This is a genomic window from Streptomyces sp. NPDC088194 (assembly GCF_040702025.1).
In the GTDB taxonomy this organism is placed as follows: domain Bacteria; phylum Actinomycetota; class Actinomycetes; order Streptomycetales; family Streptomycetaceae; genus Actinacidiphila.
In genome coordinates this window covers 1-57671 of sequence record NZ_JBFBIV010000028.1, presented here as the reverse complement: position 1 = coordinate 57671, position 57671 = coordinate 1, and the positions used below count along the sequence as shown (strand labels likewise).

Genomic DNA, 57671 nt, shown 5'->3' with positions numbered 1-57671 from the left:
CGCACCCGGAGGATCTCCAACTTGCCCCAGGTGTACCGCCCGTAGCCCGCGTCGAAAGTGCCGCGCCGCGCCTCCGCCGAGGCCGCCGCAGGCGAAAGGTGGGCGTCGCGCACGAAGTACCTCGCGGCCTCGTCCAGCGACAGCGCCCCTGTATGCAAACCGATCGCGCAGGTGAGCCGGGTGACCCGGACCAGCGCTTCGAGGGCCACGCCGATCGCGAAGCGCGGGTCGCGTGCGCGGAACCCCTCGTCGAGGCAGACCTCCTCGACGTAGTGGGCCCAGCCCTCGGAGAACGAGAGGCTGTGCAGGAGGCGGCGGACCGGGGACGGCGCCCGGCGCAGCGCGCGGCCGTGCGCGAAGTGCCCGGGGGCCACCTCGTGGAGCGTGATGGACGGCAGGCTGGTGCGGCTGAAGACCGTCAGCCACTCCTCGCGCTCGTCGGCGGGCCAGTCCGCGTCGGGCGGCGTGACGTGGTACCAGGAGGGCGCGTCGGGCTCGGCCGGCGCCGACCACGTCATCATGGCCATCGCCCAGCGCCGGGACGCGGGCGCCGGGCCGACCAGGCACTCGCCGTCCACGTAGGGCGCGAGCCCCCGCTCGCGGGTGAACTCGATGGCCTCCTCGGTGAGTCGGGCCGCCTCGGCGATGACGCCGTCGGCGCCCGGGTGGTCGGCGAGCAGCCCGGGCAGCAGTTCGTCCACGTCGCTGCGCGGGTCCAGGACGCGGCAGGAGTCGGTGAGCAGTTCGGTGAGCCGGGCGCGCTCCCGGTCGGCCCGCCCGGCCAGTTCGGTGAGGTCCACCCGCAGACCCTCCTGGGCGCCCATCAGCGCGGCGAGCGCCCGTCCGCCGAGCCGGGGGTCGGGGTCGCCGTGTTCGGCGATGTGCTGGATGTGGGCGACCAGCCGCTCGTGCGCGCGCAGCGCGGCCCGTTCGACCTCGCCGGCGTCCGGGTCCAGGTCGGCGGCCAGGCCGAGCACCGAACCGAGCAGCGCCTCGGCGACCGGGGCCCGTACCTGGTCGAGCGAGGACAGCGCGGCGTCCACGGCCTCCGGCCACCGCGCGAGGTGCTCCCGGCGGGCCCGGGCGCGGTCCCCACGCGGGGCGTACTCCCGGTCGTAGCAGGCCAGTTCGAGGTTGGACAGGTGCGGGTAGGGGTCGCGCCGGTGCAGTTCGAGCTCGCCGAACTGCACGCGCAGGGCCTCCTCGAAGACCGCAAGGTGGGCTTCGTCGTGCGGGTCCCGGAGCGGGCCGCCGCGCCGGGCGCGGGCCAGGGCCGCCAGCCCGTCGCGGACTCCCTGGGGGGACAGGTCCTGCACCCGGCCGTCGTATTCGTGCAGGCCCGACATCTCCCGGGCCTGGGGCATCATCAGGTCGCAGACCGCGCGCAGCCGTTCGTCCATCAACTGACCGTACCCCGAGGTACGCGTCGGTAACGATGAAAGAACCACCCACATCACAGTTGCGCATCCCTTCGCGGCCAGGTCTGGCGGGTGATCGCCAACCAGAAGAAGAATCCAGCGGCAAGACACCTTGGTGTTGACATGTCCCAACCGCAACGCGCGTAGTGGATACGCACGTCGCACGCATGATCACGTCGAGCGGCCACTGTGGGTGACCTCAGTGCCATCTGCAACTACCGCATCAAGTGCACCAACTGACGAGGAAGCCGCTACAGCGGCGGGCGCGCGCCGGTTACCCACCGGCGAGAGGGGTCGGCAAACGCCATGACCGCACCTATCGAGACCACCTCCGGACAGGCCGAAGCGCATCCGGAGGCCGTACTCAGCGGGGCCGGGCGAGGCATGATCGAGGGGCGCTCGCTCGGGCAGATCGCCTGGGGCCGGCTCAGACGGGACAAGGTCGCGATGGCCGGCGGCGTGGTGGTGCTGCTGCTGGTGCTGCTGGCGATCCTCGCCAAGCCGATCGAGATGGTCTTCAACCTCGATCCGAACGCCTTCCACCAGAACCTGGTCGACCCCGAACTGCTGTCGCCCAAGGGCGGCTGGGGCGGCATGAGCTGGTCCCACCCGCTGGGCGTGGACCCGAAGTTCGGCCGCGACATCCTGGCCCGGATCATCGAGGGCTCCTGGATCTCCATGCTGGTGGCCACCGGTGCCACCGTGCTGTCCAACGTGATCGGCACCGTGCTCGGCGTCATCGCCGGCTACTACGGCGGCTGGGTGGACAGCCTGATCAGCCGGCTGATGGACGTCTTCCTCGCCTTCCCGCTGCTGCTGTTCGCGATCTCCATCTCCGCCTCGCTGCAGGACGGCGCCTTCGGGCTGAGCGGGCTTCCGTTGCGGATCTGCGTGCTGATCTTCGTGATCGGCTTCTTCAACTGGCCCTACATGGGCCGGATCGTCCGCGGCCAGACGCTGAGCCTGCGCGAGCGCGAGTTCGTCGACGCCGCCCGCGGCATGGGCGCGCGCGGGCCGTTCATCCTCTTCCGCGAGCTGCTGCCGAACCTCGTGGCGCCGATCCTCGTCTACTCCACGCTGCTGATCCCCACCAACATCCTGTTCGAGGCCGCCCTGAGCTTCCTCGGGGTCGGTATCGCGCCTCCGCAGGCCTCCTGGGGCGGCATGTTGACCAGCGCGGTCGACGTCTACCAGTCGGACCCGCAGTACATGTTCGTGCCCGGCCTCGCGATCTTCATCACGGTGCTGGCCTTCAACCTCTTCGGCGACGGGCTGCGGGACGCCCTCGATCCGCGCAGCAAGTGATTCCGCAGGGATGACCCACCGACCCCGGGTGGCACCTCGTGTGCCGTGCGGCACCCATGGCCGACCCGGCGACTCAAATAGGAAGTGAGGGGCGTAACCCGGTATGAACACCAGAAAGGTGACCTCCGCTCTCGCGCTCTGCTTGGCGATGGCACTCGGCGTGTCCGCCTGCGGCGGCTCGGGCGGCTCCAGCGGCTCGGGCAAGAAGGACCAGGCGCTGACCTCGATCGTCAACGCGTCGAGCAAGAAGGGCGGGACGGTCACCGCCGACCACTCCACCGGTCCTGACTCCCTCGACCCGGGCAACACCTACTACGGCTGGGTGCAGGACTTCTCCCGGCTCTACGCCCGTACGCTGCTGACCTTCAAGCCGGCGGCCGGCAAGGCGGGTCTGACGGTGGTCCCGGACCTGGCGACCGGACTCGGCACCTCCAGCCCCGACGCGAAGACCTGGACGTACCACCTGCGCACGGGTGTGAAGTTCCAGGACGGCACCCCGGTGACCTCCAAGGACGTCAAGTACGCGATCGAGCGCAGCAACTTCGCGCCCGACGTGATGTCCAACGGCCCGGTGTACTTCAAGAGCTACCTGGCCGACGACGGCAAGTACCAGGGCCCGTACAAGGACAAGAGCCCGAACGGGCTGTCGTCCATAGAGACGCCCGACAACCAGACGATCGTCTTCCACCTGTCGCAGCCGTTCGCCGACTTCGACTACCTGGCGACGTTCTCGCAGACCGCTCCGGTCGAGCAGTCCAAGGACACCGGCGCCACGTATGTGCAGCACATCCAGTCGACCGGCCCGTACAAGTTCTCCTCCTACTCCGAGGGCAAGGGCGCCACGCTGGTGCGCAACCCGGAGTGGAGCAAGGCCACCGACCCGATCCGCACCGCGCTGCCCGACAAGTACGTGCTGAAGTTCAACGTCAACCAGAAGACGATCGACAACGACCTGCTCTCCGACAACCTCACCGTCGACCTCCAGGGCACCGGTGTCGAGGCGGAGACGCAGTCGAAGATCCTGGGCAACAAGAACCGGCTGGCGCACACCGACGACTCCATCGCCGGCGCCACCTCGTACATGGCGCTCAACCTGCACGTGAAGCCGTTCGACAACATCAACTGCCGCAAGGCCGTGCAGTACGCGGTGAACAAGACCTCCGTGGTCAACGCCGAGGGCGGCGCGGTCAAGGGCGACGTGGCCAGCACCCTGCTGCCCCCGTCGGTGAACGGCTACACCAAGTTCGACGAGTACCCGACCGCGGGCAACAACGGTGACGTGGCCAAGGCCAAGGCGGCGCTGGCGGCGTGCGGCAAGCCCGGCGGCTTCACCACCACGCTCACCGCGCGCAGCGACCGGCAGCCCGAGATCGACGGCGCCACCGCCATCCAGGCGGCGCTGAAGAAGGTCGGCATCACCGTCAACATCAAGACCTTCCCGTCGGACAAGTACTTCTCCAACTACGCGGGCGTCCCGGACTACGTGCACTCGCACGGCGTCGGCATGATGATGATGGCGTGGGGCGCCGACTGGCCGACCGGCTACGGGTTCCTGGACCAGATCGTCGACGGCAGCGCGATCAAGCCGTCCGGTGGCAACAACCTGATGGAGCTGAACGACCCGAAGATCAACCAGGCGCTGTCCTCGGCGATCTCCAACACCGACACCGCCGCGCGGACCAAGGCGTGGGGCGACATCGACAAGATGGTGATGGCGAACGCCTCGGTGGTGCCGCTGATCTACCGCAAGAACCTGCTCTACCGCCCGGACTCCGCCACCAACGTGACGGTCACTCAGGCGTACCTGGGCATGTACGACTTCCTGCTGATGGGTTCCTCGAAGTAGCCGCAAGGCTCCTACGCACCGAAAGGCAGGTGAAGGCTCCGGCGTCCGCCCGGTCCGGCCCCCGATCCGGGCCGGGCGGACGCCAGCCGGAACGGCCGTGACCGCTTACCTCATCCGTCGCGTGTTCGCCGCGATCGTGCTCCTTCTGGTGGTCAGCATGATCACCTTCGCGATCTTCTTCCTCGTCCCCCGCATCGGTGGCCAGACCACCACCCAGCTCGCCACGCAGTACGTGGGCAAGGACGCCAACCCGGCGGCCGTCGCGGCGATCAAGAAGAACCTCGGCTTCGACCTGCCGCTCTACGAGCAGTACTGGCACTTCCTCAAGGCGCTGGTCGCCGGCGCCGACTACCACTACGGTCCCGACCCGGTGCACTGCAACGCGCCCTGTTTCGGCTACTCCTTCAAGAGCCACGTCGAGGTCTGGCCGCAGCTGAAGTCCCGTATCCCGGTGACGTTCTCGCTGGCGATCGGGGCCGCGGTGATCTGGGTCGTCACCGGCGTGGCGGTGGGCGTGGTCTCCGCGCTGAAGCGGGGCACCATCATCGACCGGCTGTCGATGGGCGTTGCCCTGATGGGCGTGTCGCTGCCGATCTTCTTCACCGGCATCCTCGCGCTGAGCGTGTTCACCGTGCAGTGGCCGCTGTGGAGCAACGGCATGAACTACGTGTCGTTCACGCACAATCCCGCCGACTGGGCGTGGAACCTGCTGGTGCCCTGGTGCAGCCTCGCCTTCCTGTACTCCGCGCTGTACGCCCGGCTCACCCGGGCGGGCATGCTGGAGACCATGGGCGAGGACTACATCCGCACCGCGCGCGCCAAGGGCCTGCGGGAACGGGACGTCGTGGTCCGGCACGCGCTGCGCTCCACGCTCACCCCGATCGTGACCATCTTCGGCATGGACTTCGGGCTGCTGGTCGGCGGCGCGGTCATCACCGAGCAGGTCTTCTCGCTGCCGGGCATGGGCGCCTACGCCATCCAGGGTGTGACCGCCAACGACCTGCCCATCGTGATGGCCGTGACCTTGGTGGTCGCCTTCTTCGTCGTGGTCTGCAACCTGCTGGTGGACCTCGCCTACGCCGTCCTCGACCCCCGCGTGAGGTACTCGTGAGTTCCGCCGACAGGCTGCTGAAAACGCCCGCAGAACCGGCCGCCGCCCAGGACGCCTACCTGTCCGTGCGCGACCTGCGCATCCACTTCGACACCGACGACGGCGTGGTGAAGTCGGTCGACGGCCTCAGCTTCGACCTGCCGCGCGGCCGTACCCTCGGCATCGTCGGCGAGTCCGGGTCGGGCAAGTCCGTCACGTCGCTGGGGATCATGGGCCTGCACCGCACCGCGCGGGCCAGGATCTCCGGTGAGGTCTGGCTCGACGGCGAGGAACTGGTCGGCGCCCCGCCGGACGCGGTACGCCGGCTGCGCGGCCGCAAGATGGCGATGATCTTCCAGGACCCGCTGTCGGCGATGCACCCGTACTACTCGATCGGCAACCAGATCGTCGAGGCGTACCGGGTGCACCACCAGGTACCCAAGAAGATCGCGGCCCAGCGGGCCATGGAGATGCTGGACCGGGTCGGCATCCCCGAGCCGCGCAAGCGGTTCCGGGACTACCCGCACCAGTTCTCCGGCGGCATGCGCCAGCGCGCCATGATCGCGATGGCGCTGGTGAACAACCCCGAACTGCTCATCGCCGACGAGCCGACCACCGCGCTCGACGTCACCGTGCAGGCGCAGATCCTCGACCTGATCCGCGACCTGCAACAGGAGTTCGGCTCCGCGGTCATCATGATCACCCACGACCTCGGGGTGGTCGCCGAGGTCGCCGACGACCTGCTGGTGATGTACGCCGGCCGGGTGGTCGAGCGCGGCACCGCGGAGAAGCTCTTCGGCGAGCCCCAGCACCCCTACACCTGGGGCCTGCTGGGCTCGATGCCGCGGATGGACCGGGAGCGCACCGACCGGCTCAACCCGGTCAAGGGCTCGCCGCCCAGCCTGATCAACGTGCCGACCGGCTGCGCCTTCCACCCGCGCTGCCCGTACGCCGCGTTGACCGGCGGCGCCTCCGAGACCGAAGTGCCCGAGCTGCGCGAGGTGGCCGAGGGCCATCTGTCCGCCTGCCACCTCGCCGACGAGGAGCGGGCCAGGATCTGGACCGAAGAGATCGAGCCGAAGCTGTGAAGAGCCAGGACGCAGAAGCCGGGAAGGGCCGGGACGAGACCGTGGCGGAGAAGACCTCGCTGGACAAGGGCGGTCCGGCCGCCGGCACCGAGCCGCAGCCGCGTACCCCCGCGCCGCGCAAGCCGCCGGGGGAACCGCTGCTGAAGGTCACCGGGCTGACCAAGCACTTCCCGATCACCAAGGGCCTGCTGCGCCGCCAGGTCGGCGCGGTCCAGGCGGTCGACGGCATCGACTTCCAGGTCAACGCCGGCGAGACGCTGGGCGTGGTCGGCGAGTCCGGCTGCGGCAAGTCCACCATGGGCCGGCTGATCACCCGGCTGCTGGAACCGACCGGCGGCACGGTCGAGTTCGACGGCCGCGACATCACGCACCTGAGCACCGGCGCGATGCGCCCGCTGCGCCGCGACGTGCAGATGATCTTCCAGGACCCGTACTCGTCGCTGAACCCGCGGCACACCATCGGCACCATCGTCGGCACGCCGTTCCGGCTGCAGAAGGTCGCCACCGAGCACGGGGTGAAGAAGGAGGTCCAGGGGCTGCTGGAGCTGGTGGGCCTGAGCCCCGAGCACTACAACCGCTACCCGCACGAGTTCTCCGGCGGGCAGCGGCAGCGGATCGGGATCGCCCGGGCGCTGGCGCTGCGCCCGAAGCTGGTGGTCGCCGACGAGCCGGTCTCCGCGCTGGACGTGTCCATCCAGGCGCAGGTGGTCAACCTGCTGGACGACCTGCAGTCCGAACTGGGCCTGACCTACGTGATCATCGCGCACGACCTGTCGGTGATCCGGCACGTCTCGGACCGGATCGCGGTGATGTACCTCGGCAAGGTCGTGGAGCTGGCCGACCGCGAGACGCTCTACCGCACGCCGTTCCACCCGTACACCACCGCGCTGCTGTCGGCGGTGCCGGTGCCGGACCCGAAGCGGCGCAACCGGCCGACGGTGAAGCCGGCGGTGGCCGCGGACGGCGCCGAGGGCACCGAGGACGCGGCGGCCGAGGGGAGCACGGCGGGTACGGGGGCCGCGCCGGTCAGCAGCAACGGCCGCATCCTGCTCACCGGCGACGTGCCGTCGCCGATCTCTCCGCCGTCCGGCTGCCGCTTCCACACCCGTTGCTGGAAGGCGACCGACGTGTGCCGGGACGAGCAGCCGCCGCTGGTGGAGCTGGCCCCGGGCCACCAAGTCGCCTGCCACCACCCGGAGAACGCGGCCGACCAGCGTCCGGAGCCCGCGACCCGATGAGTATGCCGCTCTTACCCGCCGGCCGCGTCGCGCCCTATCGTCGTTGACATGGTCGAAGACGCGGACAGGTCATCAGGTGGTACGCCCGAGCACGGATTCGGCCGTACCGGAAAAGTGCTGCTGAGCATCGAGTCGGTCAGCAAGCGGTTCGGCGACCTCGTCGCCCTGCGCGATGTCGATCTCGACGTGCACGAGGGCGAGGTCGTGGTCGTGCTCGGCGCGTCCGGGTCCGGCAAGTCGACGCTGTGCCGGTGCGTCAACCGGCTGGAGACGATCGACTCCGGCCGGATCGTCTTCGACGGCCGCGAACTGCCGCAGGAGGGCGCCGCGTTGGCCGCGCTGCGGGCCGATGTCGGGATGGTCTTCCAGTCGTTCAACCTGTTCGCGCACAAGACCGTGCTGGAGAACGTGGTGCTCGGCCCGACCCGGGTGCGCAAGGTGCCGAGGGACGAGGCGGTCGAGGAGGCCCGGGCGCTGCTGGACCGGGTCGGCGTGCGGGACAAGGAGTCCCGGCACCCCGCGGAGCTCTCCGGCGGCCAGCAGCAGCGCGTCGCGATCGCCCGCGCGCTCGCCATGCACCCCAAGCTGATGCTCTTCGACGAGCCGACCTCGGCGCTGGACCCGGAGATGATCCGGGAGGTGCTCGACGTGATGGTCGGCCTCGCCCGCGACGGCATGACGATGGTCGCCGTCACCCACGAGATGGGATTCGCCCGCCGGGCCGCGGACCGGGTGGTGTTCATGGACGACGGCCAGATCGTCGAGACCGGCGAACCCGACGCGTTCTTCACCGAGCCGCGCACCGAGCGGGCCCGCGACTTCCTGTCCACGATCCTCCGGCACTGACCCGTCCGTCGCCGGCCAGCCCACCCGTACCGAAGGAGATCCATGATTCCCCAGAAGAACGGCAACCGGTCGGCCCGCGGACGCGAGCGTGGCGTCGGCGGTGGCGGCGGTGGCGGCGCCGTCGGTGTCGGCGGCCCAGGGCGCGGCAGGGGGCGCGGCGGAAGGCGCGGGGTGGCCGCCGCCGGCGCGGCGCTGGCCCTGGCCGGCGCGCTCACCGCCTGCGGCGGTGGCGGCTCCTCGTCGCTGCCGTCCTCGCCCGGCGGCAAGTCCGGCGCCGGCAAGCCGTCGGCGTACACCCAGGCGCAGGTGGTCGCCGCCGCCCCGGTCGCGCCGGCCTCCGCGATCACCGCCGGCTCCTGGATGGCCAAGGTCAAGAAGCGCGGCACCCTGCTGGTCGGCGGCACCGACTCCTCCGCGATGTTCTCCCAACGCAACCCCGTCAGCGGCCAGTTGGAGGGCTTCGACGCGGGCCTGTCGCAGATGCTGGCGAAGTACATCACCGGCAAGCCCGCCACGAAGCTCTCGCTGGTCACCGTCGACACCCGCGAGACGATGCTGCAGAACGGCACCGTGGACACCGTGTTCGCCACCTACACCATCACCCCGCAGCGCGCCCAGAAGGTCGCCTTCGCCGGGCCGTACTACGAGTCGGGCGACGCGATCCTGGTCAAGGCGAGCAACAGCACCATCACCAAGCCGGCCGACCTCAACGGCAAGACGGTCGCCACCGAGGGCAACTCCACCGCCGCGCTTGACCTGAAGAAGTTCGCCCCCAAGGCCAAGACGCTGCTCTTCCAGGAGGACGGCGAGTGCGTCGCCGCGGTCAAGCAGGGCCGCGCCGACGCCTACGTACTGGACCAGGGCATCCTGCTCGGCGACGTGGTCAGCGACCCCCAACTCAAGGTCGTCGGGCAGCCGTTCACCCAGGAGCCGTACGGCATCGGGCTGCCGAAGGCCGACCCGGAGGCGAAGGCGTTCGTCAACGCGTGGCTCAAGACCATCTACGCGGACGGCGAGTGGGCCAAGCTGTGGAAGGCCACCGTCGGCACCAAGATCGCCGGTTCGCCGCCCGCGCCGCCCACCATCGGCTCCGCCGACGGGTCCTGACGAGCCGTCATGCATGAGGTCCTCCACCACCTCGGCTACCTCGCCGGCGGGCTCGGCACCACCCTGGAGCTGTCCCTGCTCGGCTTCGCCGGCGCTGTCGTCCTCGGCACGCTGCTGACGGTGATGCGGGTCAGCCCGATCCTCCCGCTGCGGGTGCTCGGCACCCTCTACGTCGAGGTGTTCCGCAACGTGCCGCTGCTGGCGTTCCTGGTGCTGTTCGTCTTCGGCCTGCCCGACGCCGGCATCACCTACTCACTGTTCACCTCCGAGGCGATCTGCCTGGCGCTGTACTTCGCCGGGTACGTCTGCGAGGCGGTGCGGGCCGGGATCAACGCGGTCCCGGTCGGGCAGGCCGAGGCGGCCCGCGCGATCGGTATGACCTTCGGCCAGTCGCTGGCCCTGGTGATCCTCCCGCAGGCGTTCCGCACCATGGTCCAGCCGCTCGCCAACGTGTTCATCGGCGTGGTGCTCTCCTCGTCGCTGGGCGCGGCGGTCGGCGTCAGCGAACTCATCGGCCGCACCCAGTGGTTGGACCTTCAGTACGACGAGCCGGTGCCCACGTTCCTGCTCGCCACGGTCGGCTACGTGCTGATCACCCTCGCGGTCGGGCTGCTCGCCGGGCGGCTCCAGAAGCGGATGGCGGTGCGCAGATGACCGGACCGAACCGCGTGCTCTTCGACGCGCCCGGCCCGCGGGCCCGGCGCCGGATACGCCTCGCCACCGCGCTGTCCGTACTGGTCATCGCGGGCCTGATCGCCCTGGGCGTGCACCAGCTCGCGCGGCACGGCCAGCTCGACCACGCCCGATGGCAGCCGTTCGGGCAGTGGCCCTACCAGCGGTTCCTGCTCCAGGGCCTGGTGCGGACCCTCAAGGCCGCCGGGATGGCCGCGCTGATCGCGCTGCCGGCCGGCGCGCTGCTCGCGCTCGGCCGGCTCTCGCCGCACCGGGTGCTGCGGCTGGCGGCCGGCGGCTTCGTCGAGCTCTTCCGCTCGGTGCCGCTGCTGCTGGTGCTGTACGTCTTTCTGATGGGCATCCCGCGGGCCGGCTACACCTTCCCGGTCTTCTGGGAGCTGGTCATCCCGGTGGTGCTGTGCACGTCCGCGCTGCTCGCCGAGATCTTCCGGGCCGGCGTACTCGCCCTGGACCGCGGCCAGTCCGAGGCCGGCTACGCCCTCGGGATGCGGCGCCGCCAGGTGATGTGGCTGGTGGTGCTGCCGCAGGCGGTCCGGCTCGTGGTGCCCACGCTGGTCTCCCAACTGGTCAGCCTGCTCAAGGACACCACCCTCGGCTACATCGTCAGCTACCCCGAACTCCTCAACCAGGGAAAGGTGCTGGGTTCCTACACGCACGACTTCCTGCAGAGCTACCTCAGCGTCACCGCGATCTACATCGTGGTCAACGCCGTGCTCTCCCAGCTCGCGGAGGCGCTGGAGCGCCGCGGCAAGCGACGCCCGAAGGCGGGCGCCGCCGGGACCGGACCGGGACTGCCCGGGCCGCGGACGCCCGAGGGCGTCGGCGTGGAGGCGCTGCGCACGACGTAGTGGTCGGGTGCGCGGACCGGTGTGCGGGTCAGGCGCGGCCGGCGGCGCGGGCGCGTTCCACCGCGCCGCCGATCGCGCCGGTGAGCGCGGCCACCTCGTCGGCGGTGGAGGTGTGCCCGAGGGAGAAGCGCAGCGTGCCGCGGGCGTCGGCCGCCGAACGGCCCATGGCGAGCAGCACATGGCTCGGCTGGGCCACGCCCGCGGTGCACGCGGAACCGGTGGAGCAGGCGATGCCCTGGGCGTCGAGGAGGAGCAGCAGCGCGTCGCCCTCGCAGCCGGGGAAGGTGAAGTGGGCGTTGCCGGCGAGCCGTCCGTCGGGGGAGGGGTCGCCGTTGAGCACCGCGTCGGGTACGGCCGCGCGGACGCCGCGCACCAACTCGTCGCGCAGCGCCCCGACATGGCCGACGAACTGCGCGCGCCGCTCGGCCGCCAGCGTGCCCGCCGCGGCGAACGCGGCGATCGCGGGCACGTCGAGGGTGCCGGACCGGCTGCGCTCCTGCCCGCCGCCGTGCAGCAGCGGTACGGGCGTGTCCTCGCGTCGCAGCAGCAGCGCGCCGACGCCGTACGGGCCGCCCACCTTGTGCCCGGTGACGGTCATCGCGTCCAGGCCGCTGGCGGCGAAGTCGAGGTCGATCTGGCCGAACGCCTGCACCGCGTCGGAGTGCATCGGCACCCCGAACTCGCGGGCGACTTCGGCGAGTTCGGGCACCGGCAGGATGGTGCCGACCTCGTTGTTCGCCCACATCGCGGTGACCAGCGCCACATCGTCGGGACCGGCGCCCCACTCCAACGCGGCCCGCAGCGCCTCCGGGCGCACCCGGCCGTGTCCGTCGACCGCCAGCCACTCCACGACGGCGCCCTCGTGGTCGGCGAGCCAGTACACCGCGTCGAGCACCGCGTGGTGCTCCACCGGGCTCGCCAGCACCCGCACCCGCCGCGCGTCCTCCGCCCGGCGGGACCAGAACAGGCCCTTCACGGCGAGGTTGTCCGATTCCGTGCCCCCGGCGGTGAACACCACCTCGCTCGGCCGCGCCCCGAGCGCCGCGGCCAGCGCTTCCCGGGACTCCTCGACGGTACGGCGGGCCTGGCGGCCGGCTGCGTGCAGTGCGGACGCGTTCCCGGTCACCGTCAGGTGCGCGGTCATCGCCCGGACCGCCTCCGGGAGCATCGGCGTCGTGGCGGCGTGATCGAGGTAGGCCATGGTCCCCCGATTCTAAGGGTGTCCCCGACCCACCCGGCGGCCCCGTCCTGTCGTCCCGGGGGCCACCTCCCGGTGGGGGCTTGCCGCGCCGTTCCCCGCGCCCCTGGACGCGCCCGGGTTCCTCCGGGGCAAGCACGTGGGAAGCCGCACTTGCTCGGGGGCGGGGCGCGTGGGGGGCACCTCCGAGGCGGAGCTCTGGGGGAGAGCGGCGCGACGAGCCACCCGCCGACCGCAAGGTCCCGTGCATCACCGACGGGGGCAGCCGGGCGGGTCCGTTAGCCCCGGGGGGCCCGCGCGAGTTGGCGGGACTGGGCGACGAGGCGGTCCGCGCTGTCCCAGACCTCCGCGTCCTCCTCCAGCAGTCCCCCCGCGAGGTTGCGCGTGGTGAGAGAGATCCGCACCGGCCCGGGCGCGGGCCGGCACCGTACGTGCACGGTGAGCTCCAGCGTCGGCGTCCACCCCTTGAGCCCGAGGTCGAACGCGGTCGGCGGGAGCGCGTCGACCGCGAGCAGCAGCGACAGCGGGTCGTGGTCGCGCCCGTCCGCCAGCCCGAGCCACCCGCGGATGTCGCCGACCCCGGAGGGCGCCCCGACCGCCCACCCCGCGGTCGCCGGGTCGAGCCGTACGTCCAGCCGGTCCATGATCGCGGTGGACCCGACGAACGGGGCGTTCTCCGGGGCGCTCTCACTGCCCACGCACGCGTCGTACCCGGGCATCTCCGGCGGCCGCGCCGAGGTCCGCACCTCGTCCGTCAGGGCGTCGAGGTCGCCGTAGGCGGTCAGCACCCGCAGCCGCTCCACCTCGTCGCCGTGCCCGTCGTACTGGAGGACCGACGCCTGCCCGGTGGACATGGTCCGCCCGGCCCGCGCCGTCTGCGTCCGGACCACCGCGGGGCCGGGCTGCGCCGAGGTCAGGTAGTGCGCGGTGATCGTCAGCGGGTCCGGGTGGGGCAGTTCCTCGCGCAGCGCGCGGGCGGCCACCGCGAGCAGGTACCCGCCGTTGATCGCCGAGACGATCGTCCACCCCTCGGACAGCTCCGCGTCGTAGGTCCCGGGCTCGCCCGCCCGGGCCCGGACCGAGGTGTCCCGGTCGAACTCGCTGTCGCCGATGGCCGCGGGGGCCGTGCTCTGTGCCATACCGCATGTTACCCAGCGGTATGGCTGGCCCGTCCAGTCCTCCCGGGCAAAAACTGAGCGAGCGCTTAGGGCTCGGGGGTGTGGGGGAGCGGGCTTGCGACGGCGTCTCCTGTGGTGACGTCGGTCGATGGTCCCCCCGGCGTCGCCTCCCTCGTCCGCCTTGGACGCGAAGCCGGAAGCCGCGTGGCGCCGCACCCAGATCGCTTCCGGCTACTCCCCGGGGCGCCGGCGGCCGGCCCCGGCACCGGCGCTGCCGCCTTCCACGCGGGTGAGCCGTTCGGTGATCTCGGCGAGCCGGGCGCGTGCTGCCGGGTCGTACGCCTCGTCGTGCGCCCGCGCGTCGGTGAACCGGTCGAAGTAGCGGCCGGTGACGCCGGCCAGGGCCGGGTCGGTGATCAGCCGGGCCGTCGGCGCGACCCCTTCCGCGGTGCCGACCACCGGCGTGAGGCCGTACGCGCGCACGCCCGGGGTGTCCATGAGGTGGGCCGGATGTACGGCGTTCACCGTGATCCCGCGGTCGGCCAGCTCCTCGGCCAGGTCGAAGGTGGACATGATCATCGCGAGTTTGCTCCGGCAGTACGCGTCGAGCCCCTCGTAGCCGCGCTCCAGCATGACGTCGTCGAAGTCGACGGGTGTCTGGCCGATCGAGGCGACGTTGACGACGCGCGCGGGCGCCGAGGCGGTGAGCAGCGGCAGCAGCGCGCGGATCAGCGCGTAGGGCGCCAGGTGGTTCACGGCGAACCGCAGTTCGTGGCCCTGGCGGCTCACGTCGCGCCGGGCCGGCTCGCTGCCGCCCCCGGCCGCGGCGTTGTTGACCAGCACGTCGAGGCGGGGTTCCGCGTCGATGACGCGGGCGGCCATCTCCCGGACCTGGTCGAGGTCCGCCAGGTCGGCGAGGTAGCCGCGCACGGCCGCGCCCGGAGCGGCGGCGCGGACGGCGTCGACCGCCTCCTGGAGCCGCCCGGGGTCGCGGCCGTGCAGCAGGAGGGTCGCGCCGTCGCCGGCGAGATGGCGGGCGAGGTCCCGGCCCATGCCCTGGGTGGCACCGGTGACGAGGACCACCTTGCCGTGCAGGGGGCGCGGGTCCGTGTGTGCGACTGGGATATTCATGTCCTGAGATATATCAAGGCGTTGATACATCTTCAAGCCTTGTCATCAGTTCACATCTGTACGATGGGCGGTATGGGACTGCCAGAAGGCGAGCGGCTCGGGCTGGACATCAAGCGCGCGGAGCAGGTCCTGATGGCCGCGAAGGGCGCCGCCCTGAAGCCGCTCGACCTCACCGTCGCGCAGTACGCCGCGCTGTTCGCCCTCTCGGGCAGCCCCGGTATCTCGGGTGCCGCGCTGGCTCGGGCCTGCCTGGTCACACCGCAGGCCATGACCGCCGTCCTGAAGACCCTCGAAGAGCGGGGGTTGGTGACCAGAACGGCGCACCCTTGGCACCAGAAGGTGCTGGAGACCCGCCTCACCGACGAAGGAGCGGCGCTTCTCGACCGTGCCGACGAGCGGGCCGTACGTATCGAGCGCCGGATGTCCGAGGCGCTCACGCCCCAGGAGCGCGCCGCGCTCAAGGACCTGCTCGGCCGCTGTGTCGGCGCGTTGCACGACGACCGGGACGGCGGCGCGGCGGGCCGGGACGGCGAGGCAGGTCCGGCCAGCGGGGGCTGAGCCCGGCCGAGCGCCGGCCGAGCGCCGGCCGAGCGCCGGCCGAGCGCGCGCCGGAAAAGCAGGGGCGGGCGGGGGAGGGCGGGCCGTTACCCTGGTCGGGTGACCGATTTCCCGACTGAGCCCCCGCGCCAGCGGCTCCGCGTGCTGGCAGCCATGAGCGGCGGCGTCGACTCCGCGGTCGCGGCCGCCCGGGCCGCCGAGGCGGGCCACGACGTGACCGGGGTGCACCTCGCCCTGTCCGCGAACCCGCAGAGCTTCCGTACCGGTGCCCGCGGCTGCTGCACGCTGGAGGACTCCCGGGACGCCCGGCGCGCCGCCGACGTGATCGGCATCCCCTTCTACGTATGGGACCTCGCCGACCGCTTCCGCGAGGACGTGGTGGACGACTTCGTCGCCGAGTACGCGGCCGGCCGCACCCCCAACCCGTGCCTGCGCTGCAACGAGAAGATCAAGTTCGCCGCGCTCCTCGACAAGGCCCTCGCCCTCGGCTTCGACGCGGTCTGCACCGGCCACTACGCCGCCGTGCGCACCGCCCCCGACGGCAGCCGCGAGCTGCACCGCTCCGGCGACGTCGCCAAGGACCAGAGCTACGTCCTCGGCGTCCTGGACCAGCGGCAGCTCGCCCACGCGATGTTCCCGCTCGGCGACACCGCGGCCACCAAGGACGAGATCCGCGCCGAAGCCGAGCGCCGCGGCCTCGCGGTGGCCCGCAAGCCCGACAGCCACGACATCTGCTTCATCGCCGACGGCGACACCCAGGGCTTCCTCGCCCAGCGGCTCGGCACCCGCGAGGGCGAGATCGTCGACGAGAGCGGCGCGGTGGTCGGCACCCACACCGGCGCGTACGGCTTCACCGTCGGCCAGCGCAAGGGCCTGCGGCTCGGCGTCCCCGCCGACGACGGCAAGCCGCGCTACGTCCTGGACATCTCGCCGGTGGACAACACCGTCACCGTCGGCCCCGCCGAGGCGCTCGACGTGACCGCGCTCACCGCGATCCGCCCGCGCTGGTGCGGCACCCCGCCCACCGGCCGGGCCGCGTACACCGCGCAGTTGCGCGCCCACGGCGAGGAGGTGACCGCCACCGCCGAACTCCTCGACGGCACCCTGCACGTCGCCTTCGCCCAGTCGATGCGCGGCATCGCCCCGGGCCAGGCGGTCGTGCTCTACGACGGCACCCGCGTCGTCGGCTCGGCGACGATCGCCACCACCGACCGCGACCGCGATCGTGACCGGGACCGTGGCCGGAACCGGCCCGCCCCGGCCGCCGCCGGACGCACCGCATGACCGACCCGACGACCGATCCCGTGGTGGACTCTGTGACCAGCTCCGCGAACGACTCCGCGACCACTCCCATGGGTACCCCCGCGGCCGACACGGCGACCGGCGTCGTGACCGGTGCGGCACCCGGCACCGCGGCCGGCACGGCCACCACTGCCGGCACGGCCACGGCTGCCGCCACCGGTGCCGCCGGGCCGCGGCCGACCCGCCCGCTCAACATCTGCGTGTTCCTCTCCGCCGCCGACCTGCCCGACCGCTACACCGCGCCCGCCCGGGAGTTCGCCGACCTGCTCGGCAGGGCCGGCCACACGCTGGTCTGGGGCGGCTCGGAGTCCGGCCTGATGAAGGTCGTCGCCGACGGTGTGCAGCAGGCCGGCGGGCGGCTGGTCGGCGTCTCCGTCGAGTTCCTGCGCGCCAAGGCCCGCGCCGGCGCCGACGAGATGGTGATCGCACCGGACCTCGCCACCCGCAAGGCCGAACTGCTGCGCCGCTCCGACGCGATCGTGGTGATGGTCGGCGGCACCGGCACGCTCGACGAGGCGACGGAGATCCTGGAGCTGAAGAAGCACGGACTGCACGCCAAACCGGTGGTCCTGCTCAACAGCGCGGGTTTCTACGACGGGTTGGCCGCGCAGTTCCGCAGGATGGAGGAGGAGGGCTTCCTGCCCCTGCCGCTCTCCGAGCTGGTGCACTTCTCCGACGACGGCGCCGACGCGCTGGCCTACCTCCAGGAGCACGCGTGAGCGTCCACCTCGTCACCGGTGCCGGGTCCGGGATCGGCGCGGCGGTGGCCCGCAAGCTGCTGGCCCGCGGCGACGAACTGTGGCTGCTGGCCCGCGACGCGGGCCGGGCCCGGCAACTGGCCGACGCGTTCCCCGGCGCGCGGACCCTCGTCGGCGACCTCGCGGTGCCGGCCCGGCTGTCCTGGGCGCTGGAGAAGCAGGCGCTCCCGGACCGGCTGGACTCCCTGCTGCACAGCGCCGGCACCGTCGACCTCGGACCGGTCGGCGACCTCACCCCGAAGCTGTGGGAGCACACCCTCGCGGTGAACCTCGTCGCGCCCGCCGAACTCACCCGGCTGCTGCTGCCCCAACTGCGGCTCTCCCGGGGCACCGTGGTCCTCGTCAACTCCGGCGCCGGGCTCCAGGCACACGCCGAGTGGAGCGCGTACGCCGCGAGCAAGCACGGGCTCAGGGCCCTCGCGGACTCGCTCCGCGCGGAGGAGCAGGAGCACGGCGTACGCGTCACCACCGTGTACCCCGGGCGGACCGCCACCCCCATGCAGCAGAAGGTCCACCAGCAGGAGGGCAAGTCCTACGACCCCTCGCGCTGGATCGACCCCGAGTCCGTCGCCACGACGGTTCTCTCCGTCCTCGACCTCCCGCGCGACGCCACGATCCCCGACGTGACGCTGCGCCCCGCGCGGTAGGCGGTCCCGCGCGGTAAGCGGTAAGCGGTCCCGCGCGGTGCTTCGGTCCCCCGCACGGCACGAGGCCCCGGGGCGGTGAGAGGTCCCCCGGGCGGGCACGCGAACCCCGGCGGCGGGGAGCCGTCTACGCTGCCACCGTGAGCACCGAGGCGACCACCGAGACCAGCGAACGTTTCACCCTGCCCGAGGGCGCCGCGACAGGCGTGGGCTCGATGCCGGGGGGAGACGCGCGAGAATCCGCCCGGGTGGCCACGGAAGCCGTCGGCGCGCTGCCGTACCTGCCCGAGCTGCCGGCCCGCGGCCCGGGTGCGGACATGATCGGCCGCACCCTCGGCCTGCTGGTGGAGCTGTACGCGCGGGTGGAGCCCAGCGGCTGGAGGTTCGGGGACCGCCCGGGGCGCGACACCAAGCGGGCCAGGTCATGGCTGGGCGAGGACCTGGACGCGCTGGAGGAGTTCACGCAAGGACACCAGGGCCCGTTGAAGATCCAGGCGGTCGGCCCGTGGACGCTCGCCTCGGCCGTCGAACTGCACAACGGCGAGGCGGCGCTGCGCGACCCCGGCGCGGTCCGCGACCTGACCGCGTCCCTCGCGGAGGGCCTGACCGCGCACCTCGCGGACGTCCGCCGCCGCGTGCCGGGCGCCGCCCTCCTGCTGCAACTGGACGAGCCGGGCATCACCGCGGTGCTGCGCGGCGAGGTCAGGACCGCCAGCGGCTACCGCACCCACCGCGCGGTGGACCGCGCGGTCGTCGAGGGCGCGCTGCGCGACCTGGTCGACGCGGCGGGAGCGGCCGGCGCCGCCGTCAGCGTCCACTCCTGCGCCCCCGACGTGCCGTTCGCGCTGCTGCGCCGGGCCGGGGTCGCCGGGGTCTCCTTCGACTTCGACCTGCTCACCGAGCGTGACTGGGACGCGTTCGGCGAGGCCGTGGAGGCCGGCACCGCGCTCTTCGCGGGTGTCGTGCCGGGCACGGATGCCCCGTTGTCAGACCCAGCGGGTAGCGTCAGTGGTGTTCGGGCGCTGTGGCGCAGGTTGGGACTGGCACCGGGGGCGTTGGGGTCCTCCGTCGCCATCACCCCGTCCTGCGGTCTGGCGGGGGCCTCACCGGCCTATGCCCGTGCCGCGCTCGTGCACTGCGCGAGGGCGGCACGCTCGCTCGTCGACAACCCAGAGTGACGCCGGAGTGCGGCCGCTTGCGGCCCGATTGGTAGGAGGGACACGGACGTGGCAGCCGAGCAGGAGGCCGGCCGGGCGGACATCCCCGCCGAGGCCCGTGAGGAGCACGCGCGCCTGGCCGAGCAGGTCGAGGAGCACCGCTTCCGTTACTACGTGAACGACGCACCGGTCGTCAGCGACGCCGAGTTCGACCGGCTGCTGCGCCGGCTGGAGGCGGTCGAGGAGCAGCACCCGGCGCTGCGCACCCCCGACTCGCCCACCCAGAAGGTCGCGGGCGCCTACGCGACCGAGTTCACCTCGGTCCAGCACCGCGAGCGCCTGCTCTCGCTGGACAACGCCTTCAGCGACGAGGAGTTGACCACCTGGGCCGACCGGGTCGCGGCCGAGCTGGGCCCGCCGGACAACACCCGCAGCCCGTACCACTTCCTGTGCGAGCTGAAGGTCGACGGCCTCGCGGTCAACCTGACGTACGAACACGGCCGGCTCACCCGCGCCGCCACCCGCGGCGACGGCCGCACCGGCGAGGACATCACGCCCAACGTCCGGACCATCGCCGACATCCCCGACCGGCTGGCCGGCGACCGGGTGCCCGCCCTGGTCGAGATCCGCGGCGAGGTCTACTTCCCCGGCGAGAAGTTCGAGGAGCTCAACGCCCGGCTGGTCGAAGGCGGCGACAAGCCGTTCGCCAACCCGCGGAACGCCGCGGCCGGCTCGCTCCGCCAGAAGGACCCCCGGATCACCGCCACCCGCCCGCTGCGCATGGTGGTGCACGGCATCGGCGCCCGCGAGGGCTTCGACATCGACTGCCAGTCGCACGCCTACGCCCTCCTCCACGAGTGGGGCCTGCCCACCGCCCGCTACAACAAGGTGGTCGACTCGCTGGCCGCCGTCCGCGAGTTCATCGCGTACTACGGCGAGCACCGCCACGACGTCGAGCACGAGATCGACGGCGTCGTCGTCAAGGTGGACGAGATCCCGCTCCAGGGCCGGCTCGGCTCCACCTCGCGCGCCCCGCGCTGGGCCATCGCCTGGAAGTACGCCCCGGAGGAGGTCAACACCAAGCTCGTGGACATCCGGGTCGGCGTCGGCCGCACCGGCCGGGTGACGCCGTACGCAGTGGTGGAACCGGTCACCGTGGCCGGCTCCGAGGTCGAGTTCGCCACCCTGCACAACCAGGAGGTGGTGAAGAAGAAGGGCGTCCTGATCGGCGACACCGTGGTGCTGCGCAAGGCCGGCGACGTCATCCCGGAGATCCTGGGCCCGGTGGCGGACCTGCGGGACGGCAGCGAGCGGGAGTTCGCGATGCCCGCCGAGTGCCCCGAGTGCGGCACCGCCCTCCAGCCCATGAAGGAAGGCGACATCGACCTGCGCTGCCCCAACGCGCGGCGCTGCCCGGCCCAGTTGCGCGAGCGGATCTTCTACCTCGCCGGCCGCCGCTGCCTGGACATCGAAGCGCTCGGATACGTCGCGGCGACCGCGCTCACCCAGCCGCTCGCCCCCGACCAGCCGCCGATGGCCGACGAGGGCGACCTCTTCGACCTCGACATCGAGCGCCTGCTGCCGATCCGCTCCTACGTCCTGGACCAGGACAGCGGGCTGCCCAAGCGCGACCCGGAGACCGGCGAGGAGAAGGTCGTCACCTTCTTCGCCAACCAGAAGGGTGAGCCGAAGAAGAACGCGCTGTCCATGCTGGAGAACATCGCGGCCGCCAAGGAGCGCCCGCTGGCCCGGGTGATCACCGGCCTGTCCATCCGCCACGTCGGCCCGGTGGCCGCCGAGGCGCTGGCCCGCGAGTTCCGCGACCTGGACCGGATCAAGGACGCCGAGGAGGCCGAGCTGGCCGCGGTCGACGGGGTCGGGCCGACCATCGCCGCCTCGCTCAAGCAGTGGTTCGCGGTGGACTGGCACCTGGAGATCATCGAGAAGTGGCGCGCGGCCGGCGTGAAGTTCACCGAGGAGGGTTCCGACGAGGGCCCCAGGCCCCTGGAGGGGCTGACCGTGGTGGTGACCGGCACGCTCACCGGGCACACCCGCGACGGCGCGAAGGACGAACTGGGCGGCCGCGGCGCGAAGGTCACCAGCGCGGTCTCCAAGAAGACGCACTTCGTGGTGGTCGGCGACAACCCCGGGTCGAAGTACGACAAGGCGGTCCAGCTGAAGGTCCCGATCCTCGACGAGGCCGGCTTCGGCGTACTCCTCGAACAGGGTGCCGACGCGGCCCGCGCGGTGGCGGTGAACCCGCCGGAGCCGGAGCCGGCGTCCGACCCGGAGCAGGCGTCCGACCCGGACCCGGCAGCCGATGATCCGGCGCCGCCCGCCGACACGCCGTCCGATCCCGCCCCAGGCACGGCATCCGACGGCGAATCAGACTGACCTAGGACCACATGTCACCCGATCGGCCTATATCAGACAGGGGAGTTCGGGCGCGAACCCACCGGGGCGCACTGAAGCATTGACGGCCGATCGGTGCCCGCGGCGCGCCGTCGCGGCCTACTGTTGAGGAGCGCTCCTGTCGGGGCGGCAGGATCGCGGCGGCCCGTCGGCCGAACCGCGTCCCCCGGCACCCGCGCACCTGCTTGCTTCATGGGCTGTGAGAGGGACACGGGTATGGAACCCACGGAGAGTGCCGGAGCGGCACGGCTGCCCCGAAGCAGCGTGGCCGCGCCCGTTCTCCCCGCGAGCCCGGCGCCCTTGGTGCGGTGGGCCGTACTGGTCGCCGCGGCCGCCGCGCTGGCCGCCGGTGTGGGCCGCTTGCTGGACAACGGCGACGCGCTGTTCCCCGGCGGCCGGATCGGCTGGGCGCTCGCCGTCCTCAGCGGGATCATCGTCGGTCATCTCGTCGCGATGGGGCGCGACCGCTGGTGGGGCGGCACCGGTTCCGGTGCCGCCCTCGTGCTCGCGGTGCTGCTGCTGTTCGGCTGGGTGCCCGCGGTGCTGGTCAGCCTCGCGGTGGTGGTGCTGGTCGGCGCCGCCCGCCGGCACCGCTGGCGGCAGGCCGGGCTGCACGGCGCGATCGACATCCTCGGCATCGGCGCCGGCGCGCTCAGCCTCGACCTGTTCGGCATCCACCCGTCCGTGGCGCACCCCTGGACGACCGCCGACTGGGGCTGGTCGGCGCTGCCCTGCGTCGTGGTCACCGCACTGGCCTATCTCGCGGCGACCCGGGTGCTGCTGTGGGCCGCGTTCGCGCCGCGCGGCGGGCTGCCCACGGTGGCGCGCACCGCGCTGGTCCGGCAGGGGCTGGTCGGCGCGGCCCTGCTCGGCATCTCCCCGCTGATCCTCGTCGTCGCCTGTGACCAGCCGGCGCTGCTGCCGCTCTTCGCGGTCCCGCTGATCGCGCTCGACTCCACGCTGTGGATCGTGCACGCCCGCGCCGAGGAGCAGTTGCGCGACCCGCTGACCGGCCTGCCCAACCGCCAGTGGCTGCTGGAGCGCACCTGGTCCGCGATCGACGCCGCGCGGACCGTCGGCCGCGCCGAGCCGGGCGAGCCCGCGCCCGCGGGCTGGGGCCGGGTCGGGCTGATCCTCATCGACCTCGACAAGTTCCGGTCGGTCAACGACACCCTCGGGCACCTGGCCGGCGACCGGCTGCTGCTCCAGGTCGCCGACCGGCTGCGGCTGGCCCTGCCGCGCGGCGCCGAGGCGGCCCGGCTCGGCGGCGACGAGTTCGCGGTGCTGCTGCCCGCCTGCGACTCCGCCACCCGCGCGCAGCGGATCGCCCGCACCCTGGTCGCCGCGCTCGGCTCACCCCTCAGCCTCGACGGGCTGACGCTGGTGCTGGAGGCCAGCGCCGGCGTCAGCGTCTTCCCCGAGCACGCGTCCGACGCGGAAGGGCTGCTGCGCCGCGCCGACGTGGCGATGTACCAGGCGAAGCGGGACCGCAGCGGCGCGGAGGTCTACGAGGCCACCCGCGACGCCAACACCCCCGACCGGCTGGGCCTGCTCGGCGACCTGCGCAGGGCGCTGGACGCGGGCGACGTCGAACTCCACTACCAGCCGAAGGTGCGGTTCGACGGCCAGGTGGCCGGGCTCGAGGCGCTCGTCCGCTGGGAGCACCCCGAGCGGGGCCGGGTCAACCCGGAGGAGTTCATCGCGATGGCGGAGACCTCCGGGCTGATGCCGCGGCTCACCGAGTACGTCCTGGACACCGCGCTCGCCCAGATCGCCCGGTGGCGGGCGATGGGCCTGGACGTCCCGGTCGCCGTCAACGTCTCGCCGCGCGACGTGCACAGTCCGGGGTTCGCCGGGGCGGTGGCCGCGCGGCTGGCCCGCCACCAGGTGCCGCCCGGCTCCCTCCAGCTGGAGATCACCGAGCACGTCCTGCTGGAGGACCCGCAGCGTGCCGCGGACACGCTCAACGGGCTCACCGGACACGGCGTGAAGATGTCCCTGGACGATTTCGGCACGGGCTACTCCTCGCTGGTGCACCTGCGGCGGCTGCCGGTCAGCGAGCTGAAGATCGACCGCTCGTTCGTGGCCCGGCTGATCGCGGACGCCGAGGACGCGGAGATCGTGCGCTGCACCATCGACCTCGCGCACTCCCTCGGGCTCATGGTCGTGGCCGAGGGTGTCGAGGACGACGAGACGTGGGAGCGGCTGCGGGACCTGCGGTGCGACGCGGTGCAGGGGTGGCTGGTCGCCGCCGCGATGCCCGAGCAGGAGGCGACGCACTGGCTTCAGGCACGGGGGGACCGCGGCTGGCAGCGGCCCGCGGCGGCGCTTCCCGCGAAGCGCGCGTAGCGGGCTTCGCCCGCGGAAGCGGACCGACGGCGCCCCCTCCCCGGGGCTGGGGCGCTGCCGCGGAGGACGTTCACCCGTCAGGGGTGCGGGGTGGGCGGCATCGCCGCGAGGCTGAGCCCGCGGGCCCGGCGCGCCACGAATCCGGCTGGTCGCGCGGTTCCCCGCGCCCCTGACGGGCACCGCCTTCCGCGAGGGCGCCCCTCCGGGGGGAAACGGGGTGCGGGGACTTCCACGGGGCACCGTAGGATTGGGCACCCATTGACATCTCACCCCGCAGAGGACCGCTGCATGCCTGGCATCACGCCCGAGGAGGTCGCCCACCTCGGCCGGCTGGCGCGGATGGAGCTGTCACGCGAAGAGTTGGACCACTTCGCCGGACAGCTCGACGACATCATCGGCGCCGTAGCCCGCGTATCCGAGGTGGCCGGCGAGGACGTCCCGCCGACCTCTCACCCGCTGCCCCTGACCAACGTGATGCGCTCGGACACCGTCCGGCCGTCGCTGACCCCGCAGCAGGCGCTGTCGGGTGCGCCCGCGCAGGAGCAGCAGCGCTTCAAGGTCCCGCAGATCCTGGGGGAGGACTGACGCCGTGACGGACATCATCAGGCTCACCGCCGCCGAGACGGCGCAGAAGATCGCGTCCGGCGAGCTGACCGCGGTCGAGGTGACCGAGGCGCACCTGGCCCGGATCGAGGCCGTGGACGAGAAGGTGCACGCGTATCTGCACGTGGACCGGGAGGGCGCGCTCGCCCAGGCCCGCGCGGTGGACGCCAAGCGCGCCGCCGGGCAGGAGCTGGGCCCGCTCGCCGGGGTGCCGCTGGCGCTGAAGGACATCTTCACCACCGAGGGCGTACCGACCACCGTCGGCTCCAAGATCCTGGAGGGCTGGCTGCCGCCGTACGACGCGACGGTCACCAGGAAGCTGAAGGCCGCCGACGTGGTGATCCTCGGCAAGACCAACATGGACGAGTTCGCGATGGGCTCCTCCACCGAGAACAGCGCGTACGGCCCGACCGGCAACCCGTGGGACCTCACCCGTATCCCGGGCGGCTCGGGCGGCGGCTCGGCCGCGGCGCTCGCCTCGTACCAGGCGCCGCTGGCGATCGGCACCGACACCGGCGGCTCGATCCGGCAGCCCGCCGCGGTCACCGCCACCGTCGGGGTGAAGCCGACCTACGGCGGGGTCTCCCGCTACGGCATGGTCGCCTTCTCCTCCTCGCTCGACCAGGGCGGCCCGTGCGCGCGCACCGTGCTGGACGCGGCGCTGCTGCACGAGGTGATCGCCGGCCACGACCCGATGGACTCCACCTCGGTCGACGTCCCCGTCCCGCCGGTGGTCGAGGCCGCCCGCAACGGCGACGTCAAGGGCCTGCGGATCGGCGTCATCCAGGAGTTCGGCGGCGAGGGCTACCAGGCCGGCGTGGTCCAGCGGTTCGACGAGTCGGTGGAACTGCTGCGCGAGCTGGGCGCCGAGATCGTCGAGCTGTCCTGCCCGTCGTTCACGTACGCGCTGGCGGCGTACTACCTGATCGCGCCGTCGGAGTGCTCCAGCAACCTGGCCCGCTTCGACGCGATGCGCTACGGCCTGCGGGTCGGCGACGACGGCACCAGGTCCGCGGAGGAGGTCACCGCGCTGACCCGCGAGGCCGGCTTCGGCCCCGAGGTCAAGCGCCGCGTCATCCTCGGCACCTACGCGCTCAGCTCCGGCTACTACGACGCCTACTACGGCTCCGCGCAGAAGGTCCGCACCCTGATCACCCGCGACTTCGAGCGCGCCTTCGAGCAGGTGGACGTCATCGTCTCGCCCACCACGCCCACCACGGCGTTCCCGATCGGCGAGCGCGCGGACGACCCGCTGGCGATGTACCTCGCCGACCTGTGCACCATCCCGGTCAACCTGGCCGGCAACGCGGCGATGTCGCTGCCGTGCGGCCTCGCCCCGGAGGATGGTCTCCCGGTGGGCCTGCAGATCATCGCGCCCGCGCTCAAGGACGACCGGCTCTACCGGGTCGGCGCCGCAGTAGAGGCCGCCTTCGTGTCGAAGTGGGGCCACCCGCTACTTGAGGAGGCACCGCAGCTATGAGCACCCAGACGAAGTCCGCGGCGAAGAGCACCAGCGGCAAGAACAACGGTTCGGCGGACCTGTCGGCCAAGGGCGGCAAGAGCAAGAGGGGCACCTACCTGTCCATCGGCACCTCGCTGTTCAGTGCCTTCACCGCGGTGAAGAAGGTGCGTTCCGCCCGCAGCGAGGAGGACAACCTCCAGCTGATCGACGCCGTGCTGCGCGCCGCCGCGGTGACCACCGGCATCGTGCTGCTCGTACGCGAGCTGCGCCGGCTGAGCGATGACGACGTCCTCGCGGACTGACGGACCGACGGAGAAGAGGTACAGGGAACAGTGACCGTCACGGACCTGCTGTCCTACGAGGACGCGCTCGCGTCGTACGACCCGGTGATGGGCCTGGAAGTCCACGTGGAGCTCGGCACGCGGACGAAGATGTTCTGCGGCTGCTCCACCGAGCTCGGCGCCGAGCCCAACTCGCAGGTCTGCCCGACCTGCCTGGGCCTGCCGGGCGCGCTGCCGGTGGTCAACGAGATCGGCGTCGAGTCCGCCATCAAGATCGGCCTGGCGCTCAACTGCGAGATCGCCGCATGGTGCCGGTTCGCCCGGAAGAACTACTTCTACCCGGACATGCCGAAGAACTTCCAGACCTCGCAGTACGACGAGCCGATCGCGTTCAACGGCTACCTGGACGTCCAGTTGGAGGACGGCGAGATCTTCCGGGTGCTCATCGAGCGCGCCCACATGGAGGAGGACACCGGCAAGTCCACCCACATCGGTGGCGCGACCGGCCGTATCCACGGTGCCTCGCACTCCCTGCTGGACTACAACCGGGCCGGCATCCCGCTGATCGAGATCGTCACCAAGCCGATCGAGGGCGCCGGCGCCCGCGCGCCCGAGGTGGCCCGCGCCTACGTCGCCGAACTGCGCGAGCTGATCAAGGCGTTGGGGGTGTCCGAGGCCCGGATGGAAATGGGCCAGATGCGCTGCGACGTCAACCTGAGCCTGCGCCCGCACGGCCGGGAGAAGTTCGGCACCCGCAGCGAGACGAAGAACGTCAACTCGCTGCGCAGCGTGGAGCGGGCGGCCCGCTTCGAGATCCAGCGGCACGCCGCGGTGCTCTCCTCGGGCGGCACCATCGTGCAGGAGACCCGGCACTTCCACGAGGAGGACGGCTCCACCGCCTCCGGCCGGATCAAGGAGGAGGCGGAGGACTACCGCTACTTCCCCGAGCCGGACCTGGTGCCGGTCGCCCCGGCCCGCGAGTGGGTCGAGGAACTGCGGGCCGGGCTGCCCGAACTGCCGCTGGCCCGCCGGGGGCGGCTCAAGCAGGAGTGGGGCATCTCTGACTTCGAGATGCAGTCCGCGCTCAACGCCGGTGCGATCGACCTGATCACGGCCACCATCGACGAGGGCGCGGACGCGGCCTCGGCCCGCAAGTGGTGGATGGGCGAACTGGCCCGGCACGCCAACGAGACCGGCGCGGAGCTGTCCGCGCTGGCGATCACCCCGGCGCAGGTGGCCAGGGTCGCCGCGCTGGTGGCGGCCGGCGACCTCAACGACAAGCTGGCCCGGCAGGTCATCGAGGGCGTGCTGGCCGGCGAGGGTGACCCGGACCAGGTGGTCGACAAGCGCGGGCTGAAGGTCGTCTCCGACGACGGCGCGCTCGGTGCGGCCGTCGACCAGGCCATCGCGGACAACGCGGCGGTCGCCGAGAAGATCCGCGGCGGCAACCTCGCGGCGGCCGGCGCGCTCATCGGCGCGGTCATGAAGCTGACCCGCGGCCAGGCGGACGCCAAGCGGGTGCGCGAACTGGTGCTGGAGAAGCTCCAGGGCTGACCCGGAGGACGTCTCCAGGGCGACCTGGACGACACGCCCGAGGAGGCGGCACCCCCGATCCGGGGGTGCCGCCTTTATCCTTTTCGGACAGTTGTGAGGAGCAGCACGAAAGCCGCAAAGGATCTCTTTCTCCTGGCACAGTAGGCGGCACGTATCGCCACGGGACACGCGGGGCGTACCGACCACGCAACCGCACCCGCAAGGGGACAGCAGCCCATGGCCGTACTCGCCCGGTGGTGCCTCAGCCGCCGACTCACCGTCGTCCTGCTGTGGCTCACCGCACTCGTCGGACTCACCGCCGCCGCCACGGTCGCCGGCTCCGCGTACTCCCAGAAGTACGAAGCGCCGAACACCGAGTCCAGCCACGCCGCGGAGCTGCTGCGAACCGCGTTCCCCGGACAGGCCGGCGACTCCGACTCGATCGTGTGGCACACCGAGCACGGCACGGTACGCGCCGGCGCCGTCGAGCAGACCATGACGAAGGTGCTCGACCAGGCCCGCACCCTGCCCGGCGTCACCTCCGTGATCAGCCCCTACGGCTCCTCGGGCGCCGCCCAGATCAGCTCCGACGGCCACACCGCCTACGCCACCGTCGGCTACGGCAAGGACGCCGACGGCGTCAGCCGCGGCCAGGCCCAGGCGCTGGTGGACACCGCCAAGGCGGGCCAGGGACCCGGCCTGGAGGTCGAACTCGGCGGTGAGGCGGTCGGCAACACCGAGGCGGCCAGCGCCCACCTGAGCGAGGTGGTGGGGGTCGCGGTGGCCGCGGTGGTGCTGCTGGTCGCCTTCGGGTCGTTCGCGGCGATGCTGCTGCCGATCGCCACCGCGCTGATCGGCTGCGGCACCGCCTACATGGGCACCGTGCTGCTCGGCCACGCGATGACCGTCGCCGACTTCGCCCCGATGCTCGGCATGCTGATCGGGCTGGGCGTCGGCATCGACTACGCGCTGTTCATCGTGACCCGGCATCGCAAGGGCCTCAAACGCGGGCTGTCCGTCGCCCGGGCCGCCGAGGAGGCGGTGGCCACCACCGGCAAGGCCGTGGTCTTCGCCGGCGGCACGGTGTGCGTGGCGGTGCTCGGCATGCTGCTGCTCCGGCTCAGCTTCCTCAACGGCGTCGCGGTCGCCGCCTCGCTGACGGTCCTGCTCACGGTCGCCGCGTCGGTGACGCTGCTGCCCGCGCTGCTCGGCTTCATAGGGCACCGGGCGCTCAGCAGCAGGGAGCGGCGGGCGCTGGCACACGGGGGCGGCTGCCAGGCCGCGCAGCACCGCCGATCCGAGGAGCACGCCGGCTGCCGCGGCGCCGACACCCCCGCGCAGCCGGCCACCGGCGTCGCCGCGCGCTGGTCCGGGTTCGTCTCCCGGCACCCACGGCTGCTCGGCGCGCTCGCCGCCGTCGTCATGGTGGTGCTCGCGCTGCCCACCTTCTCGCTGCACATGGGCACCTCCGACCAGGGCAACGACCCCTCCACCGCGACCACCCGCAAGGCGTACGACCTGCTCGCCGACGGCTTCGGGCCCGGCACCAACGGCCCGCTCACCCTGGTGGCCACCACCGACAGCGCGGGCGCGCTGGTCGCCCTCGAACACCTGCCGCAGACCCTCCGGGACACCCCGGGCGTCGCCTCCGTCAGCGGCCCCGACATCGACGCCTCCGGCAGTACCGGCGTCATCACGGTGGTGCCCGACAGCTCCCCGCAGTCCACCGCCACCTCCCATCTGGTCGACGAACTGCGCCACGACGTGCTGCCGACCGCGGAGAAGGGCACCGACCTCCAGGTCTACGTCGGCGGCTCCACGGCCAGCTACGACGACTTCGCCGCGGTGGTGATCGGGAAGCTCCCGCTCTTCGTGGGCTGCGTGGTGGGGCTGGGCTGCCTGCTCCTGCTGCTCGCCTTCCGCTCGATCGGCGTCCCGGTCAAGGCCGCGGTGATGAACGTCGCCGCCGTCGCCTCCTCCTTCGGCGTGGTCACCGCGATCTTCCAGTGGGGCTGGGGCAGCGAATGGCTGGGGCTGGGCCGGGCCGGGCCGATCGAACCGTTCCTGCCGGTGATCCTCGTCCCGGTGCTGTTCGGGCTCTCCATGGACTACCAGGTCTTCCTGGTCAGCCGGATGTACGAGGAGTGGCGGGAGACCCGGGACAACCGCCGGGCGGTACGCGTGGGGCTCGCCGAGACCAGCCGCGTGATCAACTCCGCGGCGGTCATCATGGTCGCGGTCTTCCTGGCGTTCGTGCTCAGCGGGGACCGGGTGATCGCGATGTTCGGCATCGGCCTGGCCGCGGCGGTCGCCCTCGACGCCTTCGTGCTGCGCACCTTGCTGGTCCCGGCGCTGATGCACCTGCTCGGCCCGGCCAACTGGTGGCTGCCGGGGTGGCTGGACCGACGGCTGCCGCAGCTCAACATCGAGACGGTGCCGACCGCGCGGCCGCCCGCCGCCGCACCCGTCCCGTCACCGGCCGGCGCCGTGTCACCGGGCGCCGTGCCACCGGGCTCGGTACCCGCAGGCGCCCTGACCGCGGTCGAGCCACCCGCGGGGCGCGTCACCGTATGACCGCGGCGGATCGTCGGGGCGCGTGACCCCGGTGCGCGCCCGTACCCGGGCGGCGCGCTCCGACTCAGTCCGTTCGACGTCGACTAAGGCGCCCTCAGGTGCCCTGTAAGGCGTCTAAGGCCCCGCGCGCTCGGATAAGGCACCGTCTAAGGCGCATCTGAGTACCGCCTAGGCCGATCGTGCGGCCGCCTAGGCACATGAAGGCCCCGGCAGGCACCGGAACTTCGGGAAGCTGCCCGATGTGGCCGACCCCCCTTGGAGACGAAGCTAGGAGGCACAAAGAGAGCAGCACTTCCAAGGAGCAGCCAGATGTTTGCTTACGAACTCCACCAGGCCCGCAGCGCCGAACTCCGCCGTCGCGCCGAGGAGCGTCGCCTCGTCGAGGAGGCGAAGGCCGGTCGCGCCGCGCAGCGCCGGGCCCGCGCCCAGGCACGCCGCGCCCAGCCGCATACCGCGGCGCGCACGGACGCCGAGGGGGCGTCTCCCTCCGATCGCGCCGGCACCTCCCGGGTCGGTTCCACCGATCGCTCCGGCGCGGGCTCCCTCGGCCGCGTCCACCGGGCCCCGAGCCCGCGTGGCGCGGCATGACCACCCAGCCGGCGACCCGGGGTGCGGCGAGGAACGGGCCCGCCACCGCACCCCGGGCCGTAATCGGTGTCGCTACAGGCGCCGGGCGTGCGATGCTCGGAAACGTGCAGACGCAGTCCCTCAGCCCCGAGTTCATCGGCCGCGACACCGAACTGGCCCGGCTCACCGCCGCGCTGTCCGCCGCCGACGGCTGCGAGCCGCAGGCGGTGCTCATCGGCGGCGAGGCGGGCGTCGGCAAGACCCGGCTCACCGAGGAGTTCATGGCGGCGGCGCGTGCAGCGGGGGCCGTCACCGCCATCGGTGGCTGTGTGGAGATCGGCGCGGAGGGCCTGCCCTTCGCGCCGGTCTCGACCGCGTTGCGCCACCTCTACCGCACCCTCGGCACCGAGCTGACCAGCGCCGTGGCCGGCCAGGAGGCCGAACTCGCCCGGCTGCTGCCCGAACTGGGCGACAGCGGCGCCGGCCACCGCGACCAGCACGACGAGGAGGGCCGGGTCCGGCTCTTCGAACTCACCGCCCGCCTGCTGGAGCGGCTGGGCGCCGACCGCACCCTCGTCGTGGTCGTCGAGGACCTGCACTGGGCCGACCGCTCCACCCGCGAACTGCTCGCCTACCTGTTCCGCTCGGTGCAGCGCGCCCGGTTGCTGATCGCCGCCACCTACCGCAGCGACGACATCCACCGCCGGCACCCGCTGCGGCCGTTCCTCGCCGAGACCGACCGGCTGCGCACGGTCGAGCGCATCGAGCTGAGCCGCTTCAGCCGCGACGAGGTGGGGCGCCAGCTCACCGCGATCCTCGCCGAGACCCCCGGCGAGGCGGTGGTCGACGACGTGTTCGCCCGCTCCGACGGCAACCCCTTCTTCGTCGAGGAGCTGGCCTGCAGCATCCGCGGCGACTGCCTCAGCGGCATCAGCGACTCCCTGCGCGACCTGCTGCTGGTCCGGGTCGAGCAACTGACCGAATCGGCCCAGCGGGTCGCGAAGTTCGTCGCCGAAGGCGGCAACGCCGTCGAGTACCGCCTGCTGGACGCCATCACCGGCCTCAGCGAGGACGACCTGCTCGACGCGCTGCGCACCGCCGTCGGCGCCAACATCCTGCTGCCCTCCGACGACGGAGACGGCTACCGCTTCCGCCACTCCCTGGTCCGCGAGGCGGTCGGCGACGACCTGCTGCCCGGCGAGCGCAGCCGGATCAACCGCCGCTACGCGGAGGCGATCGAGGCCGACCCGTCCCTGGTCCGGGCCGGCGAGCGCGCCGCCCGGCTGGCCAGCTTCTGGTACGCCGCACACGACCCGGCCAAGGCGCTGCCGGCCGTGCTGCGCGCCGCCGTCGAGGCCCGCGACCGGCGCGCCTACGCCGAGCAGTACCGCCTGCTGGAACGCGCGCTCGAACTGTGGGACACCGCGCCCGCCGAGGTCCGTGAAGCGCTGCGGCTGGCCGACTTCGTGGAGGCGTACGCCTCGCTGGTCCACGCCGAGTACACCTCGGCGGCCCGTACCGGCGACCCGGAGCGGCCGATCCACTTCCTGGACCTGCTCGCCGAGATCACCGTCGCCGCCCGGCTCGGCGGCGAGCGCGAACGCGCCTACACGATGGCCAAGCGGGCGCTGCGGCTGATCGAGCTGGACGGCGCGCAGGACCCGCTGCGGGCCGCCTGGTTCTGGTCCCAGCGCTCCCGGCTGATCGAGGACCTGGGCCGCGGCGACGGCTGGGAGGAGCTGGGCAGGGCCCAGGAACTGGTCCGCGGGCTGCCGTCGTCGGCCGCGCACGCCGAGGTGCTGGCGCAGACCGCGGGCTGGATCATGATCCACAACCCCAGTGCCGCGGGCATCACCGCCGCCGAGCAGGCCGTCGAGTTCGCCCGGCGGGCCGGGACCCGCGACACCGAGTTCCAGGCACGGATCACCCTCGGCGTCCTCCAGGCCGACTGCGGCGACGTCGAAGGCGGCATCGCCGAGATGGAGGACGTGCTGGCGCAGGTCGTGAAGTTGTCGCTGCCGAGCCTCATCGCCCGCGCGCACGGCAACCTCGCCTCCGTGCTCGAAGGCGCCGGCCGATCCGTGGACGCGCTGCGGGTGGCCCGCGCCGGGCAGACCCTCGCGGACTCCCAGATCTCCGGGCTGACCCGATCCTGGTTGCTCCTCGACGAGGGCGAGTCGCTGCTCTCGCTCGGCCGCCTGGACGAGGCGGCGGCCTGCCTCACCGAGGCCAACCGGCTGGTCCCCAGCGCCTATCTGAAGGCCGGCGGCGAGCTGCTGTTCGGCTTCCTCGCCCTCATCACCGGCGACATCGACGCCGCCGCCGGGCACCTTGCCGCCGCCGCGGACGGGCTGCGCAGTGACAGCCAGCCGCAGCACCAACTGCCGCTGATGCTGCTCGGCATGCGGGTCGCGCTCGCCCAGGGCCGGACCGCCGACGCCGGCGCGGAACTGGCGCGCGCGATCACGCACGGCTTCCCGCTCGGCTCGTCCCGGTTCGCCTGGCCGATCATGGTCACCGGCGCGCGCATCGACCCCGAGGCCGTACGCTCCGCCGCGGCGCAGCTGGCCCGGCCCACCTCGCTGAGCCGGGCCTACGCGGCGCTGCTCGACGCCGAACTCGGAGGCGACGACACCGCGTTGTGGGCCGCGGCCGAGGACGCCTTCGCCGCCGAGGAGCGGCCGCTGGAACTGGCCCGGGTCCGGCTGTGCCGCGCCGAGGCCCTGCTCGCCGAGGGCGGAGCCGGTGCGCGCGACGAGGCCGGCCGCCTGCTCGGCCTCGCCGACGCCACCGCCACCGGGATCGGTGCGGTGCCGCTGGCCGGGCGGGTCGCCGAACTCGCCCAGCGCGCGCGGCTGCGCACCGCCCCCGAGGACCCGGTCCGCACCCTCGGGCTCACCGCTCGCGAGCGCGATGTGCTGCGCCTGGTGGCCGACGGCCGTACCAACCGGCAGATCGCCGAGGAGCTGTTCATCTCCCCGAAGACGGCGAGTGTCCACGTCTCCAACATCCTCGCCAAGATGTCCGTGTCCACCCGCACGGAGGCCGCGGCGCTCACCCATCGCCTCCAGCTCTTCCCGAAGGCGCGATAGCGCGAATAGCGCGAGGGCCGAGCGCCGCCGGGAGCAGCGGCCCCTTGCGGCAGCCGCCCGGCCGCTGCTTGCCTGCGGCCCGGTCGCGCGCCGCCTGGTTGGCCGTCGGCGGCGCCAGGAGACGGTTCAGGGGAGGGTTCAGGAGACGGTGAGTTGGAGGACGCGGTCGTCGCCGGAGTGCGCGGTGCCGCGGTCGTCGGTGTTGCTCGTGGTGAGCAGCAGCGTGTGGTCGTCGAGCGCGACGACGGTGCGCAGCCGGCCGTACTTGCCGTCGAGGAACGCCTGGGGTGCGGCGGACGCCTTGGCCCCGGCCAGCGGGACACGCCACAGCCGGCCGCCCTTGAGGGAGGCCATCCAGATGCAGCCCGCCGCGTAGGCGACACCGCTGGGCGAGGCGTCGGCGGGGTGCCACTGCTCGACCGGGTCGACGAAGCCCGGGTGGTGGGCGATGCCCTCGACGGTGGGCCAGCCGTAGTTCTTGCCCGGCTCGATCCGGTTCAGCTCGTCCCAGGTGTCCTGCCCGAACTCCGAGGCCCACAGCCGCCCTTGGTCGTCCCAGGCCAGGCCCTGGACGTTGCGGTGGCCGGGGGAGTAGACGAGCGAGCCGGGCGTCGGGTTGTCGGTGGGCACCTCGCCGTCCGGCGTCATCCGCAGGATCTTGCCGCCGAGCGAGGACATGTTCTGCGCGAGCGACCGCTGCCCGGTCTCGCCGGTGCCCGCGTAGAGGTCGCCGTCGGGCCCGAAGGCGATCCGGCCGCCGTTGTGCAGGGAGCCGGTGGGGATGCCGCGCAGGATCGTGTCGGGGGCGCCCAGTTGCTCGCCCTTGGGCCGCGACGGGTCGTACAGGAAGCTGGCGATGCGGTTGTCGGACTCGGTCGAGAAGTAGGCGTAGACGAGGTGGTCGGAGCCGTAGTCCGGTGAGACCGCCAGCCCCAGCAGGCCGTTCTCGCCGCCCTTGGTGTGGGTGACACCGGGCACCAGGCCGATCTGGGTGACGGAGTGCGTCTTGGGGTCGATCCGTGAGATCCGGCCGGTGTCGCGGGCGGCCACCAGCAGGCTGTCGTCGGGTAGTTGGACCAGGCCCCAGGGGGCGCTCAGCCCGGTCGCGACGGTGGCGGTGACCTTCACGGTGCCCTTCGCGGGCGGCGTGGACGCCGGGGCGGACGGGGTCGCGCCCCCGGAGGGCGCGGCACTGCCGCCCGCGGGCGGCAAGGCGGGTGCGCTGCGCCCCGTCGGATGCGCCGCCAGGTTGGGCGAGGCCGACGAGGAGCACCCGCCGACCAGTACCGCCGCCAGCACCCCCGCGACCCACGCCCCACCACGCGCCGACGCCCGTACGGACCTGCCGCTAGCCTTCACCGTCAGCTCCCGCAACCGTCGATCCACCAGTTCTGCCGGACCCGGTTCCGCCGGGCCCCCACCAGCCAAGCACACCACATCTCGCCCTGGTGAAGGGCCTGTTCACGATCAGCGGGACAGCGGGACAGCGGCACGCGGCCGGACGGGTAGCGGGGCATCGGCGAACCGGCGTCCGGTGCCGGGGACCCGGGTTCGCCGGGACCCCCGGCCCCGCCGGGCCTGCCGGGGCACCTTCGCCGCGGATTCCGGTGGGCCCTGGACGTGTTGGGGTGCCTCCCCTCGCCGGACGGCTGGGGGCGCCCGCATCGCCTTGCGATCTGGGGGCCCACGAGCCTTGGGTCGTGGGGGAGGGCCGGGCACCGCGGGCTCCGCCCACCGTGCGGACGGCGCCGCCTTCCTCACACGGCCCAGCCGCATGGGAACCGTGGGGTCAGTTGCACGAGCCCTGGGTCGTGGGGGAGTGCCGGGCACCGCGGGCTCTGCCTACCGGGCGGTTGGCGCCGCCTTCCTCACACGGCCGAGGCGTAGGGAGTCGCGGGGTCAGTCCCATGAGCCCTGGGTCGTGGGGGGGGAGGGTCGGGCACCGCGGGCTCCGCCTACCGTGCGGACGGTGCCGCCTTCCTCACACGGCCGAGGCGTAGGGAGTCGCGGGGTCAGTCCCATGAGCCCTGCGTCGTGGGGGAGGGTCGGGCACCGCGGGCTCCGCCTGCCGTGCGGACGGTGCCGCCTTCCTCACACGGCCGAGCCGGAGGGAACCGCGGGGTCAGTCCCACGACCCCTGGGCCGCCGGCAGCGCGGCGATCTCGGCGAGGTCGGCCGCGGTCAGGACGAGGTCCGCGGCCGCCGCGTTCTCCGCCGCGCGGTCGGCCGACCTGGTGCCGGGCACCGGCACCACCGAGGGGCTCTGCGCGAGCACCCAGGCGAGCGCGACCTGCGCGGCCGTCGCGTCGTGCCGGGCGGCGACCCGGCGCAACCCGGCCACGATCGGCTGGTTCGCGGCCATCATCTCCGCGGTGAAGCGCGGGTGCCGGGCCCGCATGTCGTCCCGCTCGAAGCCCTCACCGGGGGTGAGCGTGCCGGTCAGGAAGCCGTTGCCCAGCGGCATCGCGGCGAGGAAGCCGATCCCGCGCGCCACGCACCACGGCAGCAGCTCCGCCAGCGCCTCGGGCGCCCACACCGACAACTCCGCCTGCACGCAGCCGACCGGGAAGACCTGCTGGGCCCGGCCCAGCTGGCGGATCGTCTCGTCGTGCAGCCGGCCGCGGCCCGCCCGGCCGCCCCTGCTCCGCCCGCCGCGCGCGCCGACCGCGCACAGGCCCAGCGTGCGCACCTTGCCCGCCGCGACCAGCTCGGCCATCGCCCCCCACGTCTCCTCGACCGGCACCTCGGGATCGACCCGGTGCAGCTGGTAGAGGTCGATCGTGTCGGTCTGCAGCCGGCGCAGCGACGCGTCGCAGGCCCTGCGGACGTACGACGGGCGGCCGTTGGCCACGATGTGCTGCTCGCCGACGAGCAGCCCGCACTTGGTGGAGACGAACGCGTCCGCCCGCCGCTCCTTGAGCACCCGTCCGAGCAGCAGCTCGTTGGTGAACGGGCCGTACATGTCGGCGGTGTCCAGCAGGGTGACCCCCGCGTCGAGGGCGGCGTGCACCACCCGCAGCGAGTGCCCGCCGGACCGGCGGCCGCCGGGCGCCTGCGCGCCGTCCTGCCGAGAGGCGCTGTAACCCCAACTCATCGGCATGCAGCCGAGGCCGACCGCGCCCACGTCGAGCGCCGTGGCCCCGACCCTTCTGCGCTCCACCCGTCACAACCTCCTTGCGCCGCCCCACTGTGCCATAGCCTCCTGACCATGAACGACACCACCCGAACCGACCGCACCCCAGGCCAGAGCGCGTCCACCGACCGCCCCACGGTGTGGCTGTCCCTGCCGCCGGCCGAGATCGACGGACTTCCGGACGCCTTCGACTACGTCTTCTGGGACGGCGCCGAGGAGTTCCCGGCCGATCCGGCCGACGCCGCCTTCTACGTCGTCCCGTACATGAAGGGCCCGGTCGCCGGCGGGCGCCCCCTCGCGCGGATGCGCAACGTCCGCGTGGTGCAGACGCTCAGCGCCGGCGTCGACCACATCGCGCCCCACCTCGGGCAGTTGCCGCCCGGCGTCCAGCTCTGCAACGCCCGCGGCGTGCACGAGGCCAGCACCGCCGAACTCACCGTCGCCCTCATCCTCGCCTCGCTGCGCGGCATCCCCCGCTTCGTGCGCGGGCAGGACAACGAGAAGTGGTACTCCGGCTTCTACCCGGCGCTCGCCGACCGCCGGGTGGTGATCGTCGGATACGGCTCGATCGGCGCCGCCGTCGAGGACCGGCTGGCCCCCTTCGAGTGCACGGTGGAGCGGGTCGCCCGCACCGCGCGCTCCTCGCCGCGCGGCCCGGTGCGCGCCATGGACGAGCTGACCGGGCTGCTGCCGGGCGCGGACGTCGTGGTGCTCACCACCCCGCTCACCGAGCAGACCCGCGGTCTGGTCGACGCCCCGTTCCTGGCCGCGATGAAGGACGGCGCGCTGCTGGTGAACGTCGCGCGCGGGCCGGTGGTGGACACCAAGGCGCTGCTCGCCGAGACGGAGTCGGGGCGCCTGATCGCCGCGCTCGACGTCACCGACCCCGAGCCGCTGCCGGCCGGCCACCCGCTGTGGCACGCGCCGGGCGTGCTGATCAGCCCGCACGTCGGCGGCAGCACCTCCGCGTTCCTGCCGCGCGCCCAGCGGCTGGTGCGCGCGCAGTTGGAGCGGTTCGCCGCGGGCCTGCCGCTGGAGAACGTGGTCGCCGAGAGCTGATCGCCCGCCGGCGGCCGAGCGCGCCGCGAGGGGGCCGAACGCGCCGCGAGGCGGCGGGACATGGCCTGATACGGCCGGCAACCCCCTGACGGTTACACACAGTAGGAAGTACCTATCCCAGAGTGACCAATCTGGTGTATCGTCGGCATTCGGGGGCACGTCGTGACCGAACGACCACGGGCGCGGCGCTGTGAACGACGACAGAGTGAGGGGGGCGGGCGATGCAGGACCGACAGCGAGAACCGATCACGCGGCGCCGGCGTACCGCGGCACACCGGACCGCACCATGAGCACCGGAGGAGCCGTGCTCGCGGCACCGCAGACCACCGCAGAGGACCAGGGGCACGCCACCGTCGGCCTGCTGCCCCAACTCCTGCTGGCCCTGGTCTGCGGCGGCTACACCACCGGCGCCTCGCTCGGCTGGGGGAGCCACGAAGCCGCCCTGGTCATGGGCGACTTCGGGCTTGCCGCCGCCGCGGCCGCCGCGTCCGTCTCCGCGCTGCTGTACGCGCGCCGCGCCGCCGGCCCGCACCGCCTGGCCTGGCTGCTGTTCTCCTGCTCCTCGGCGATGACCGCCTTCGGCAACGGCATCTGGGGCTGGTACGAAGTGGTGCTGCGCCGCCCCGTGCCGCAGACCTCCGCCGCCGACTTCTGCTTCCTGATGTTCGCCCCGCCCGCGATCATCGGGCTCCTGGTGCTCGCCAAACGCCCGGTGACCAGAGCCGGTTGGGTGTGCCTCGCACTGGACACCTGGCTGATCGGCGGCTCGCTGCTCACCCTGTCATGGAGCCTGGCGCTGGCCCGCACCGCCGCGATCGACGGGCCCAGTACCGCCCGAATGGCCCTTTCCCTGGCGTACCCGCTGCTGGACATCGTGCTGGTGAGCATGGTGCTCGCGCTGCACTTCCGGCGTGCCGGGGTCAACCGCGCCGCGGTCAACACCGCGATCGCCGCCCTCGCGCTCACCGTGCTGTGCGACGCGCTGTTCACCTCCCCGCTGCTGCGGGCGCACTACCGCTCCGGGCAGGTGCTCGACGCGGGCTGGTTCGCCGGCAGCCTCCTGCTGGCGTACGCCCCCTGGGTCGGCGCCCGGCTCTACGCACACGCGCACTCCTCCCGCAGGACCGGCGCCACCACCCGCCGGGTCGCCACCTCGCTGACCGCCCTGACCCCGTACCTGGCCGCCGCGGTCTGCACCCTCGGCATCCTCTACAACGTGATCACCGGCCAGAAGTGCGACCGCGTCGTGCTGCTCACCGGCTGCACCGTGGTCATGGCCCTGGTGGTCCGGCAGGGCATCATGCTGCTCGACAACATCGCGCTCACCCAGGAACTGGCCCACAAGGAGAACCACTTCCGCTCCCTGGTGCAGGGCTCCAGCGACGTCATCATGATCGCCGCGCCCACCGGCGTGCTGCGGTACGTCAGCCCCGCCGCCCAGGGGGTGTACGGCCGGGACCCGGAGGAGATGGTCGGCACCGAACTGGCCGCCCACATCCACCCCGACGACCTGGGCCGGGTCCTGCACGAGGTGCGGCGTTTCCTGGCCGCCCCGCCCGGCGAGGAACCGTCGACGCGCATCGAGTGCCGTATCCGCGCTGACCGACCCGACCGACCCGACCGACCCGACCGCGGCGACCGTTCCGAGCGTGCGGACCGGGCGGACCGGCAGGACCGTTCCGAGCGGTCCCGCGGCGGCCCCGGCGAACGCTCCCGCGGCGGCCGGCACGGCTGGCTGGACATCGAGTCCAGCGTCACCCGCTACCAAGGCGGCCTCATCTTCAACAGTCGCGACATCACCGAACGCGTCAGGTTGCAGGCCCAGTTGCAGCACAACGCCTCGCACGACCCGCTCACCGACCTGCCCAACCGCGCCCTGTTCCTCGAACGGCTCGGCCGGGCGGTCGGCGGCCGCCGGTCCGGTGACGCCAGGGCCGCCGTGCTCTACGTCGACCTCGACGGGTTCAAGGCGGTCAACGACACCGTCGGCCACCAGGCGGGCGACGACCTGCTCATCCAGGCCGCCCGCCGGCTGCGGGACACCCTCCGCTCCGGCGACATCGCCGCCCGGCTCGGCGGCGACGAGTTCGCCGCGCTCATCTCCGGCCCGGACACCGGCCAGGCCGCGCACCCGGCCCCGTATCCGGCGCACGCCGCGTACTCCGGGCACACCGCCGACCACCCCGGGTACCCGCTGGGCCACCCGACCTGCCCGGCGCACCCCGGCGGCCATTCCGGCCACTCCGGCCATTCCGGCCACTCCGCGTACCTGGGACACGGCCCGATCCCCGGTCCCCGGGCGGCCCCCACCGAGCCGCCGTCCGGCTCGGGCCTGGGTTCCGGCTCCGGCCCGGCGGCCCGCGCCGTCGAGGACCGCGTCCGCGACATCGCCGACCGGCTGCGCACCGTGCTCTCCGAGCCCTACCGGGTGGACGGCGTCGAGGTCCGGGTCGGCGCGAGCGTCGGTATCGCCTTCGCCGAGCCCGGCGCCGCCCCCGGCGACGTGATGCGCCACGCCGACCTGGCGATGTACCGGGCCAAGCAGTCCGGCAAGGGCCGCGTCGAGCTGTACGCCCCCCGGCTCCAGGCCGACGCCGTACGCCGCACCGAACTCGCCGGCCGGGTCAGGAAGGCGCTCGACGACGGCGAGTTCACCCTGCTGCACCAGCCCGTCGTGGAGCTGGTCGGCGGCCGGATCACCGGCGTGGAGGCCCGCCCCCGCTGGCGCACCCCGCAGGGCCTGCTCTCCACCCCCGCCGAGTTCCTGCACGCCGCCGGCGAGGACGGCGAGCGCGGGTTAGAGACCGCGCGGCTGCTCGACCGCCTGCTGGACCAGGCCGTCGAGCAGGCCGCGCTCCGCTACGGCGCCGGCCACCGCGTCCCGGTCACCGTACGGCTGTCCGCGCGCCGCCTGCTGCACCGCGACCCACCGGTCACCGGCATCGAGAGGCTGCTGGCCCGCCACGAGCTGCCGCCCAGCGGCCTGATGGTCGAACTGACCGGCGGCGACCCGCGGATCGCGCCGGAGGAGCTGGAGCGCCGGCTGGCCGGTCTGCGGCGGCTCGGGGTGCGGATCGCGCTCGCTGGCTTCGCCGCCGGATACGGTTCGCTGGGCGCCCTGCGCACCCTGCCGGTCGACGTGATCAAACTCGACCGCGCCTTCACGGAGGGCGTCGTCGAATCCAGCCGGCTGCACAAGATCACCCGCGGCCTGCTGGGCATCGCCGCCGACCTCGGCATCCGCGCCGTCGCCGACGGCATCGACCGGCCCGAGCAGGTCCAGGCGATGCGCGAGATGGGCTGCGCGCAGGGCCTGGGGATGGCCTTCTCCGGCCCGCTCGACGAGCACCACCTGCGCGGTTCGCTGGCCCGCGGTGGCTACCCGGTGTGCTCGAATGCTGAGACGCCCGTCCCACCGGCTTGACACCCGAGCGGGGGCGGGAGGAGGGTCTGTGCCATGCGCACCCGAATTCTCGTACTTGGAAAGCGCGTCGGCTGACCGAGGCATCATCCGCCTCGCACCGCACCGGCGCGCTCCCCTCGCTTGCCTCACGGCACGAGGGGTTTTTTGTTGTCCGGCACCAGAACGCCGGCGCAGCCACCGCAGTACCAGAGCACCGACGCACCACCGCAAACCCTCATCTTCGAGAGAAGAGAACGCAGATGACCGAGCAGGCCACCGGGTCCCACCACCCGCAGCGGAGCCGCAGCGCGGCGCCCGCCGCCCCCGCGGAGCGCATGACTGGTGCACAGGCCCTCATCCGCTCCCTCGAGGCCGTCGGCGCCGACACCGTATTCGGTATCCCGGGCGGCGCGATCCTGCCGGCGTACGACCCGCTGATGGACTCCTCCAAGGTCCGCCACGTGCTGGTCCGCCACGAGCAGGGGGCCGGCCACGCCGCCACCGGCTACGCGCAGGCCACCGGCAAGGTCGGCGTGTGCATGGCCACCTCAGGCCCGGGCGCGACCAACCTGGTCACCCCGATCGCCGACGCGCACATGGACTCGGTGCCGATCGTGGCCATCACCGGCCAGGTCGCCTCGAAGTCCATCGGCACCGACGCCTTCCAGGAAGCGGACATCTGCGGCATCACCCTGCCGATCACCAAGCACAACTTCCTGGTCACCGACCCGGCGGAGATCCCGCGCACCATCGCCGAGGCGTTCCACATCGCCGGCACCGGCCGCCCCGGCCCGGTGCTGGTCGACATCGCCAAGGACGCGCTGCAGAACCAGACCACCTTCAGCTGGCCGCCGCAGACGGACCTGCCCGGCTACCGCCCGGTGACCAAGCCGCACGCCAAGCAGATCCGCGAGGCCGCCCGGCTGATCAACGAGGCCCGCCGCCCGGTGCTGTACGTCGGCGGCGGCGTGCTCAAGGCCCGCGCCACCGCGGAGCTGCGCATCCTCGCCGAGCTGACCGGCGCGCCTGTCACCACCACCCTGATGGGGCTCGGCGCGTTCCCCGACAGCCACCCGCAGCACGTCGGCATGCCGGGCATGCACGGCGACGTCTCCGCGGTCACCGCGCTGCAGAAGTCCGATCTGATCATCGCGCTCGGCGCCCGCTTCGACGACCGCGTCACCGGCCGGCTGGACACCTTCGCGCCGTTCGCGAAGGTCGTGCACGCCGACATCGACCCGGCCGAGATCTCCAAGAACCGGGTCGCCGACGTGCCGATCGTCGGTGACGCCCGCGAAGTGCTCGCCGACCTGATCGTCGCCGTCCAGGCCGACCACGAGGCCGGCCACCGCGGCGACTACACCGACTGGTGGCGGCAGCTGTCCTTCTGGCGCAACACCTACCCGCTCGGCTACGAGGTGCCCGAGGACGGCAGCCTCTCCCCGCAGCAGGTCATCGAGCGGATCGGTCAACTCGCCCCCGAGGGCACGCTGTTCGCGGCCGGGGTCGGCCAGCACCAGATGTGGGCCGCCCAGTTCATCAAGTACGAGCAGCCCGGTACCTGGTTCAACTCCGGCGGCGCCGGCACCATGGGCTACGCGGTGCCCGCCGCGATGGGCGCCAAGGCGGGCCGGCCGGACGCCACCGTGTGGGCGATCGACGGCGACGGCTGCTTCCAGATGACCAACCAGGAACTGACCACCTGCGCCCTGAACAACATCCCGATCAAGGTCGCCATCATCAACAACGGCGCCCTGGGCATGGTCCGCCAGTGGCAGAACCTCTTCTACGGCGAGCGGTTCTCCAACACGGTGCTGCACTCCGGCGCCGAGAGCGTGCCCGGCTCCACCCAGGGTGTCGGCTCCATCCAGAACCGCGGCACCCGGGTGCCGGACTTCGTCAAGCTCTCCGAGGCGATGGGCTGCGTCGGTCTGCGCTGCGAGTCCCCCGACGAGCTGGACGCGGTCATCGCCAAGGCGAACGAGATCAACGACCGCCCGGTGGTCGTCGACTTCATCGTGCACGAGGACGCCATGGTCTGGCCGATGGTCGCGGCCGGCACCTCCAACGACGAGATCATGGCGGCGAGGGACGTGCGGCCTGACTTCGGCGACGGCGCGGAGGACTGACGCCCGAGCTCCCGCAGCGGGCGGCCGAGGAGCGAGGCCGCCCGCTGCGGGAGAGAGCAGGACCTCCGACCAGAAGAGCGGCCGACTGACGTCCGACTGACGTCCGACGAAGGAAACCACAGACATGTCCAAGCACACCCTCTCCGTCCTGGTGGAGAACAAGCCCGGCGTCCTGGCGCGGATCACCGCGCTGTTCTCGCGCCGCGGCTTCAACATCGACTCCCTCGCGGTCGGCACCACCGAGCACCCCGAGATCTCGCGGATCACCATCGTCGTCAACGTGGTGGACCAACTGCCGCTCGAACAGGTCACCAAGCAGCTCAACAAGCTGGTCAACGTGCTGAAGATCGTCGAACTCGACCCGTCGGCGGCGGTCGCCCGTGAACTCGTGCTGGTGAAGGTGCGGGCCGACAACGAGACCCGGTCGCAGATCGTGGAGATCGTGCAGCTCTTCCGCGCCAAGACCGTCGACGTCTCCCCGGAGGCCGTCACCATCGAAGCCACCGGCGGCGCCGACAAGTTGGAGGCCATGCTCAAGATGCTGGAACCGTTCGGCATCAAGGAGCTGGTCCAGTCCGGCACCATCGCCATCGGCCGCGGCGCCCGCTCCATCACCGACCGGAGCCTGCGCGCGCTCGACCGTTCCGCGTGAAGCAGCGGATCGGCCGGCGCGGGTGATCCGCGCGCCGGCCGATCCGTATGGCGAGACCCCGAAACCCCTTCTCGCCCACCCGTCGTACGGTGGGCCGTACCAACCGATCCAAGGAGAGACCCGAAGTGGCCGAGCTGTTCTACGACGACGACGCCGACCTGTCCATCATCCAGGGCCGCAAGGTCGCGGTCATCGGCTACGGCAGCCAGGGCCACGCCCACGCGCTGTCGCTGCGTGACTCCGGCGTCGATGTGCGCGTCGGTCTGCACGAGGGCTCCAAGTCCAAGGCGCAGGCCGAGGAGCAGGGCCTGCGCGTGGTGACGGTCGCCGAGGCCGCCGCCGAAGCCGACGTCATCATGATCCTGGTGCCCGACCCGATCCAGGCCCGCGTCTACGAGGACTCCATCAAGGACAACCTCAAGGACGGCGACGCCATCTTCTTCGGCCACGGCCTCAACATCCGCTACGACTTCATCAAGCCGCCGGCCGGTGTGGACGTCTGCATGGTGGCCCCGAAGGGCCCGGGCCACCTGGTCCGCCGCCAGTACGAGGAAGGCCGCGGCGTGCCGTGCATCGTGGCCGTCGAGCAGGACGCCACCGGCAAGGCGTTCGCGCTCGCGCTCTCGTACGCCAAGGGCATCGGCGGCACCCGCGCCGGCGTCATCAAGACCACCTTCACCGAGGAGACCGAGACCGACCTCTTCGGCGAGCAGGCGGTGCTGTGCGGCGGCACCTCCGCGCTGGTCAAGGCGGGCTTCGAGACCCTGGTCGAGGCCGGCTACCAGCCGGAGATCGCGTACTTCGAGTGCCTGCACGAGCTGAAGCTCATCGTGGACCTGATGTACGAGGGCGGCCTGGAGAAGATGCGCTGGTCGGTCTCCGAGACCGCCGAGTGGGGCGACTACGTCTCCGGCCCGCGGATCATCAACGAGAACACCAAGGCCGAGATGAAGAAGATCCTCGGCGAGATCCAGGACGGCACCTTCGCCAACAACTGGATCGCCGAGTACAACGCGGGCCTGCCGAAGTACAACGAGTACAAGAAGGCCGACGAGGGCCACCTGCTGGAGACCACCGGTCGCAAGCTGCGCAAGCTGATGAGCTGGGTGGACGAGGAGGCGTAAGGCCGCGCCGGGGCAACCCCCCGGACGAATGCCGGACGAGCGTCGCTTCGTACACCGGCCGGTCCCCTGAACAGGGGAGAACCGGCGGGGTTTGTACGAAGCGACGCAACCCTTGTGGGTGATCCTTCCATTTCGGCGATGGCGCTGGTCCACCCCGCCGATACACTCCCTTAACAAGCGCGTCAGGCTCACAGCGTCGTGCGTCTTCCACGCGGCATGCCATCCCCTGATGGGTGGGCTTCCTGTTCACTCGCTCCGCGGACGGCCTCGTACCTCGGCCGGCCACTGCGCGAGCTCAGGCGTCAGCCCACTACCTCGGATGGGTGGGCTTCCTGTTCACTCGCTCCGCGGACGGCCTCGTACCTCGGCCGGCCACTGCGCGAGCTCAGGCGTCAGCCCACTACCCCGCCCTCCCCGGAGCGGCCCCACGGGACCGGCCGCCCCCGCAGGAACAAGTGAGGACCACGTGAGCCAGAAGCCTGTCGTACTCATCGCAGAAGAGCTGTCGCCGGCCACGGTCGACGCGCTCGGCCCGGATTTCGAGATCCGGCACTGCAATGGCGCGGACCGAGCCGAACTGCTGTCCGCGATCTCCGATGTCGACGCCATCCTGATCCGCAGCGCCACCAAGGTCGACGCCGAAGCGGTCGCCGCCGCGAACAAACTGCGGGTCGTCGCCCGCGCGGGCGTCGGCCTGGACAACGTCGACGTGGCCGCCGCCACCAAGGCCGGCGTGATGGTCGTGAACGCCCCGACCTCCAACATCGTCACCGCCGCCGAGCTCGCCTGCGGCCTGATCATCGCCACCGCCCGCAACATCGCGCCCGCCAACTCGGCGCTGAAGGCCGGTGAGTGGAAGCGCAACAAGTACACCGGCGTCGAGCTGAGCGAGAAGACCCTCGGCGTGGTGGGCCTGGGCCGGATCGGTGTCCTGGTCACCCAGCGGATGTCCGCCTTCGGGATGAACGTCGTCGCGTACGACCCCTACGTGCAGCCGGCTCGCGCCGCCCAGATGGGGGTCAAGCTGCTCACCCTGGACGAGCTGCTGGAGGTCTCCGACTTCATCACCGTCCACCTGCCGAAGACCCCCGAGACGCTCGGCCTGATCGGCGACGAGGCGCTGCACAAGGTCAAGCCGTCGGTGCGGATCGTCAACGCCGCGCGCGGCGGGATCGTCGACGAGGAGGCGCTGGCCGCCGCGCTCAAGGAGGGCCGGGTGGCCGGCGCGGGCCTGGACGTGTACGCGAAGGAGCCGTGCACCGACTCCCCGCTCTTCCAGTTCGACAACGTGGTGGCGACCCCGCACCTGGGCGCCTCCACCGACGAGGCGCAGGAGAAGGCGGGCATCGCGGTCGCCAAGTCGGTGCGGCTCGCGCTCGCCGGTGAACTGGTCCCGGACGCGGTCAACGTGCAGGGCGGCGTCATCGCCGAGGACGTCAAGCCCGGGCTGCCGCTCGCCGAGAAGCTGGGCCGGATCTTCACCGCGCTGGCCGGCGAGGTCGCCGCCCGCCTCGATGTCGAGGTCTGCGGCGAGATCACCCAGCACGACGTCAAGGTGCTCGAACTCAGCGCGCTCAAGGGCGTGTTCGAGGACGTCGTGGCCGAGACGGTGTCGTACGTCAACGCGCCGCTGTTCGCGCAGGAGCGCGGGGTGGAGGTCCGCCTCACCACCAGCTCCGAGTCGCCCAACCACCGCAACCTCGTCACCGTGCGCGGCACCCTCGCCGACGGCACCGAGGTGTCGGTCTCCGGCACGCTGGCCGGCCCGAAGAACCTGCAGAAGGTCGTCGCGGTCGGCGACGAGGACGTCGACCTCGCGCTCGCCGACCACATGGCCTTCCTGCGCTACACCGACCGCCCGGGCATCGTGGGCACCATCGGTCGCATCCTCGGTGAGGTCGGCGTCAACATCGCCGGCATGCAGGTCGCCCGCGCGGCCGCCGGCGGCGACGCCCTGGTGGCCCTGACCGTCGACTCCACCATCCCGGCCGGCGTCCTCACCGACATCGCCGACGAGATCGGTGCGACGTCGGCCCGCGCCGTCAATCTCACGGACTGAATTCCGGACGACGATTGCGCGTACGCTTGATCTGAGCGCTCTGACCAGGGAACACCGGTACTACAAATAACCCTTTTGGGTGGTAGCGCCGGTGTTTTCTGGCGTTCATCTGATCAATGCCGACAAGATCCCGTCCATGGGAGGGCAGATGACTGCCGAAAAACTCCCGGACTGGGTTTTTCCCCCTCCGGGTGGCTTCACCGCGGACGACCTCGACCGCATCCCCGATCTCCCGCCGCACACCGAGCTGATCGACGGGAGCCTCGTTTTCGCGAGTCCGCAGAAGAGTTTCCATACTCTGGCGATGTTTCTGCTGGAGAGAGGACTTCGCATGCATGCTCCCGACGGCCTCAGGGTGCGCCGGGAAATGACCATCGTGCTGGACAGGGAGAACCGGCCGGAACCGGACCTGACGGTGCTGCACGAACGGGCGGTACCGGCTGGCGGACACGCCGAGACGAGCTACCGGGCCGAGGACGTGGTCCTCGCCGTGGAGGTGGTCTCGCCGGAGTCCGCCAGCCGTGACCGGGCGCGCAAGCCGCAGCTCTACGCGCACGCGGGTATCCCGCACTTCTGGTTGGTCGAGCGGATGGACGGCGGTCGTCCAGTCGTCCACACCTACGAGTTGGATCGGCTCGGCCACGCGTACGCGCTGACCGGCATCCACCACGACCGCCTCAAGCTCTCCGCTCCGTTCACCATCGACATCGACCTGACCGAGATCGACCGCATGTAGTCGTATACGACCGCGGTGCGGTCCGCCCCTCTACAGGCGGGCCGCCTTCAGGGCCATGTGGAGCAGGAGGCGGGACTCGCCGTCGGAGAGGTCGAGGCCGGTGAGCTGCTCGATGCGGGACAGCCGGTAGTAGAGGGTCTGGCGGTGGATCGCCAGGGCGGTGGCGGTGCGGCCGGCCTGGCCCGCGTGGTCGAGGAACACCTCGGCGGTGTGGGCGAGTTCGCGGTGTGCCGCGGTGAGCAGGGGAGCGATCGCCGGGTCCGGCGGCGCGTCGGCCGGCAGTGCGGTGAGCAGCCGGTACGGGCCGATCCCCGACCACTTGGCGATCGGGCCGAGCAGCGGCTGGGCCCGGGCGGCCCGGGCGGACGCGGTCGCCTCCTGCCAGGCTCCGGGCAGCGCGGCCAGCGCGGTGCGCGCGTCGCTCACCCCCGCGACCAGCCCCTCCGTCTCGGCGGCACCGGCACCGGCACCGGTGCCTGGCTCGGCCGCGGCCCTGCCCGCCCCCGCAGCCCCACCCGTAGCGGCCCCCGCACTCGCCGCCGCGCTCGCCGCGAGCGCGGCCAGCACCCGGGTCGCGGCCGTCCGCGCGGGCGCGAGCACCTGCGGCGAGCGCAGCCGTACCAGCACCGCGACCGTCTCCCAGCGGCCCCACCCCGGCACCTTCACGATCGCCGCGGCGCCCGGCACCGTACGCGCGCCCGGCAGGTCGTCCGAGTGCTCGGCCCAGCGGTCCGGCGGGGACGCGGCGAGCCGCTTGCCGCCCCGGTCCGGCGGCCACACGCACACCAGCGCGTGCGGCTCGTCCGCGTCCGGGCCCAGCGCCTTGCGCAGCGAGTCCTCCGCGGTGTCCCGCGCGGCCCGGGTCGCCCCGGTGAGCAGCGCCCGCAGCGCCTGGGCGGCCTCGGTCCCGGCCACCGACATCGCGGCGAGCCGGTCGCCGATCCGTGCCGCGACCGACATCGCCGCGCTGAGCTGCGCGGGGGAGTGGTCGGCCTCGTCGAGCAGCCAGACGTAGCCGTAGACCACCCCGCCGTGCCGGACCGGGAGGCAGAGCCGGCCGGTGAAGACGCCCGCCGAGGGGGCCGCGGGGATACGGATCGGGGCGGTGGCGCGGGCGATGCCGAACCGCTCGAACCAGGCGCGGACCTCCGCGGTCGAGCGCCGGGTCAGGATCGATCGGGTCCGCACCGGGTCGACCGCCGCTTCGTCGTCGCCGTCGTGCACGCCGAACGCGATCAGCCGGAAGTCCCGGTCCTCCAGCGTCGCGGGCGCCCCGAGCAGCGCCGAGACCTCGTCCACCAGATCCTGGAAATCACCGTAGTCAGCGGCCACGCGTCCATTCTCCCTCATCGCCCTCATACATATGTATGAGGGGTCGCACCCGGATGCGTGACAGGTGTCGATGGCCCGCGCGGCGGCCGGTACCTAGATTCACGGTGACGGCACGTGATCCGTGCTGCCGCTCCGGTGCGGCGGTACCCCCGCCGCACCCACAACCCTTTCCCCTCCGCTGTCCCGCCACCCGCCAGGAGGCTCCCAGTGCTCGGTCCCGTGCTGCTCGCCGCGTCGCGCAGCGACCGGCTGCGCCGCGTCGTCGCCGCCGCGCCCGTCACCCGTCCGGTGGTCGAGCGCTTCGTCGCGGGTGACGCGCTGCACCCCGCGATGGACACCGTCCACGCGCTGACCGCGAGCGGTCTCGACGTCACCCTCGACCACCTCGGCGAGGACGTCACCGACCGCGCCACCGCCCGGCACACCCGCGACGCCTACCTGCGGCTGCTGGAGACGCTGGCCGCCGCGGACCTCGGCGACCGCGCCGAGGTCTCGGTGAAGCTCTCCGCCTTCGGCCAGGCGCTGCCCGACGGCGGCCACGACGTCGCGCTGGAGAACGTCCGCGCGGTCGCCGAACTCGCCACCGCGACCGGCACCACCGTCACGCTCGACATGGAGGACCACACCACCGTCGACTCGACGCTGGCCGTCCTGCGCGAGCTGCGCCGCGAGCACCCGCGCACCGGCGCCGTGCTCCAGTCGTACCTCTTCCGCACCGAGGCCGACGCCCGCGACCTGGCCACCGCCGGCTCGCGGGTCCGGCTGGTCAAGGGCGCCTACAAGGAGCCCGCGCACGTCGCCTTCCAGGACCGCAAGTCCGTCGACCGCGCCTACGTCCGCGCGCTGCGGACCCTCTTCGAGGGCGACGGCTACCCGATGGTCGGCTCGCACGACCCGCGCATGATCGCCATCGCCCAGGACCTCGCCGCCCGCGCCGGCCGCGCGCCCGGCTCCTACGAGTTCCAGATGCTCTACGGCATCCGCACCGCCGAGCAGCGGCGACTCGCGGCGTCCGGGGAGCGGATGCGCATCTACGTCCCCTACGGCGCAGACTGGTACGGCTACTTCATGCGCCGCCTCGCCGAGCGCCCGGCGAACCTCGCCTTCTTCCTGCGCTCCTTCGCCCCCAGCCGCTGAACCGATCCCACAAGGAGACACGCTCCATGGACGCTGTGACCCAGGTCCCCGTGCCGGTCAACGAGCCGGTGCACACCTACGCGCCCGGCAGCCCGGAACGCGCTCGGCTCGAAGCGAAGCTCAAGGAACTGGCCGGCAACCCGATCGAGCTGCCGCTGGTGATCGGCGGCCGGGAACGGCCGGGCGGCGGCGACCGGTTCGAGGTGGTGCAGCCGCACAACCACGCCGCCAAGCTGGGCAGCGGCACCGCCGCCGACAGCCAGGACGCGCGGGACGCCGTGGACGCGGCGCTGGCCGCCGCCCCGGCCTGGCGCGCCACCTCCTTCGACGACCGCGCCGCCATCATCCTGCGCGCCGCCGAACTGCTGGCCGGCCCCTGGCGGGAGACGCTGGTCGCCTCCACCATGCTCGGCCAGTCCAAGACGGTGCAGCAGGCCGAGATCGACAGCCCCTGCGAGCTCGTCGACTTCTGGCGGTTCAACGTCCACTTCGCCCGGCAGATCCTCGCCGAGCAGCCGGTCGCCAACGCGCCCGGCGTGTGGAACCGGCTCGACCACCGCCCGCTGGAGGGCTTCGTCTACGCGATCACGCCGTTCAACTTCACCGCGATCGCGGGCAACCTGCCCACCGCCCCCGCGCTGATGGGCAACGTGGTGGTGTGGAAGCCGGCGCCCACCCAGACGCACTCCGCGCTGCTGCTGATGCGGCTGCTGAAGGAGGCCGGGCTGCCCGACGGTGTCATCAACCTGGTCACCGGGCGCGGCGAGGCCGTCTCCGAGGTGGCGCTCACCCACCCCGACCTGGCCGGCATCCACTTCACCGGCTCCACCAAGACCTTCCAGTACCTGTGGCGCACGGTCGGCGAGAACATCGAGGGCTACCGCTCCTACCCGCGGATCGTCGGCGAGACCGGCGGCAAGGACTTCGTGGTCGCCCACCCGTCGGCCGACCCGGCGGTGCTGAAGACCGCGCTCACCCGCGGCTCCTTCGAGTACCAGGGCCAGAAGTGCTCGGCCTCCTCGCGCGCCTACATCCCCCGCTCGATCTGGGAGGGCGGCTTCAAGGAGGAGTTCGCCGCCGAGGTCGACGGCATCACCATGGGCGACGTCACCGACCTCACCAACTTCGTCGGCGCCCTCATCGACGAGGCCGCGTTCGCCAAGAACAAGGCCGCGATCGAGCGCGCCAAGGCCGACCCGGCCGTCGAGGTGGTGGCCGGCGGCACGTACGACGACTCGGTCGGCTGGTTCGTCCGCCCGACGGTGCTGCTCTGCACCGACCCGGGCAACGAGATCTTCCGCGAGGAGTACTTCGGCCCGCTGCTCGCCGTGCACGTCTACGACGACAGCGACGACACCGACGGCACGGCCTTCGACGCGATGCTCGACCAGATGGAGTCCGTGGCGCCGTACGCCCTCACCGGCTCGGTCGTCGCCCGCGACCGCGCGGCCGTGGCGCACGTGATGGAGCGGCTGCGCTTCGCGGCCGGCAACTTCTACATCAACGACAAGTCGACCGGTGCCGTGGTCGGCCAGCAGCCCTTCGGCGGCGCCCGTGCCTCGGGCACCAACGACAAGGCCGGCTCCGCGCAGAACCTCCTCCGGTGGACCTCGACCCGTGCCATCAAGGAGGCGCTGGTCCCGCCGACCGACTACCGCTACCCGCACCAGGGCTGAGCACCTCGGCCCCTCGTTCCGCCGCCCCCGTCTCCTGACCCCCGTGGAGACGGGGGCGGCTTCCATGACGGGCCCCTGCGGGCTGCCGCGCCGGGCTGCCGTTTCGAGCTGCCGTTTCGGGCCGCCTTGTACCGGTTTTCGCGGCGCGTGGGGCCGAACGGACGACCCGCCGTCTCAGATAGTAGGAAGTCCGAGTAATCCTGGCGACAGGACGTCCGCTGTGTCCTAGCTTTGGAAGAAGCCGAACGTTTCCCGCTCGATCGAGCGGACGGCGGACAGGAGTCCGGCGCACTCCAGGCGGGGTCACCCCCCGCGGCGCGACTCTCCGCCCGCGTTCCATGGCACGTCTCACCTCCACCCGTCTCCACCGCTTTCCAATGGAGTTGATCACCATGGACGAGACCGCCCGCCAGAACGCCCTGCGCGCCCTGCAGCGCTCCATGGACCGCCGCGACAACGGCGGCTCCACCGGCCACGAGCACTGAGCCGTAGCCGCAGCCGGCGCCGTACCCACCCCCCACCCCGTACCCACACACCTGCGTCCGACATGCGGACATGCCGTGTCATAGGTCAAGACGCGGAGTAGGGTGCCCCGCATGTCTCGCAGCATCAACCTCGCAGTGATCCCCGGCGACGGAATCGGTCAAGAAGTCGTCACCGAGGGTCTCAAAGTCCTCGCCGCGGCGCTCCCGCAGGAAACCAAGCTGGAGACGAAGGAGTACGACTTCGGCGCCAAGCGCTATCACGCCACCGGTCAGACCCTCACCGACGCGGACCTCGCGGAGCTGAAGGCCCACGACGCGATCCTGCTCGGGGCGATCGGCGACCCGTCGGTGCCGTCCGGCGTGCTGGAGCGCGGTTTCCTGCTGAAGCTGCGGTTCGCCTTCGACCACTTCGTCAACCTCCGGCCCAGCAAGCTGTTCCCCGGCGTGGGCACCCCGCTCGCGGGCAGCCCGGACATCGACTTCGTGGTGGTCCGCGAAGGCACCGAGGGCCCGTACACCGGCAACGGCGGCGCGATCAGGACCGGTACCCCCGCCGAGGTCGCCACCGAGGTGAGCCTCAACACCGCGTACGGCATCGAGCGCGTGGTGCGCGACGCGTACGCCCGCGCCCAGGCCCGCCCGCGCAAGAAGCTCACCCTGGTGCACAAGAACAACGTGCTGGTGCACGCCGGCGGTCTGTGGACCCGGGTCTTCGAGGCGGTCGGCAAGGAGTTCCCCGACGTCAGCACCGACTACCTGCACGTCGACGCCACCATGATCTTCCTCGTCACGCAGCCCGAGCGGTTCGACGTGATCGTCACCGACAACCTGTTCGGCGACATCGTCACCGACCTCGCCGCGGCCGTCTCCGGCGGCATCGGCGTGGCGGCGAGCGGCAACATCAACCCCAGCCGCGAGTTCCCCTCGATGTTCGAGCCCGTGCACGGCTCGGCCCCGGACATCGCCGGCCAGTCCAAGGCCGACCCGACCGCGACCGTGCTCTCCGTCGCGCTGCTGCTGCGCCACCTCGGCTACGACGCGGAGGCCGACCGGATCGACGCCGCCGTCCAGGCCGACCTGGCCGAACGCACCGGCGGCCCGGCCCGCTCCACCGTGCAGATCGGCGACGCGCTGGCCGCTCGCGTGGCCGGCTGACTCGGCAGAGCCGGCTCCCCAGGTACGACCCGGCCCCGTCGCTGCGATAATCAGTGGCGGGGCCGCTGCACGGCGGGAAAGTAGGACGTCCTAGCAGTACGTTCGAGGGCGTCAGCGACATGGTGAAGGAACTGAAGATGACGACGCCCACGATCGAGTTGAAGCCCTCCTCGCACCCGCTGCCCGCGGCCGAGCGCGAGGCGATCCTGTCCGACCCCGGTTTCGGACGGTACTTCACCGACCACATGGTCACCATCAAGTGGACTGCCGGCCGCGGCTGGCACGACGCCCAGCTCGTCCCGTACGCCCCGCTGTCGGTCGACCCGGCGAACATGACGCTGCACTACGCGCAGACGATCTTCGAGGGCCTCAAGGCGTACCGCCAGCCCGACGGCGGCGTGGCCACCTTCCGCCCCGAGGCCAACGCGCTGCGCTTCCAGGCGTCCTCGCGGCGGCTGGCGATGCCCGAACTGCCGGTGGAGACCTTCATCGAGGCGTGCGACGTGCTGGTCCGCCAGGACAAGGACTGGGTGCCCACCGAGGGCGAAGCCTCGCTCTACCTGCGGCCGTTCATGATCGCCACCGAGGTCGGGCTCGGCGTCCGCCCGGCCGACGAGTACCTCTTCCTGGTCATCGCCTCCCCGGCCGGCGCCTACTTCTCCGGCGGCGTCAAGCCGGTCTCGGTCTGGCTCTCCGAGGAGTACGTCCGCGCGGCCCCCGGCGGCACCGGCGCGGCCAAGACCGGCGGCAACTACGCGGCCTCCCTCGTCGCCCAGGCGCAGGCCATCGAGCACGGCTGCGACCAGGTGGTCTGGCTCGACGCGATCGAGCGGCGCTGGATCGAGGAGATGGGGGGCATGAACCTGTACTTCGTGTACGGCAACCGGATCGTCACGCCCTCGCTCACCGGTTCGCTGCTGCCCGGGATCACCCGGGACTCGCTGCTCGCCATCGCCGCGGACCTCGGGTACGAAGTCGGCGAGGGCCGGATCAGCGTCGAGGACTGGAAGCGCGGCAACGAGGACGGCACCCTCACCGAGGTGTTCGCCTGCGGCACCGCCGCCGTGATCACCCCGGTCGGCTCGGTCAAGTCCACCCGGGCGAACTGGACGGTGGGCGACGGCGGTCCGGGCGAGGTCACCATGCGACTGCGCTCCGCGCTGCTCGACATCCAGACGGGCCAGGCCGCCGACCCGCACGGCTGGATGCACCCGCTCGGCGTGTAGCCCCGAGGACGCTGGGCCCGCGAGGGCGCTGGGCCCGCGAGGGCGCTGGGCCCCCGCCTCCGCGGCGGGGGCCCAGAACGTGAGACGGCAACCCGAATGGCGGAAAGGTGTGCCACACTGCAGCTGTGTCCTCGTACGCCACGCTGATTATTGGCCGCAGGCACGCCGGTCCGCAGTGACGCTTCCGCTGAACCCAAGTGGAACGCCACCGTGCCCCAGACCCGCGTGCAGACCTCTCGCATCCGCGAGAGGTTTTTTCGTTTCCCGGCCCACCCGCGCCGGAGGCGGGAGCGCACGAGGAGACTGGGGGCAAGTGGAGTCGGAACCTCCGGATGGTGAACGCCGTTCGGGGGTAACCCCACCCACCCGACAGGAGTTGCAACTGCCATGACCGCCGAACCCGACGACAGCTTCCACGTCTTCGACACCACGCTGCGCGACGGCGCGCAGCGCGAGGGCATCAACCTCACCGTCGCCGACAAGCTGAGCATCGCGCGGCACCTGGACGACTTCGGTGTGGGCTTCATCGAGGGCGGCTGGCCCGGTGCCAACCCCCGCGACACCGAGTTCTTCGCCCGGGCCGCCGCCGAGTTGGAGCTGAAGCACGCCACGCTGGTGGCGTTCGGCGCCACCCGCCGCCCGGGCGCCAAGGCCGCCGACGACCCGCAGGTCAACGCGCTGCTGGAGTCCGGCGCGCCGGTCATCACGCTGGTCGCCAAGTCCCATGACCGGCACGTGGAACTGGCACTGCGCACCACGCTGGAGGAGAACCTGGAGATGGTCCGCGACAGCGTCGCGTACCTCGTCGCCCAGGGCCGCCGGGTCTTCGTGGACTGCGAGCACTTCTTCGACGGCTACCGGGCCAACCCGGCGTACGCCACCGCCGTGGTCAGCGCCGCGCACGAGGCCGGCGCGTCCGTGGTGGTGCTCTGCGACACCAACGGCGGGATGCTGCCCAAGCAGGTGCAGGCGGTCACCGCGCAGGTGCTCGCCGACACCGGCGCGCGGCTCGGCATGCACGCCCAGGACGACACCGGCTGCGCGGTCGCCAACACCCTTGCCGCGGTGGACGCCGGCGCCACGCACGTGCAGTGCACCGCCAACGGCTACGGCGAGCGGGTCGGCAACGCCAACCTCTTCCCGGTCGCCGCCGCGCTGGAGCTCAAGCACGACCGGCGGGTGCTGCCCGAGGGCGCGCTCGGCGAGATGACCCGGATCTCGCACGCCATCGCCGAGATCGTCAACCTGCCCTCCTCCACGCACCAGCCGTACGTGGGCGTGTCCGCGTTCGCGCACAAGGCCGGGCTGCACGCCTCCGCGATCAAGGTCGACCCGGACCTCTACCAGCACATCGACCCCGAGCGGGTCGGCAACACCATGCGGATGCTGGTCTCCGACATGGCCGGCCGCGCCTCGATCGAGCTGAAGGGCAAGGAGCTCGGCATCGACCTCGGCGGCGACCGCGAGCTGGTCGGCCGGGTGGTGGCCCGGGTCAAGGAGCGTGAGCTGAAGGGCTACACGTACGAGGCCGCCGACGCCTCCTTCGCGCTGCTGCTGCGCGACGAACTCCAGGCCGGCCGGCCGGACGGGCCGCGGCGCTTCTTCCGCACCGAGTCCTGGCGCGCCATCACCGAGGACCGCCCCGACGGCTCGCACGCCAACGAGGCCACCGTGAAGCTGTGGGCGAAGGGCGAGCGGATCGTCGCCACCGCCGAGGGCAACGGCCCGGTCAACGCGCTCGACCGCGCCCTGCGGGTGGCGCTGGAGCAGATCTACCCGCAGCTCGGCACGTTCGCGCTGGTCGACTACCGGGTCCGTATCCTCGAAGGCCGTTCCGGCACCGACTCCACCACCCGGGTCCTCATCACCACGTCCGACGGCGCGGCCGAGTGGTCCACGGTCGGCGTCGCCGACAACGTCATCGCCGCGTCCTGGCAGGCACTCGAGGACGCCTGCGCCTACGGCCTGATCCGGGCCGGCCTGGAGCCGCAGGACTAGGCCGTGTTTTGGAAGTCCCGCCTGCCCCGTGGCGCCTGATACGCACGCTCGCTGCGTTGTCGGGCTTGTCCGAGTAGGCCCACTACGAGGACAACCCTCCGCCTTGCGATCGCACGCACCAGACGCCACGGGCCCCGCCCTTTGGGCGG

Annotated in this window: 42 protein-coding genes (1 of these 42 running past the window's edge); 35 read left to right on the top strand and 7 right to left on the bottom strand. The window is 72.3% G+C overall.

Annotated elements, in window-relative coordinates; all coding sequences use genetic code 11:
• Positions 1-1400 carry the 5' portion of a DUF885 family protein gene (locus AB0399_RS17730; RefSeq protein WP_366411913.1) on the bottom strand. It extends 130 nt beyond the left edge of the window, so only the first 1400 of its 1530 coding nucleotides appear in the window; the start codon lies at positions 1398-1400; its stop codon lies beyond the left edge, outside the window.
• Positions 1401-1724: 324 nt separating this feature from the next.
• On the opposite strand from AB0399_RS17730, the gene AB0399_RS17725 reads away from it, so the two are divergent.
• The 9 genes from AB0399_RS17725 (at position 1725) to AB0399_RS17685 (ending at position 11479) form a co-directional block, all read left to right on the top strand.
• The gene (locus tag AB0399_RS17725) at positions 1725-2723 is read left to right on the top strand and encodes an ABC transporter permease (protein WP_328469812.1); all 999 of its coding nucleotides are present in this window, start codon (positions 1725-1727) and stop codon (positions 2721-2723) included.
• Between the two features lie 103 nt (positions 2724-2826).
• On the top strand, positions 2827-4569 hold the full coding sequence (locus AB0399_RS17720) for an ABC transporter substrate-binding protein (protein ID WP_366411912.1): 1743 nt from the start codon (positions 2827-2829) through the stop codon (positions 4567-4569).
• Between the two features lie 97 nt (positions 4570-4666).
• Positions 4667-5680 (top strand): ABC transporter permease, encoded by a 1014-nt coding sequence (locus AB0399_RS17715; RefSeq protein ID WP_328469816.1) that lies wholly within the window; start codon positions 4667-4669, stop codon positions 5678-5680.
• Positions 5677-6747: an ABC transporter ATP-binding protein gene (locus tag AB0399_RS17710; RefSeq protein ID WP_329364352.1), complete on the top strand. Its 1071-nt coding sequence runs from the start codon at positions 5677-5679 to the stop codon at positions 6745-6747. Before AB0399_RS17715 ends, AB0399_RS17710 begins: the two co-directional genes overlap by 4 nt.
• A 137-nt stretch (positions 6748-6884) precedes the next feature.
• On the top strand, positions 6885-7985 hold the full coding sequence (locus AB0399_RS17705; protein WP_366411948.1) for a dipeptide ABC transporter ATP-binding protein: 1101 nt from the start codon (positions 6885-6887) through the stop codon (positions 7983-7985).
• A gap of 48 nt (positions 7986-8033) precedes the next feature.
• Entirely contained in the window at positions 8034-8831 is a 798-nt protein-coding gene (locus AB0399_RS17700; RefSeq protein ID WP_366411911.1) for an amino acid ABC transporter ATP-binding protein, read from the top strand.
• Positions 8832-8873: 42 nt separating this feature from the next.
• Positions 8874-9938 (top strand): glutamate ABC transporter substrate-binding protein, encoded by a 1065-nt coding sequence (locus tag AB0399_RS17695; protein ID WP_329364349.1) that lies wholly within the window; start codon positions 8874-8876, stop codon positions 9936-9938.
• 9 nt (positions 9939-9947) lie between these two features.
• Positions 9948-10592 carry an amino acid ABC transporter permease gene (locus tag AB0399_RS17690; RefSeq protein WP_328469824.1) on the top strand — a complete coding sequence of 215 codons (645 nt, stop codon included), beginning with the start codon at positions 9948-9950 and terminating at the stop codon, positions 10590-10592.
• Positions 10589-11479, top strand: coding sequence for an amino acid ABC transporter permease (locus AB0399_RS17685; protein WP_329364347.1), 891 nt, complete (start codon positions 10589-10591; stop codon positions 11477-11479). The genes AB0399_RS17690 and AB0399_RS17685 overlap by 4 nt, the downstream gene beginning before the upstream one ends.
• A 28-nt stretch (positions 11480-11507) precedes the next feature.
• Here the strand turns inward: AB0399_RS17685 and AB0399_RS17680 are convergent, their stop codons facing one another.
• The 3 genes from AB0399_RS17680 to AB0399_RS17670 all read right to left on the bottom strand — a co-directional run bounded on the left by AB0399_RS17680 (position 11508) and on the right by AB0399_RS17670 (position 14926).
• A complete protein-coding gene (locus tag AB0399_RS17680; protein WP_366411910.1) occupies positions 11508-12680 on the bottom strand; it encodes a cysteine desulfurase family protein in 1173 nt (390 codons plus the stop codon).
• Between the two features lie 275 nt (positions 12681-12955).
• Positions 12956-13816: a thioesterase family protein gene (locus tag AB0399_RS17675; RefSeq protein ID WP_366411909.1), complete on the bottom strand. Its 861-nt coding sequence runs from the start codon at positions 13814-13816 to the stop codon at positions 12956-12958.
• 210 nt (positions 13817-14026) lie between these two features.
• Positions 14027-14926 (bottom strand): SDR family NAD(P)-dependent oxidoreductase, encoded by a 900-nt coding sequence (locus AB0399_RS17670; RefSeq protein ID WP_366411908.1) that lies wholly within the window; start codon positions 14924-14926, stop codon positions 14027-14029.
• Between the two features lie 72 nt (positions 14927-14998).
• Between AB0399_RS17670 and AB0399_RS17665 the strand changes: the two genes are divergently transcribed.
• The 14 genes from AB0399_RS17665 (at position 14999) to AB0399_RS17600 (ending at position 34218) form a co-directional block, all read left to right on the top strand.
• Positions 14999-15484, top strand: coding sequence for a MarR family transcriptional regulator (locus AB0399_RS17665; protein ID WP_366411907.1), 486 nt, complete (start codon positions 14999-15001; stop codon positions 15482-15484).
• Positions 15485-15583: 99 nt separating this feature from the next.
• Positions 15584-16768 carry a tRNA 2-thiouridine(34) synthase MnmA gene (mnmA, locus tag AB0399_RS17660; protein ID WP_366411906.1) on the top strand — a complete coding sequence of 395 codons (1185 nt, stop codon included), beginning with the start codon at positions 15584-15586 and terminating at the stop codon, positions 16766-16768.
• 212 nt (positions 16769-16980) lie between these two features.
• Positions 16981-17505 carry a TIGR00730 family Rossman fold protein gene (locus tag AB0399_RS17655; RefSeq protein WP_328474556.1) on the top strand — a complete coding sequence of 175 codons (525 nt, stop codon included), beginning with the start codon at positions 16981-16983 and terminating at the stop codon, positions 17503-17505.
• Complete coding sequence (locus AB0399_RS17650; protein ID WP_366411905.1) at positions 17502-18191, top strand: SDR family oxidoreductase; 690 nt, start codon at positions 17502-17504, stop codon at positions 18189-18191. The genes AB0399_RS17655 and AB0399_RS17650 overlap by 4 nt, the downstream gene beginning before the upstream one ends.
• Before the next feature lie 137 nt (positions 18192-18328).
• Positions 18329-19366: a methionine synthase gene (locus tag AB0399_RS17645; protein WP_329364333.1), complete on the top strand. Its 1038-nt coding sequence runs from the start codon at positions 18329-18331 to the stop codon at positions 19364-19366.
• Positions 19367-19414: 48 nt separating this feature from the next.
• On the top strand, positions 19415-21739 hold the full coding sequence (gene ligA / locus AB0399_RS17640; protein ID WP_366411904.1) for an NAD-dependent DNA ligase LigA: 2325 nt from the start codon (positions 19415-19417) through the stop codon (positions 21737-21739).
• Between the two features lie 234 nt (positions 21740-21973).
• On the top strand, positions 21974-24106 hold the full coding sequence (locus tag AB0399_RS17635) for an EAL domain-containing protein (RefSeq protein ID WP_329364330.1): 2133 nt from the start codon (positions 21974-21976) through the stop codon (positions 24104-24106).
• Positions 24107-24394: 288 nt separating this feature from the next.
• Positions 24395-24691 carry an Asp-tRNA(Asn)/Glu-tRNA(Gln) amidotransferase subunit GatC gene (gene gatC, locus AB0399_RS17630; protein WP_202236395.1) on the top strand — a complete coding sequence of 99 codons (297 nt, stop codon included), beginning with the start codon at positions 24395-24397 and terminating at the stop codon, positions 24689-24691.
• Positions 24692-24695: 4 nt separating this feature from the next.
• A complete protein-coding gene (gene gatA / locus AB0399_RS17625; RefSeq protein WP_329364326.1) occupies positions 24696-26189 on the top strand; it encodes an Asp-tRNA(Asn)/Glu-tRNA(Gln) amidotransferase subunit GatA in 1494 nt (497 codons plus the stop codon).
• Positions 26186-26473 (top strand): hypothetical protein, encoded by a 288-nt coding sequence (locus AB0399_RS17620; protein ID WP_329364324.1) that lies wholly within the window; start codon positions 26186-26188, stop codon positions 26471-26473. The genes gatA and AB0399_RS17620 overlap by 4 nt, the downstream gene beginning before the upstream one ends.
• Before the next feature lie 30 nt (positions 26474-26503).
• Positions 26504-28006: an Asp-tRNA(Asn)/Glu-tRNA(Gln) amidotransferase subunit GatB gene (gatB, locus tag AB0399_RS17615; RefSeq protein ID WP_329364322.1), complete on the top strand. Its 1503-nt coding sequence runs from the start codon at positions 26504-26506 to the stop codon at positions 28004-28006.
• Between the two features lie 216 nt (positions 28007-28222).
• Positions 28223-30559 carry an MMPL family transporter gene (locus AB0399_RS17610; protein WP_366411903.1) on the top strand — a complete coding sequence of 779 codons (2337 nt, stop codon included), beginning with the start codon at positions 28223-28225 and terminating at the stop codon, positions 30557-30559.
• A 309-nt stretch (positions 30560-30868) separates the two neighbouring features.
• On the top strand, positions 30869-31147 hold the full coding sequence (locus tag AB0399_RS17605) for a hypothetical protein (RefSeq protein ID WP_329364318.1): 279 nt from the start codon (positions 30869-30871) through the stop codon (positions 31145-31147).
• 104 nt (positions 31148-31251) lie between these two features.
• Positions 31252-34218, top strand: coding sequence for an AAA family ATPase (locus AB0399_RS17600; protein WP_329364316.1), 2967 nt, complete (start codon positions 31252-31254; stop codon positions 34216-34218).
• Between the two features lie 138 nt (positions 34219-34356).
• On the opposite strand, the gene AB0399_RS17595 is transcribed toward AB0399_RS17600, so the two are convergent.
• Both AB0399_RS17595 and AB0399_RS17590 read right to left on the bottom strand, forming a co-directional pair.
• On the bottom strand, positions 34357-35466 hold the full coding sequence (locus AB0399_RS17595) for a PQQ-dependent sugar dehydrogenase (RefSeq protein WP_366411947.1): 1110 nt from the start codon (positions 35464-35466) through the stop codon (positions 34357-34359).
• A gap of 874 nt (positions 35467-36340) precedes the next feature.
• The gene (locus tag AB0399_RS17590; protein ID WP_329364314.1) at positions 36341-37378 is read right to left on the bottom strand and encodes an aldo/keto reductase; all 1038 of its coding nucleotides are present in this window, start codon (positions 37376-37378) and stop codon (positions 36341-36343) included.
• A 111-nt stretch (positions 37379-37489) separates the two neighbouring features.
• Here AB0399_RS17590 and AB0399_RS17585 point away from each other — a divergent pair, with 111 nt between their 5' ends.
• From AB0399_RS17585 to AB0399_RS17555, 7 genes are all read left to right on the top strand, one after another.
• Positions 37490-38410 (top strand): 2-hydroxyacid dehydrogenase, encoded by a 921-nt coding sequence (locus AB0399_RS17585; protein ID WP_328474560.1) that lies wholly within the window; start codon positions 37490-37492, stop codon positions 38408-38410.
• 286 nt (positions 38411-38696) lie between these two features.
• Positions 38697-41834, top strand: coding sequence for an EAL domain-containing protein (locus AB0399_RS17580; RefSeq protein WP_366411902.1), 3138 nt, complete (start codon positions 38697-38699; stop codon positions 41832-41834).
• A gap of 239 nt (positions 41835-42073) precedes the next feature.
• The gene (locus AB0399_RS17575) at positions 42074-43942 is read left to right on the top strand and encodes an acetolactate synthase large subunit (RefSeq protein WP_329364309.1); all 1869 of its coding nucleotides are present in this window, start codon (positions 42074-42076) and stop codon (positions 43940-43942) included.
• A gap of 124 nt (positions 43943-44066) precedes the next feature.
• Entirely contained in the window at positions 44067-44594 is a 528-nt protein-coding gene (gene ilvN, locus AB0399_RS17570; protein ID WP_328469867.1) for an acetolactate synthase small subunit, read from the top strand.
• A gap of 125 nt (positions 44595-44719) precedes the next feature.
• Positions 44720-45718, top strand: coding sequence for a ketol-acid reductoisomerase (gene ilvC, locus AB0399_RS17565; RefSeq protein ID WP_329364307.1), 999 nt, complete (start codon positions 44720-44722; stop codon positions 45716-45718).
• A gap of 466 nt (positions 45719-46184) precedes the next feature.
• Positions 46185-47777, top strand: a complete 1593-nt coding sequence (serA, locus tag AB0399_RS17560) for a phosphoglycerate dehydrogenase (protein WP_366411901.1) — start codon at positions 46185-46187, stop codon at positions 47775-47777.
• 148 nt (positions 47778-47925) lie between these two features.
• On the top strand, positions 47926-48513 hold the full coding sequence (locus AB0399_RS17555; RefSeq protein WP_366411946.1) for a Uma2 family endonuclease: 588 nt from the start codon (positions 47926-47928) through the stop codon (positions 48511-48513).
• A gap of 30 nt (positions 48514-48543) precedes the next feature.
• On the opposite strand, the gene AB0399_RS17550 is transcribed toward AB0399_RS17555, so the two are convergent.
• Positions 48544-49863: a helix-turn-helix domain-containing protein gene (locus tag AB0399_RS17550; RefSeq protein WP_366411900.1), complete on the bottom strand. Its 1320-nt coding sequence runs from the start codon at positions 49861-49863 to the stop codon at positions 48544-48546.
• Between the two features lie 189 nt (positions 49864-50052).
• Here AB0399_RS17550 and AB0399_RS17545 point away from each other — a divergent pair, with 189 nt between their 5' ends.
• The 5 genes from AB0399_RS17545 (at position 50053) to cimA (ending at position 57522) form a co-directional block, all read left to right on the top strand.
• A complete protein-coding gene (locus tag AB0399_RS17545) occupies positions 50053-50982 on the top strand; it encodes a proline dehydrogenase family protein (RefSeq protein ID WP_329364303.1) in 930 nt (309 codons plus the stop codon).
• A 26-nt stretch (positions 50983-51008) separates the two neighbouring features.
• Complete coding sequence (gene pruA, locus AB0399_RS17540; protein WP_329364301.1) at positions 51009-52658, top strand: L-glutamate gamma-semialdehyde dehydrogenase; 1650 nt, start codon at positions 51009-51011, stop codon at positions 52656-52658.
• A 596-nt stretch (positions 52659-53254) separates the two neighbouring features.
• Entirely contained in the window at positions 53255-54298 is a 1044-nt protein-coding gene (locus tag AB0399_RS17535) for a 3-isopropylmalate dehydrogenase (RefSeq protein WP_328469879.1), read from the top strand.
• 137 nt (positions 54299-54435) lie between these two features.
• The gene (locus AB0399_RS17530) at positions 54436-55524 is read left to right on the top strand and encodes a branched-chain amino acid aminotransferase (RefSeq protein WP_366411899.1); all 1089 of its coding nucleotides are present in this window, start codon (positions 54436-54438) and stop codon (positions 55522-55524) included.
• Between the two features lie 387 nt (positions 55525-55911).
• A complete protein-coding gene (gene cimA, locus AB0399_RS17525; RefSeq protein WP_329364297.1) occupies positions 55912-57522 on the top strand; it encodes a citramalate synthase in 1611 nt (536 codons plus the stop codon).
• Positions 57523-57671: the final 149 nt, after the last annotated feature.

Excerpts from the sequence above, each read along its gene's own strand:
- AB0399_RS17725 (WP_328469812.1), top strand. The coding sequence starts at position 1,725 with ATGACCGCACCTATCGAGACCACCTCCGGACAGGCCGAAGCGCATCCG.
- AB0399_RS17720 (WP_366411912.1), top strand. The coding sequence starts at position 2,827 with ATGAACACCAGAAAGGTGACCTCCGCTCTCGCGCTCTGCTTGGCGATG.
- AB0399_RS17700 (WP_366411911.1), top strand. The coding sequence starts at position 8,034 with ATGGTCGAAGACGCGGACAGGTCATCAGGTGGTACGCCCGAGCACGGA.
- AB0399_RS17695 (WP_329364349.1), top strand. The coding sequence starts at position 8,874 with ATGATTCCCCAGAAGAACGGCAACCGGTCGGCCCGCGGACGCGAGCGT.
- AB0399_RS17690 (WP_328469824.1), top strand. The coding sequence starts at position 9,948 with ATGCATGAGGTCCTCCACCACCTCGGCTACCTCGCCGGCGGGCTCGGC.
- AB0399_RS17685 (WP_329364347.1), top strand. The coding sequence starts at position 10,589 with ATGACCGGACCGAACCGCGTGCTCTTCGACGCGCCCGGCCCGCGGGCC.
- AB0399_RS17680 (WP_366411910.1), bottom strand. The coding sequence starts at position 12,680 with ATGGCCTACCTCGATCACGCCGCCACGACGCCGATGCTCCCGGAGGCG.
- AB0399_RS17675 (WP_366411909.1), bottom strand. The coding sequence starts at position 13,816 with ATGGCACAGAGCACGGCCCCCGCGGCCATCGGCGACAGCGAGTTCGAC.
- AB0399_RS17670 (WP_366411908.1), bottom strand. The coding sequence starts at position 14,926 with ATGAATATCCCAGTCGCACACACGGACCCGCGCCCCCTGCACGGCAAG.
- AB0399_RS17665 (WP_366411907.1), top strand. The coding sequence starts at position 14,999 with ATGGGACTGCCAGAAGGCGAGCGGCTCGGGCTGGACATCAAGCGCGCG.
- AB0399_RS17635 (WP_329364330.1), top strand. The coding sequence starts at position 21,974 with ATGGAACCCACGGAGAGTGCCGGAGCGGCACGGCTGCCCCGAAGCAGC.
- gatC (WP_202236395.1), top strand. The coding sequence starts at position 24,395 with ATGCCTGGCATCACGCCCGAGGAGGTCGCCCACCTCGGCCGGCTGGCG.
- AB0399_RS17620 (WP_329364324.1), top strand. The coding sequence starts at position 26,186 with ATGAGCACCCAGACGAAGTCCGCGGCGAAGAGCACCAGCGGCAAGAAC.
- AB0399_RS17610 (WP_366411903.1), top strand. The coding sequence starts at position 28,223 with ATGGCCGTACTCGCCCGGTGGTGCCTCAGCCGCCGACTCACCGTCGTC.
- AB0399_RS17605 (WP_329364318.1), top strand. The coding sequence starts at position 30,869 with ATGTTTGCTTACGAACTCCACCAGGCCCGCAGCGCCGAACTCCGCCGT.
- AB0399_RS17580 (WP_366411902.1), top strand. The coding sequence starts at position 38,697 with ATGAGCACCGGAGGAGCCGTGCTCGCGGCACCGCAGACCACCGCAGAG.
- AB0399_RS17575 (WP_329364309.1), top strand. The coding sequence starts at position 42,074 with ATGACCGAGCAGGCCACCGGGTCCCACCACCCGCAGCGGAGCCGCAGC.
- ilvN (WP_328469867.1), top strand. The coding sequence starts at position 44,067 with ATGTCCAAGCACACCCTCTCCGTCCTGGTGGAGAACAAGCCCGGCGTC.
- AB0399_RS17555 (WP_366411946.1), top strand. The coding sequence starts at position 47,926 with ATGACTGCCGAAAAACTCCCGGACTGGGTTTTTCCCCCTCCGGGTGGC.
- AB0399_RS17550 (WP_366411900.1), bottom strand. The coding sequence starts at position 49,863 with ATGAGGGAGAATGGACGCGTGGCCGCTGACTACGGTGATTTCCAGGAT.
- pruA (WP_329364301.1), top strand. The coding sequence starts at position 51,009 with ATGGACGCTGTGACCCAGGTCCCCGTGCCGGTCAACGAGCCGGTGCAC.
- AB0399_RS17535 (WP_328469879.1), top strand. The coding sequence starts at position 53,255 with ATGTCTCGCAGCATCAACCTCGCAGTGATCCCCGGCGACGGAATCGGT.
- AB0399_RS17530 (WP_366411899.1), top strand. The coding sequence starts at position 54,436 with ATGACGACGCCCACGATCGAGTTGAAGCCCTCCTCGCACCCGCTGCCC.
- cimA (WP_329364297.1), top strand. The coding sequence starts at position 55,912 with ATGACCGCCGAACCCGACGACAGCTTCCACGTCTTCGACACCACGCTG.